Genomic DNA, 57,488 nt, shown 5'->3' on the forward strand with positions numbered 1-57,488 from the left:
GGAGCGAGTAACTCCCATTCGTGGTCGGTAAGTTCATGACGACGTATCACACCCACCATGATCCATCACGAAGTGATCTTTGAAGACGGACCCTAAGAGAGCCGAAGACTGCCCGGCGGCGGGCGTAGTCGATGGGCGAACCATGGTCGTCCAGGTGGTCGGCGAGCAGCGTGAGGACACGGAGGACCCCCGTGCAGTCGGAGCGGCTGGTGAGGGTAGCAAGCAGGTCGGAGACGGCGTGGGCGATCACGGTGCCGCCCAGCGCGCGGATGGCAGCAGTGATCGATGTCGGGCTGCCGACCATCAGACAGGCGACGGAAAGGAGCTCCGCCGCACGAGCCTTGGTCGGCAGCCCGCCTGGGGTGTAAGGGGTAAGCCTGAGCGCCCAGGCCGGCCAGAGTCCGACAGGCATTGCCTTGGCGCGGGTGGTGGTGTCGCAAGGAGGCTTGACGACGCCGGTGGGCGTGCGATGACGAAGCCGGGCGAGGGGCAGCAGGTGGTGCTCGCGGCTGCAGCGCAAGGCAGCGGTCAGGGCGGGTGACAGGCCCCCTCCCCAGTGGGTGTAGCTGGCGGGGTATGGCGCGCGGCCGGATGCAGCGACACGGTCGGTGAGCCATCGTGCGGCGTCGCCCACGGCCCGCACGTCGCCTGCCTGGAGGATCCGCATGGCAGCGGTGACCCCGACAGCGATGGCAGCGGCGTCCGTAGGGGCGTAGGTGCTGTGACGATCGGCTCGCTGGCTGCGGCGTTGTGAGCGCGGGACGGGGGTGGCTCGGTAGTTGTCGAGTCGGTTGGCGACCTCAGGCGGGCACCAGGGACTGATGTCGCGGCGGATGCTGTAGTTGAGAACCATGCTGGCCAGTGCCTTGACGTCGCTGAGCAGCTGGAACACGGATGGCGCCGTCTCGCCGTAGAGCGGCATCGAGGTGTCGGGAGGGCTGGTGTGCAGCAGCGCGTCCATGAACTGCTGGGCTCTCTCCAGCAGACCGTCCGGTTCGATCGGCAGCACGGTGGTAGCGGCGTAGGAGTGGTGGCACCACCGGTCACGGGAAGCGGTCCTCGGTGCTGGTGCAGGGCAGAGCCCGGGACGTGGCACCCTGGCCAACTGGTGGCACCGCGACCGGGGGCTGCGGTCGCATTCTGGGCAACGGTCGGCCAGCAGTACGTGGTGACGAGTGCAGGCAAAGGACCAGGTCAGCCGCCAGGCCGCAGGCCAGCGACTACCTGATTCGACCAAGCATGCCGGACAGTAACGCGAACCTCGGGGCCCTGACCACAGCGTCTGAGGACGGCCGATGCGGCGCACGGGGTCGATGACCAGGGCTTGGCCATCCCAACGTTGCAGGGTCATGGAGATGATCTGCTCGGCGTCGGTGCCGGTGGCGGCGGCGATCTGTTCGGCTTCACCGGGCCCCAGCATCATCGCCCAGCGCGGAAGTCCGTACGCCGAGGCGCTCAGACCGACGGCGGTGAGGACGTTGGCAAAGGGGGTGCTCATGCGGGTGGCCAGGGCTTCCAGCCAGGAGTCGAGAGCCTCTGCGGGTAGCGGTGCGAGCCGGATAGGCAGAGTCCGGACGGTATCGGTCATGCGGCTCCGTGCCGACGTGATCGCGGTCGACTGGTCAGCCGCCGCTTTTCCAGAGCTGCTTCAAGTTCGAGGCGGGCTGCCTCGGACGCCTCGTCGTTCCGGACGCGGTCCAGCAGGTCACGGCTGAGCCGCTCGGCACCGGTGCGCACGGCCCGCTGACAGCCGCGGTTGATCAGCGTCATGAGAGAGCCGATGTGCCCGGTGCTGCGGGCGAAGAGGTAGTCGGACAGTTCGTCGGCCAGCATCCCGGAGTGCTTGTCGGCCAGGACGACACGTTGTTCGAGGGCCAGCAGCATCGCCCGCCATTCCCGCCGCCCCTCCTCCGATTCGATCGTGAAGGGGCGCATCCCCAGGCGAGTGGTGCGGCGCCCGGTCTGTGCCAGTGCCGCATCCCGGCGAGCGTCGCCCTCGCTGAACAGACCCTTGTCCGCCAGGCCGACGCCGATTAGCAACAGCGTGACGGGGAACTCGTTCGCGATCCACTTCAGGTGGTTGCTGACCTCGATGCCGTTCTTCTCGTTCCACTTCAGAAAGTGCAGGTCATCGAGCGCCAGCAGCTTCACCTCGCAGGACAGCACGCAGTCCAGGGCCCACTGGCCGAGCTGTGTGGTGGTGCCCCGGTTCCGGCCGGGGTGCCCGAAGAATTCCAGGATGGATCTGTTGAGGTCCTTCATGCCGGTGTTCCCGGTCAGTCCGACGCGGCAGACCGGCCACCGCTCGTTCCCCTGATCGGTGTACTGGCCCTTCTCTGCGACTTCCCGGCGGTGGAACTCGCGGGCGAACGCAAGCACCGAGGTGGTCTTGCCTAGCCCAGGGAAGGCGTCGACAGCCACCGCCCCCTTGGCCTTGTCCCCGTCTTGTAGGTTGCTGTCGGCGATGTCCCACAAGCCCTCGTGCAGTTCCGCCAGTTGCGGAGTCCTGATCGGTCCGATGTTCGCGTGCCAGCCCCGTCGGAGCATGTCGTATTCGCCTCGCGCTTCAGCGCTCAGCGCTCCCAGCTGCACTCGCGTGAGCCCTTCGGGCTGTGTGCGGCGCGGGGCCTCGGCGTAGGCCCTGAAGTCTTCCTTCCGTGACAGCGCCACATTGCCCAGGTTCAACACAGCGGCTGTGCTCACGCATCCTCCAGCGCCTCGGCGTAGAAGCCGTCTTCGTTCTCCGGGTCGTCCAAGTCGGCGTTGTCGTCATCGCCCGCCTCGGCCACCGGCTCGTTGACGTTGACCTCGAACTCCGTCGAGGCTTCCCGATCGCCCAGGGCCTGTTGGACGGAGAGACGGGACACGGGCGTCTCCGCGTCGGTCTCCGGAAGGTCGATGGCGGCCTGCTCGCGGGAGAGCCTCAGAGCCATGCGACGTTCCGCCAGCGTGGTCCCGAGCCCGAGGTTCCAGCGTTCCAGCAGGTCAGCGACAGCGAGCCGGTCGTCGGGATACCGGTATTTCGCTGCCGCCAGTTTGCGGGCGAAGGCCAGCGCGTCCTCGCTCAGCGGCATCCGCGCGGACGGCGCGTGTTCCCAGGTCAGCGCGCGCCAGATCCGGCTGGCCGGGTCGCGGAAGTAGATCCGGGACACATCGTCCGGATCTACCTGGAAAGGCCACCCGTTCTTCACCCGCCCCTGATAGGGACTGCGCGTGCCGGGTTCAGGCAGACCCGCTCCGCCGTAACGGCGGCCGCCGATCTCGACGCCGTAGTGCTGGATCGTGCGCCACTTGGTGGGCAGAGAAACTCAAACGCCAGGTCCCGGTCCCGGGGGACGTCGATGTATCCGGCCCGCGCCAAGCCGTGCTCGAACATCTTCGCCGGCGACATGCGCAGCCCAGGCAGACCCGGGTCGACCAGGCTGGCGTGCGGTCGGCAGTGGTAGACCGCCGCAGTCCACTGCCGAATGATCGCCTCCAGCTCATTCAGGAAGAAGAACGCGTCATCCTCCGGGCACTCGCCGCGGGAGTGGATGTCAGGACCCTTGTAACCGGGCAGCGTCTCCAGCAGCCCTTCGCGCAGCGTGCGGAAATAGCGCTCCACCGGCCCCTTGTCCCGGCCCGTGCGCAGCCGCGCGGGCTGGATCGAGATCCCCATCCGGCGACAGACACTGGTCAGGTGCTCGGAGACGTAGACCTTGCCATGATCGACCACTAATGTTTCCGGCACCAGCGGTGGCGAGGCCAGCCCCGGACCGGTAGCCCCCTCGACGTCGACCAGGACCGTGCGCGGGATCCCGTGCTCGGGCCAGACCGCATGCCGCGGCCACTCCCTCCCCGCTGACCGCGGCCGAAAGCACTGGTAGAGCACCGCGCTCACATCCACCGCCTTGGTAGACACCGGGGTGACCCGGATCCCGGTGACACAGCGCGTGTACCAGTCCATCGCAATCGTGAGCTCGGCCTGCACCCACCTCAGCGTCAGCGGGTCGAACGCGAACACGTCCAGCCGCGTGGTGTCCATCATGAGGTACTCACCCGGCCGCGTCGGCCGCAGCTTCCCGTAGGGACCGCCTGGCCGCTTGGCGATGTCCCGGTTCCGCTTCGTACTGAGCCGGAACAGCGGATGCCTCCGCTCCAGCTCCGCCAAGATCCGAAACGCAGTCGCCCGGCTCGGCTGTACCACCACATCCGGACCGAACCTGGCGATCACCCGGGCCCGTGTTCGCTCGATCACCAGCGTCCGCGACGGCCGCGACTCCCCGGTGAACTCCGTCATCACCTCCAACGCGGTCTCCGCCCACCGCTGATCGGCTGCCGCCGCCGCGCTTCCGGCGAGCCTTTTCCGGGGGGCCAGCCCCGCCTCTCCATGCTCACGGAACGCGGCAACCCATCGCCTCACCGATCGAGTCGTGACTCCGAGTTCCGCAGCCTTCGCCGCGTACTTGACCTCCAGCGGCTTGTCCAGCGCGTACTCACGGCGCGGCTCCCCCGCACGCCCCAGCTCCGAACAACCAGCGCGATATCCCGTCAGAACCTCGCGGACATGCTCAGCCCGTTCCAGAACCTTCTGCCGCTCGCCTTCGTGCAGTTGCCCCAGGACCACCGAGGCGATCTCATCGACATCGCCGGCCGACGGCCCGGACTGCTCCGGAATCACGTCCGCGCGGTCAGAGAACAGCAGTTCCTTCAGCGACAGCCGCCGGAGACGCCCGCGGCCGTCCTTCAGAACGACCTCACTGCCCGCCATCGTCGTGACCAGCTCGACCACCTCGACGGTCTCTCCGTCATAGCGGAAGCGCGTACCAACCCCTACCCGGGCCCAGGCGCCGCTCACGCCGCCCTCCTCAACACCCCTGCGGGGCTCAACGGCTGGGTAAGGTCGGTACGCAGATCATGAGCCCACAGAAGGTGGTGGATCGCGGCCCGCACAGTGGGCTCAGGCAGATCAGAAAGGCACCGGACCGCCCTCCCCAACGCGCCCCCTTCAAGATCGACGCGGCGCACCTCGTCCAGCAGCTCCGGAGCAAACAGCCACTGCCTCCGATAGCCAGCCAGGAAGCGGATATTCTCCAGTTCCGCTTCGGGCGGCTCACTCCACACCTCATACCGCCACCCCCGCGACTCCACCGCCTGCCGGGTCCACGCGAAGGTAAAGGCCACCACTGGTGCAGACAGACGTCGACGCGGTTTGACATCCACCACCACCGGGCCGTGCTCCGTAATCAGGAAGTAGTCCGGGATGTGCTTGCGGACCTCCCCGCCCACCACGGCCTTCAGCAAGAACGGCTGGGCCACGATGCCCCGTACCGAGGGATCGAAGTCGGCGAACAGCAGCCGAGCCAGCTCCAGGCGCGACTCGTAGATCACATGGTCCCGCATCGTCGCAGACCAGTAGGTCCCCGAGTAATGCCTCTGCCCCCTGTACCAGCGAAACGTCCGCCACGGTGTAGCGGAGCACAACAGATCGATGGAAGCGATCGACCACGCCCGGTCGTCAACGACCTCATCGTCTCGAAGACGATCACTGACCGTTACAGCAGAACCGTCCATGGCGTACCCCCAGCCCGGGCTATTACTGGCGAGCCACGCTGCCAGGAAGCCGACTCGGCTCAGTCCGCCTTAGGCTGGGATCACTGCAACGAGTGAATGGACTGACCAGCCGTTCTCAGAATCGTGTCCGATCTGCCACCGGGCGGCCATCGACTGTGAGATTAGGACACGGATCTTGAGACCCTACAGCTGGACGGCCCCAGGGGACGGAGGAGGTGCCCCATGCCGCGCACTGTCTGGTCCGGAGCCGTGTCGTTCGGTCTCGTCACTTCTCTGAACTGCTGAGGTTTCGACGTCGGCACCCGGGTTGAGTAGTTGACGTACAGGGCGTACTGGCCAAGCCATCCGTGCGGGCCCCCGACCCGTCCCGGCAAGGGGCTCGCACGGAGCCAGCATCAGCTCGGTTGGTCGCCGGTGTAACGGTAGATGTCGCCGGCGCTGTTGACGTGCCACACGGTGCCGTCGACGCCCGCGCCGATATCGGTGGCCACGCCGGGGATCTTGATCCACGGGTTGGTGCCGCTGGTGTCGTTGTTGGTGTAGCGGTAGATGCTTCCGGCAGGGTCGATACCCCACACGTTCGTCCGGGAGCCCACCGCGATGCGCTTGAGGCTGCCGGGGACGCTCTTCCACGTGGTCGAGCTGTCCTGGTCCCCGATGTATCGGTAGATCTGGTTGCCGCTGTTGACGCACCACACGGTGCCGTCGGCGCCCGCGCCGATGTCGGTGGCGACGCCAGAGATCTTGATCCACGGGTTGGCGTCGTAGTTGGTGTACCGGTAGATGGCCCCGGCGGAGTCCACCCCCCACACGTTCGTCCGGGAGCCCGCGTCGATGCGGACCAGGCTCCCGTTGATGCCCACCCAGTTGGTGGTCCCCTGGTCTCCGGTGTATCGGTAGATCTGGTTGCCGCTGTTGACTCCCCACACGGTGCCGTCTGCCGCGGCACCGATGTCGCTCAATCCCCCGGGGATGTTGATCCACGGGTTGGCGTCGTAGTTGGTGTACCGGTAGATGGCGCTCGCCGCGTTCACACCCCACACCGTCGTCCTAGACCCCACCGAGATGGCACTGAGACCGCCCGCGACCTTCACCCAGTCCGCCATGCCGAGCACACCCTTTCTCGAATCCGGTAGTAGCCGTCATCCTTCGCAATGAGATGAGCTGATAAGCCAGGAGAACGCCAGTCCTGATCTCAAATAAGCCAGTAAGTGGGTGTTTCAACTCCTATCTCCTTGTGGGGCGGAGGCAGGAACTCCTCGGGAGGCAGTACTTTGGCGCGAAGCGTTGTCCCACCCTGGGGGGATCGACACGAGCGCCGGTTCATGCCTCCCACCAGGTCGCCCCTGCCGGCCGGGGGTGGACGGGGGCGGCGCGGGAGACCGAGAGACGGCAGGAGCGAGCGTTCAGCGGATACAGCGCTCACACAGGTTCCCGGGCCGGCATGCCGGGCATCACCGGCCCTGTCCGGGAAGCCGTGTCGATCTGGCTGACCTTGCCGCCAGAGCCCGTCGCTTTCGAGCGAGAACAGGTTCTGCGAGCCGATCCGGGGGTCGGCGGGGTTCGGCGGGCGGTTGTTGATCTTGTTCACGCAGGACCCCGTTGGTGAGAGTTGGGTGCGAGGACCGTGAGGCGCAGGCGTATGCCGAGGGTCTCGCCAGTCATCTTCCTCGGAGTATCAGCGCAGCGAGGATCAGCGGGGTTGTACCGCATGGCGCCGGCGGTCAGGTGCCGGTGCGGTGACGGGCGGTGTGTCCGCGCGGGGATCTCGTCAGGCGGTTTTGACGACGGTGCCGCCGTTTTCGAGCGCGGCCACTTCGTCGGTGGATGCCGTGGTGTCGGTGACGAGGGTGTGCAGTTGTGTGGAGGGGCCGACGTGGGCGTAGGCGGTGCGGCCGAGTTTGCTGCCGTCCGCGGCGACGATGACGCGGCACGCGGAGGCGATGCTCGCCTTCTTCACCGCCGCGTCGTCGAGGTCGTAGGCGGTCAGGCCCTCCGCCGCGCTCAGGCCGCAGCAGCCGATGACCGCGGTGTCGAAGCGCAGGGCCGCCAGGGAGGCGAGGGTGAGGGGGCCGGTCAGGGCTCCCTCGGCAGCGCGGGGCTGTCCGCCGGGCACCATCAGCGTGGTCGGACCCGGGGCGTCGCCGAGTAGGTGGATGGCCTGGAGCGAGAGGGGCATCACGGTGACCGGTCGTTGACGCAGCAGGCGGGCGACCTCCAGGCAGGTGGTGCCGCTGTCCAGCAGGACGGTCTCGCCGTCGGCGATGAGCGAGGACACCTCGGCCGCGATCCGGAGCTTGGCGTCGACGGCCTCACGGGCGCGCAGTGCGAAGGGCGGCTCCTCCCCCCGGAGCAGCAGGGTGCGTGCCCCACCGCGGACGCGTTCGAGAACGCCTTGCGCGGCCAGGGTGTCGAGGTCGCGCCGGATGGTCATCTCCGAGGCGCCGGTCAGCTCGGCGAGCGCCTGAACCGTGACACTGCCCGCCTCCCTGACGGTCTGCGCGATCAGCCCGTGACGGTCTGCGTTGCTCATACCGCGATTGAACACCACCCCAAAACGAACAAGCAAACCGTTCGCTTGCACGGGTTTCCAAACACAAAATATGTTCGTTACGGTGGTCGGCATGGACCGCTCGCTTCGATCCACCCGTGTGGCGACCTTCGCCTACTTCGTCTTGTGCGGCACCCTGATGGGCACCTGGGTGGCGCACATCCCCGCCGTCGAGGAGCGCGTGGGCATCAGCCACTCGACGCCGGGGAGCCTGCTGGTGCTGCTGGGTCTCGGGGCCTTCACCGGTATGCAGGTCACCGGCCGTCCGGCCGACCGTCTCGGGGCGGGCGTCGTACTCCCTGTCGCCGACGTGCCGTCCAGCACAGCTGTGGTGCCGCCCGGCCTGCCCCGGAACCCGCGGATACCGGCGGGTGCCCTGCCGGCCTCCGGCTTCTGCAACGGTCCGCTCGACGTGAGCATGAACGCCCACGCCGTGCATGTGGAGAAGGCATACGACCGGCCCGTCATGTCGGCCTTCCACGCCATGTTCTCCGCCGGCGGTGTCATCGCCTCACTCGTCGGAGCGGGCGCCGCGAACGCCGGCCCGAGCCGGCCGCGGGCATGGGCGCCGTGGGACTGGCGGGCGTCGTGACGGCACTGGTGTCGGCACGCGGCCTGCTGCCGACCGCGATGACGCCTGCCACCACCACCGCCGAGGGCGAGGGGGCACAGTCCGGGAAGCGACGCAGCGCCCCCGGACGTATCCGCGTCCTCGCCGCCCTGGCCGCCCTGGCCGCCACGGTCATGCTGAGCGAGGGAGCCGCCAACGGCTGGAGCGCTGTGCACCTGAAGGACATCCTCGGCGGACCCGCCGGCACCGGCGCCGTCGGATACGGCGCCTACGCTGCGGCGACCACCGGACCGCTGCTCGCCGACCGCGTCTCCGACCGGTCCGGGCCCATGGCCGTCCTGCGCTACGGCACGGTCACCGCCGCCGTCGGGATCACGATCGTGGCCGTCTCACCGTGGATATGGGCCGCGTTCGCGGGCTGGGCGCTGTGCGGCCCGGGGCTGTCCGGCCGCGTCCCCCAGCTGTTCAGCACGGCCGGACGCGCCGCCCCCTCCGCCGCCGGCGCCAACATCTCCCGCGTCGCCGGACGCGGCTGCCTCGGAATGTTCTCCGGCCCCGCCGTCATCGGCCGGCCGACGCATCTCGTAGCAATGAACCACGCCTTGCTGCTGCTGACCCTGCTGTGCGCCGGCGCCGCCGCGGCCGCCGGACTCCTGCGTACCGCGTCCGGCCACACCCGCGAGGCGGCACGCGGCAGCCACTGACCGCCTGTGCGGCGCGCCCCTGACGCCCGTGCCGCACAGGCCCCCTCCACACCCCCGCCGGTCGCCGGACCAGCAGGGGAGAACCCACCGCCACCAGAAGGAGCCGTCGATGCCCGAGACAGACGCCACCCCCGCCCGCGGCCGTGTCGGTGTCCTGCTCCCCCGCGACCTGCCCGTCCGGGATGTGCTGCCCTACGCACGGCGAGCCGAAGAGCTGGGCTTCGACCAGGTGTGGGTGGTGGAGGACCTTGGCTGGCGCGGCGGACTGGCCCAGGCCGGCCCCGTCCTCGCCAGCACGGCAAGCATCACCGTCGGAATCGGCATCATGCCCGCCGGCGCCCGCAACGTGTGCTTCGCGGCGATGGAACTGGCCACCCTCGCCCAGCTCTACCCCGGCCGGCTGATCACCGGCATCGGCCACGGCATGCCCGACTGGATGCGCCAGGCCGGAGCCTGGCCCGCCAGCCCCCTGACGCTGATCAAGGAGTACACGACCGCGCTGCGCCTGCTCATGCGCGGCGAGCCCGGCCCGGCAGGCGGCCGCTACGTGCACTGCGAAGGCGTCCTCCTCACCGAGACCCCCGACATCGTTCCCCCGGTCATCCTCGGCGTACGCGGCCCGAAATCACAGGCAGCCGCAGGCGAGGTGGCCGACGGGCTCCTCCTGGCCGAGCCCGCGGCCCCCGCCTACATCGCCGCCTCACGACGACACCTGGGCAGCGCTCGTGACCCCAGCGGCCTCGAAGTCGTCACCTACGACGCCGCCGCCGTCGACGACAACGCGGACGCCGCTCTCGCCCGCGTCCGCGACGGCCTGGCTGCCGTCGGGGAGCCGGACTGGGCCGCCCACATCGACCCCCTGCCGTTCGCCGCGCAACTGCGCGAACACCGCGCCGCCTGCGCCGACGCCCAGCAATTCGCCCAGACCATGCCCGCCGCCTGGGTCCGCCAACTGAGCATCGCCGGCACCCCCGGCCAGGCACGCGAAGCGATCGCAGCCCGCCACGCAGCAGGCGCGACCAGCGTCGTCCTCGCTCCCACCGGCCCCGACGCCCTGACATCCCTCGCCTCGCTCGCCCGCGCCCTGGCCCCCCGCCCCTGAACCGAAACCACTGGGAACCGGAGAAACCCACCACCATGTCGACCCACCGACGCATCGTCCTGTTCGACCTCTTCGGGGTCATCGCCCGCCACCAACGCCCAGGCGCCCTGGCGCAGATGGCCGCCCGCTGCAACACACCCGCAGACGCCTTCGCCGAGGCGTACTGGGCCTGCCGTCCGCCCTACGACGCCGGGCAGTGGTCCGCGCCCGAGTACTGGACGGCCGTACTGCGGTGGCTGTCACGCTCCGCCGACGCCGACTCGATCGAGGAACTACGGCTCGCCGACATCCGCAGTTGGTCACGCGTCGACAAGCGCATGGTCGCCTACGTGCGGTCCCTGCGCGAGGTCACCGAGGTCGCCCTGCTGTCCAACATTCCCGCAGACCACGCGGACGCCTTCCTCGCCACACAACCCTGGCTGGGAAAGCTGGACCACGCCGCCTTCTCCGGAAAGATCCACGCAGCAAAACCGGACCCAGCAGCGTTCCACCACTGCATCGTCGCCATGCAGGCCGCCCCCGCCGACTTCCTCTTCGTCGACGACCGCGAAGAGAACGTACGCGCAGCACAGGCCACCGGTATGAACGGACACATCTTCACCCGACCCGACGAACTGACACCAGTCATCGACACCTGGCTACCGACCCGACGACTAACACCGCCCAGGTAGGGCCTAGGGACAGCCATGCGGGGAGCCCGGGGCAGCAACGCCCCCGGCCCGGCCCCGCACGACTGGAAGGCTGTAGGGGATGGTGCAGGGCCAGGTGAAGAGCCTGACCTTCTACGTGTGGTGTCTCGGGACTCGGGACTTGGTTACGCGAGGTCCTCGAAGGTGAGCTGTTACGGATGTCCGCGAGTGGTTCGGGCGGCTGGTCGAAGACGATTCGGTAGTTGCTCCCGACGGTCCGGCTGATGGGCGGCTGGCCGCCGGGCGCGGCGGGCCGGTGCCGGGACTGGTGCGTTTGGAGGCGCGATGGAGGCGCGGGCGGGCTCGGTGCCGACGCCGTGCATCCGCCAGCTGCCGCCGGTAGGGATGCGCCCTGAGTTTCTTGACGTCGACGTGGACCAGGTCGCCGCCCCGGTCGTGCTCGTAGTAGCGGATGGCCTCGCGCAGCTGCTGGCCGGTCGGGCGGGTCGAGGTCCCGGAGGCGGTTGAGTCCTCGCCTCACCAGGGTGCGGTGGACGGTCGCGGGCGCGCGTGTGACGCCGTGCAGCCGCTGTAGGCCGGCGGCGAGCCGGGCCGGCCCGTGCGTGGTCTGCCGCCGCATCGCCTCCACCGGGTCGGCGACGTCCTCGGGGGGTGCGGGTGGTGCTGGCGGCGGGATCTGGGTGGTGTGTAGTTGCATATGCCGTAGCGGCATGTGGTGTCGTCGAGGGCACCACAGTACGAAAGGCCCTGTCTGCGATGTACCCCTCCGTCACGCCTCCCCGCGAGGTCAAGATCGGTGATGCCGCCGCCTTCGCCGGGACCACCCCGCGCGCCATTCGCCACTACCACCAGATCGGTCTGCTGCCGGAGCCTGAGCGAGGCGGAGACGGACGCCGCCGCTACGGCTACGACGACATGATCCGCCTGCTCTGGATCCGCAAGATGTCCGAGGCCGGCATCAGCCTGGACGACATGCGGGCCGCCTTCGACGAAGCCCGGGACATCGAGGGCGTCCTGGGCCGGCTGGAGGAGACCCTGGCCGCCCAGGAGGCCGACATCAAGCGTCAGCGCGCGGCAGTCCAGCGCCTGCGGGTCGTGGGCAGCCCACTGGGCCTGCTCTCCCCATTGGTCACCGACCGGCTCAGCCACCTGCCTTCTGACGCACTGCGCCCCTCCGACCTGGACGCCCTGCTGGTCACGGAACGGATCCTCGGGCCGCTGGGAGCCGCGATTCAGGCCAGCGTGTTCATCACCCTGGCCACCCACCCCGACCTACGGGCCGAGGCAGACCGCCTCGACGCGGCCGACGCCGCCCTCGATGACACCGTCGACCCCCACGACCCGCAGGTCGAGGAACTCGCCGCGCAGCACTGCGCCCACCACAAGGCCCTGCTCCAGGCCGTTGAAGCGGCCGGACTGGACGCGGACGAGGAGAAGCTCTTCGAGATCTACGACGCCGAGGCGAGCGGCGAGGAGGACGTCCAGATGAGCGCCTTCGAAGCGGTCACCAAGATGCCCTACGGCTTCTCCGCCGCCCGGACACGGTGCATGGAACTCACGGCACAGCTCCTTGACGCGGACCTCTCCGCAGGCAGCTGATCGCTGGTGCGGCCGTGCGTGAGGATCCCGGATCGGCCACTGACACGAAGCCGGCGTCTCGACGTCTCGACACGGCCCCCACACTCCACGAGCGGGAGACCCAAGCCGACGACCCGGGCCACGCCCCTTTGAAACTCCCCACTTCCTTGAACACCAGAGCGAGTGATGCGAGGAGCATCCCTGGCCGTTTTCAGGGCTCTGTCCGCAATTTCGTGAAAGTCATGGCTGGGTGTGGGTGGCCAGTTCCGATTCCCCGCTCGCGGCAGTTGGTGGGGGACTATCTGGCCGCGAATAGGACAGAGGGCGACACCGAGTGGCGGAAGCCGACTATTGGCCTGGGCGAGCGGTCCATTCGTGCCACCTGCCGGCGAGGACGATGTCAGTGAGCCTGTGGTAGCCCGCGCTGCCTGGGTGGGCACCGTCGCCGGCCAGTGCTTCCCTCGTCCAGGCAGGGTCACAGGCAAGGGCCTGGGTCGTGGCGATGAACGGGACGTGCCGCGAACGGCAGAGAGCGGCCATCTCCTCGGCCAGTTGCGAGGTCCGTCGCAGATGGCCTTCACCTGCGTCGACGACGGGCGGGGGACCTACGACCAGCGCACCGATCGCCCGCTGCCTGCACCCGTCGAGGAGCGAGGTCAGGTTGCCCACACAGCGGGAGGGGGCAACGCGGACCTTGCCTTCCTCCTCAACCATGTCGTTGCTACCGAAGGAAACGACCAGCCGATTGTCGGCATCGGGCAGGGTGCGCGGTGCGACCTCCTGCCAACAACGACGCAGCACATCCTCGGAGGTGTTGCGCCGGATCCCGAGATTGAAAGCTGTGACATCACCGCAGGTGGCCTGGAGCACCCGGCCAACCCAGCCCCGGTGCTCCGGGTCACCGATGCCCTGGACAAAGGAGTCGCCGATGAAACACATCCGTAGATCCCTGCTCATCCGGTCAACTCTACGGCTTGGCCCGATGGCGGTGAGCGCCAAGACGGAGGAAATGCGCGCCAGGTGCCCACGCCACGGCCGCGGTCATTGAGCGGCCGTAGCATCGCTGGCAACTGAATGGCCGTCCTCGCCGGGGTGCTGGGGGTTGAGGAACATCGGCATCTCCTGGGTCTGCGTACTTGTTTCCGAATCCCGGAAACGGCGCCGGTCAGGGCTCTACGAAGGCGGTCCGGGGCTTGTTCCTACGGAGGAACAAGGTTTTGATCAAGGACTGGGCGTCTCGTCACAGCTTCTCTGAGCTGCTGCGGTGTCTCACAAGCTGGCGTCGGTGGCGGTCGACCGGCCTGGTTCACGGCTCGGAATCGCGGTTGCCGACCAGATCACTCCGTTAGGGGCAGGCACTCGGCGAGCAGGTCGACGACATCGCGCCAGGCTCGCTGCGCGTGCCGTGGGTGGTAGCCGACGCCGGAGAGCACGGGCTGGTCGACCGGCGGGTGGTGGAAGGCGTGCAAGGCGCCGCCGTAGACCACCAGGCGCCAGTCGACGCCCGCGGCCTGCATCTCGGCCGCGAACGCGTCCCGTTGCGCGGGCGGCATGATCGGGTCTTCCGACCCGACCCCGGCCCACACTGGACAACGGATGCGCGCCGCCTCGCCCGGCCGGCCCGTGGTCAGTGCGTTGACTGTCCCGATCGTGCGCAGGTTGACGCCGTCGCGCCCGAGTTCCAGCCCGACGGCGCCCCCGGTGCCGTAGCCGACGGCGGCGATCCGGTCGGGGTCGGCCCGCGGTTCGGCGCGCAACACGTCGAGCGCCGCGTGGCCGATGCCCCGCATCCGGTCATGGTCGGCGAGCAGCGGCAGGCAACGGGCCAGCATCTCCTCGGGGTCGCTCAGATAGCGCCCGCCGTGGAGGTCGAAGGCCAGCGCTACGTATCCCAGCTCGGCGAGCGCATCGGCCCGGCGGCGCTCGACATCGCTGAGCCCCGGGCCCTCCGGTCCGAGCAGCACCGCGGGCCCGCGGTCGACGCCGGCCGGCAGCGCGAGGTGCCCAATCATCGTCAAGCCGTCGGCCGGGTACTCCACCGTGCGCGTTGTAACCGTCGTCATGAGACTGGACTGTAGTGATCGCCGAGCACGGTCGGGCCGGTGTTCTGCCGCTGGCAGAACAGCGCGGCGAGCTCCCGCGAGTGCAGAGCTGGGGCGAACCCGACTGAGCGACATGACCGAGCGGGAGGAAAAGAACAGCGTGGCGATCGCCTCGAACGAGTCGTTCGGAGGCTGGACCAAGACCTTCACCGATCCTCGTCGCTGCGCGGCGATCGTCGACCGCCTCACCTTCAACGGGGCGATCATCGAGACCGGCACCCAGTTCTACCGCCTCGCTCACACCAAGGCTCAGCAACAGCTCAAGGCAGTCCGCTGACCCTGCTGTCCACGCTGGAACAAGATCACCGCTCTCGCTCGGCCCATTCACGCACGGTGGGCAACCGCTTCATGCGGGCTGCGATGTCCGTCTTCGCCGTCGCGTCCAATGTCTCCGGCAGCCCCTGGAAGGTGGCGGGCGAGACATCGAGCAGGCTCAACACCTCCTCGCCCGTCCGAACCGTGAGCAACAACTCGCACCGCCACTGCGGTGACACTTCCGGCCGATGGCTGAGCCAATGCTCCATCGCCGGGAACAGATAGTGCACCGCCGCCGCCTCGGTATGCTCCCGCAGCCAATCGGCCGGGAGCCGCTGGCTGAAGCCCAACCGCGCGGCCTCCTCCTCCAGCATCAGGAGCCGATCGGTGTCGACAGCCCGGATCGTCCGCGGCGGCACTCCAGTCATGCCGCGATCATGCCACCAGGCGCCGATGGTGGGGTCACCTCTCGCCGACAGCCGGGGCCACTTCAAGCCGTCACACAGGCCCAAATGATCTCCGCGTGGGGCCATTTCAGACCGTCCGAGTGGGGCCGAATCCAACCGTCACGGCCACCGGAGGGACGCCGGGACAGAGCACCGAGGATCCGTTCCCGCGGTTCTACGTCGGCCATGTCCAGCAAGCAGCCGCGACCGAGGGCTGGGAGCTTGCGGGAACCAGCTCCCGGCGCCACCTGGAGGCGGTCGGGCTGACCGCCTCCAGGTGGCGCCGGGTGGCTCGGCAGCCGATTACCGCCCCGCACCGCCGGCGCACGGTGTCACGCCTGGCGTGCGATCAATGTGCCGACTCGCTCTCCTTCACTCGCGCCGGCGCCGGTGAACCCGGCTCCTGGAACGGCCTCCAGCAGTTCCCGGGTGTACTCGTGCCGAGGCGAGCGGAGCACCTCCTCGACCGGGCCCGTCTCGACCACGACGCCGCCCCGCATCACCGTGACGTCGTCGGCGATCAGGCGTACGACACCGAGGTCGTGGGTCACGAACACGTAGCTGAGCCCGAACTCGGCCTGTAGATCGACCAGCAGCTGGAGGATCTGTGCCTGGACCGACACATCGAGCGCGCTCACGGCCTCGTCGAGCACCAGGATCCCGGGGTTGAGCGCGAGCGCCCGCGCGATCGCGACCCGCTGCCGCTGACCGCCCGAGAGCTCGCTGGGGAGCCGGTGCAGATGGCTCTCGTCCAGTGCCACCGCCCTGAGCAACTCGACTACTCGGGCCGCCCGTTCCTGTTTGCCGGTCGCCAGTTTGAAGGCCCGCAGCGGCTCGGCGACGAGCTTGCCGACCGTGAACCGCGGATCGAGCGAGGTGAACGGGTTCTGGAAGACGAACTGTAGGTCCCGGCGGATCTCCCGCAGTTGTCCGCGGCCGAGGCCGGTCAGTTTCCGGTCGCCGATGTGCACCGTGCCGCTGTCGGCGGCGGTGAACTGGACCAGGATGCTCGCCAGCGTCGACTTGCCCGCGCCGGACTCACCGACGATCGCGTGCGTGGTGCCCCTGCGCACGACCAGGTCGGCGCCGTCCAGTGCCCGCAATTGCCGCTGCTGACCCCGGCCGCCGCGCAGGTGATAGCTCTTGGTGAGTGCGCGCGCCCGCAAGACCGGCGGACTGCCGGTGGGGACCGTCCGCGGGCCTGACGCCGGCTCGAGCCGGCCTGCCTGCCGCGCGGGGGCCGCGTCGAGCAGTCGGCGAGTGTAGTCGTGGGTGGTGTTCTCCAGCACCTGGCGCACCGGGCCCTCCTCCACGATCCGGCCGTCCTGCATGACCAGGATCCGGTCGGAGCGGTCCAGTGCGACGCCGAGGTCGTGGGTGATCAGGAGGATGCCGATGCCGAGTTCCTCGCGCAGCCGCACCAGGTGGTCGAGGATCACTTTCTGGACGGTGACGTCGAGCGCGCTGGTCGGTTCGTCGGCCACGATGATCTTCGGCTCGCCCGCCAGCGCGATCGCGATGAGCGCGCGCTGCTTCATGCCGCCGCTGAGCTCGTGGGCGTACTGGTGGAAGACCCGCTCGGCGTCCCCCAGGCCCGCGGTGCGCAGGCTCTCCAGCGCGGCTTCCCTGTGCTGTGCCGCGGTGCGGGCCTCCGGCGCGTTGAACCGGACCGCCTCGATCACCTGCTGCCCGATCTTCTTGACCGGGTTGAGCGAGGTATTGGGGTCCTGGGGGATGAAGCCCACGTAGTTGCCCCGCACCCGTGCCATGCGCTGGTCGCTCCAGTCGGTGACGTCGACACCGGAGTACGCGATCGAGCCGGCCCGGATTCGCGCGACGGGCGGAAGCAGGCCGAGCGCGCCCTGGACCAGGGTGGTCTTGCCCGATCCGGACTCCCCCACGAGCGAGACGAACTCGCCCGGGTCCACCTGGAGATCCGCGCCGCGGACGGCCGGTGTCCACCGGCGGCGCCCCGTCCGGTAGTCGATCGCGAGGTCGGCGATTCGCAGCAGCGGATCCGGCTTCCCCTCGGGCACGTCCGTCATCGGCGGTGTTCCTTCCGGTACGAGGTGCTGATGCGGTGGGTGGCTACAACGACGAGCGCGAGCACCAGGCCGGGCATGATCGAGGGCCATGGGTGGGTCGCGACGTAGTCGCGGCCCTCGGCCACCAGCAGGCCCCACTCGGGCTGCGGCGGCGGTGCGCCGTAGCCGAGGAAGCCGAGCGAGGCGACCGCGAGCACAGCCGTTCCGACCTCGAGCGCGGCCAGCGCGATCACCGAGTTGAGCGAGTTGGGCACGACGTGCCGGAGCAGCACGGCCGGCCGGCCGCCCCCGAGGCCGTATGCCGCCTTGACGTAGTCCTGGTTCACGACGGTGAGCACCTCGGCTCTCATCACCCGCGCGAACGACGCGATGGAGGAGATGCCGACCGCCAGGGCGATGTTCTGCGTGGAGTAGCCCAGGACCGAGACCACCACCATCGCGAGCAGCAGGCTGGGGATCGCCAGGAACACATCGACCAGTCGCATGACGGCGATGTCGACGATCCCTCCGCTGAAGCCGGCGATCAGCCCGACGACCGTGCCGATGGCGAAGGCGATGAGGACGGCCAGCAGGGTCGCGGTCAGGGTGGTGTGCGCGCCGTACACGGTGCGGGCGAACAGGTCCCGGCCCAACCGGTCGGTGCCGAACCAGTGCTCCGCGCTCGGTGGTGCGAAGCTCGCGGCGCTGTCGCCGTTATAGGGGCTGTGGGAGGTGAACAGCCGGGGGGCGACGGCCCAGCCGATCACGACCAGCACAGTGATCCACGAGGCCACCAGGACCGGCTGTTGCGCGAGTTCACCGAGGCGTCTGAGCGAGGCGCGGCCGGAGCCGGGCCGGGCGGATCCGGACAGGGCGGGCGCGGCGAGGGTGTCCGGTTCGACGGTCATCACATTCCTCCCCAGGCCGCCCGGGGTGAGCCGACGGTGAGCGTGGCCCGCAGTCGCGGATCCAGCAGCGGGTAGATCAGGTCGACGATCAGGTTGATCACCGCGAAGCTGGCCGCCACGAGCACGACGACCCCCTGCACCAGCGGGACGTCCAGCGTGTTGATCGCGGCCTGGGTCATCCGGCCGATGCCCTGACGGGCGAAGACGGTCTCGGTGATGACCGACCCGGCGATCAGGTTGCCGAAGGTGATGCCGGCGATGGTGAGCGCCGGCAGGCTGGCGTTGCGGAAGACGTCGCGGACGACGATGACGCCGCGGGTGGCCCCCTTCGCCCAGCTCGTCGTGACGTAGCCGGAGCGGAACTCGGTGGCGAAGCTGCGGACGAGGAGCTGCGCGATCGGCCCCGACACGGGGATGGCCAGTGTGATGACGGGCAGCACGAGGCTGTTCGCGCCGCGGTCGCCGAAGGCCGGGAACCAGCCCAGCTGGAACGAGAAGACCTGGAGCATGAGAATGCCGGAGAGGAAGACCGGCACCGAGACCGCGCCCGACGGCAGCGCCTCGACCAGGTTGCGCACCCAGGCCCGGCGGGTCGAGGTCGCGATGAGCGCGATCGCGAAGGCGATGAGCAGGGCCAGCACGAGAGCGCCGGACGCGAGGACGAAGGTGCTCGGCAGCACGTCGAGGATCGTTGCGGTGACCGAGCGGCCCGACTGTACGGAGTTGCCGAAGTCGCCGGTCAGCGCGTGTCCCAGTCGGAGGATGTACTGCAAGAGCACCGGTTTGTTGAAGCCGTAGCTCTCCGCCGCCTGCTCGCGGACCTCCGGTGTGACGGTGTTGAGCTCGGCGGGGTCGAAGAGCAGATCCACCGGGTTGGCCGGCAGGACGAACAGCAGCACGAAGGTCAGGGTGAACGCGGCCCAGACCACGAACAGGGCCCGTCCGACCTTCAGCGCGAGGTAGCGCAGCACGAAGATCCTTCCATCAGGGAGTGCGAGTGGTCGCCGCACCCCTCGGGTGACGGCGACCACGGGACGTCACTTCCCGTTGCCCTTCCAGGCGTTCACGAAGTGGTTGCGGGACTGGGCGTCGAAGATGATCCCGTGGACGTACTTCGCCTGGGCGATCACCTGCGAGGGGTTGTAGACCGGGCTCACCAGCGCATACTTATCCAGCAGGAGGTCCTGCGCCGCCTTGGCGTACTGCTTGCGCTCGGCCGGGTCCAGGGTGAGCTCCAGCCTGCCCAGGGTCTTCGTGACCTCGTCGACGTCGACGCCAGTCGAATCCTCGCCCAGGTAGGAGCCGTTGCCGAGCAGCGGGCTGTACTGGAGGTTGAGGACCGCCGGGTCGTTGCGCGAGCGATTGGCCGCGGTGATGTTCCAGTCGGTCTTCGCCTTGGCCACGTTGGCCGAGTAGTCCGGGATCGGGACGACGGTGAGTTGCAGGTCGATGCCGAGCTTCTTCAGGTCCTGCTGGATCGACTCGTAGGCCGGCTTGTTCACCACCAGGTTGTTGATGCCCAGCAGCTTGACCACGAGCTTCTTTCCGTCCTTCACCCGGATCCCGTCCGGGCCCCGCTTCCAGCCGGCCTTCTCGAGGAGCTGCTCGGCCTTCTTCGGGTCGTGCGTCAGGACCGAGCCGCTGTAGTCCGCGTATCCGGAGACCGACGGCCCGAGGACCGAGGTCGCCACCGAGTAGGAGTCGGTGAGCACCGTCTTCTTGAGCGCCTCCCGGTTCCAGCCGAGCTGGATCGCCTTGCGCACCGCGATGTCATTGGTCGGAAACAACCGGGAGTTGAAGTTGAAGAAGATGGAGGTGCCGGACACCGCCCGGTGAATGATCTCGAAGCCCTGGTCGGCCAGTGACTTCTCATCCGTGGTGCCCACGTCGAGCGTGGCGTCGATCGCGCCGGACCCCAGCGAACCAGTCCGGACGCTGGCCTCCGGGATCGTGCTGAACACGATCTTGTTCAGGTACGCCTCGCCTTGGTGCTTGAGGGCCGGCGGGGACCAGTTGTAGCCCTTGCGCTTGACCAGGACGGTACTGACCTGCGCCTTCCACGACTGGTACACGAACGGGCCGGTGCCGATCACCTTCTTCGGATCCGTCCGCTGCTCGGCGCTCAGCTTCAGCGTCGAGAGCGACAGGAAGCCGGGCTGGGCGTTCGCGGTGAAGGACGATGCCTGGAGGAAGCTCGCGAGGGGCTTCTTGAAGCGGATGATGGCGGTGTGCTTGTCGGGGGTGCGCGTCTCGATGTAACCGGGCAGCAGGGTGGCGCCGTTGGGCAGGATGCCGAGCTTCCGGTCGCCGTGCACGTACTGATCGAAGTTGGCCTTGACCACCGCGGAGTCGAACGGCGTGCCGTCGCTGAAGGTGACATCCGTGCGCAGGTGGAACGTGAACTCGGTCAGGTTCTTGTTGTACTCCCACGACTTCGCCAGCCATGGCGTCATCTCGCCGGTGTCCGGGTCCTGCCAGGTCAGCTTGTCGGTGATGTTGTTGCCGATGAGCGACTCGGCGTAGTTGGTACCCCATTGCGGGTCCGGGCTGCGCTGGTAGTCGATCAGCGCGAACTGCAATGTGCCGCCGTGGACGGGCTTGCCGTCACCGGTGGCCTGGGCACCGGAGCCGCCACCGCGGGTGAGGGCGAACCCGCTCACGGCGATGAGGAGGACGGCGACGATGCCGGCGCCCCATGGCCACTTCTTGCGTCTGGGCGCGGCGCGTTCGATGGAACTGCGAAGGTCGGACACCATTTTTCCTCGTGACGAATGGACGGGTGACAGCGGGCTCGGCGTGGGGGGGGTGACGTTGGCTCACGAGTCCTGGAGGGGGCGCCGGCCGAGCAGCGGCGCGACCTCCTGGGCGGAGGTGGCGAGCAGGCGGAGGTGCTCGTCGTACTCGGGGACACCGGGGACGAAACTGACGAGCAGATCGGTGACGTGGGCAAGGGACGCGGCGCGTCGACGCGCCCGCGGCCGGGGTCGACCGTGGGTGCGGTGGGATGTGGGATGGCGTGGGTCTTCCGCCGGTTGCGGCGGAACGGATCACGACAGGTGCGTCCGCGTGGGGCCGGTGGTCAGCACACCGTCCGCTGCGACGCTGTCGTTCAGGGGAGAAGTACCGCCGGCCGGTCCGCCAGAACCATGGCCGCGTTGGTACTCAAGACGGGGCGGACGATCGAAGACCGACAGTCCGGGGTGTGGATCACGCCACGCGGGTCGTCAACACCGCGCGCTGGAAACCCTGAGCAGGTCGACACAGCGCTCGCTGGTCAGCAGAGGGTCCAGGAGGCTCATGGGGACTGAGTCTGTAGTGGACCGGTATTCCTTGTCAAGCATTGTCTTGGATTGCGAACACCCGTGCCTGCCTGGGGTGTTGGGCCTGAAGAACGCGTTCGGCGGCCCCATGCGGCTCACCCGTCCGCTCGGTGCTGATGGCGCATGAGCGGCACCAGGGCGACGGCGGCGACAGCGGTGACCGAGCCCAGCAGGATCAGGAACCGCCAGTTCTCCAGCCACGCGGCAACCAGCGGCGTCCCCGCGCGAGCGAATGCCATGGGCACCGCGGTGATGGCCATGATGCTCGCGAACCGCGTGACCCCGAAGGTGCCGGCCACGACCGACGGCCGAGCGACCACGCTGATCCCATAGCCGAGCCCGAAGGCCATGATGCACAGCACCGTGGGCAGGATGGCAGCGTCGGCGAGTGGCAGCAGGAGCAGCCCCAGGGCTTGCGCGGCGAAGGAGAACGTCGTGACGGGCAGCATGCCGAATCGCGCCGACAGGGGTGCCAGCGCCAGGCGCGAGGTGAGCTGTAGGACACCGACGGCAAGCGGCAGTGTCGAGGCCGTATGCGCGCTGAAGCCGACGTTCTGGAAGTAGGTCACCATCATGACCAGGAAGCCGGATGTGGTGCCGGCCTGAGCCACGAATGAGACCAGCAGCAGCCAGAATCGCGCCGTCCTGATCGCGTCGCCCAGCCGGAACCCGGTGCGCTTGGTGATCCGGCTGTGGTGGGTGTCGCGCCCCGGTACGGCCCACAGGTGCGCGGGGATGACGATGAGCATCATGGCGACCGCCAGCACCTGGAGTGTGCTGCGCCACCCGAGCCCGCCCTGGAGCCACCCGATGAGCGGATAGAAGAAGCTCGTCAGGAAACCCGTGATCATGGTGATGGTCACGATGGCGCCGTCGCGGCGGTCCTTCGCTGTGGCGACCACCACGACGGCGAACGCGGCATCGTAGGTCGACATGGCCAGAGCCAGGCCGATGAGCACAAACGCCGCGTACAGTTCGGGCAACCCGGTTGACCACGACCACAGGAAGACGCCCAGCACGCCGCTCGCGGAGCCGGCAGTCATCAGAGCCCGTCCGCCGTACCGGTCCAGGACTCGCCCCACCGGGTAGGCCGCGAAGGCGCCGATGAGCGTGGAGATGGTCGAGGCCACCGTGACCGCGGTGCGCGAGCTGTGCAGGTCGTGGGAGATCGGAATCATGAGCACCGAGAAGCCCTGCGTCAGACACCCGTAGCCCAGGGTCTGAGTGATCGCGAAGATGACCACCAGCCGCCGGCCGTCCGAGGTGTCGGGACGGAGAGCGTGCCGCTGGGCCTCGCGGGCCGTGCGCACGTTCATCCGGGCATCAGCATCTGAGCAGCTCCTCCGGCCATGGCGAACAGGGACGCGACCACGTGGTTTCACCGGTCCTCAAGGTCGGTGACACAGCCGCCCCGGGGAGGGTGGCCGGCCGAAACGGCCGACTGCCCTCCCCCGGCGACGGTCTCCCTGGCGGTGTCAGCCGCGCTGGCCCGTGCCGTGCACGCCGTACTCGTCGATGACGGCGAGCTCCTCGTCGGTGAACTCCGGGCCGTTCAGCGCCCGCAGGTTGTGGTCGAGTTGCTCCTTGGAACTGGCGCCCACCAGCGCCGAGGTCACGGCGGGGTTGCGCAGCACCCACTGGAGGGCGAGCTGGGCCAGCGACTGGCCACGGTCCTCGGCGAGCTTGTTCAGCTGCGCCGTGCGCTGCCGGTAGGTCTCGTCGATCTGGTCGGGCTTGAGGAAGTCGCTGTTCCGGGCGCGGGCACCGTCCGGGATGGTCTCCAGGTACTTGTTGGTGAGCAGGCCCTGAGCCAGCGGCGAGTAGACGATGAGACCGAAACCCTCCTTGACGGCCAGGTCGGCGAGGCCGTTCCGGTCGATGCTGCGGTCGTACAGGGAGTAGCGCGGCTGGTGGATGAGCAGCGGCACGCCCTCGGCCTTGAGCAACTGGGCGATGGCCTCGGCGCGGTCGGGCTTGTAGTTGGAGATGCCGACGTACAGAGCTTTGCCCGACTTGACGGCCGTGGCGAGCGCGCCGGCGGTCTCCTCCAGCGGCGTCGTCTCGTCCGGGGTGTGGTGGTAGAAGATGTCGATGTAGTCGGTGCCGAGGTCGCGCAGGCTCAGCTCCAGCGAGGTCAGCAGCGCCTTGCGGCTGCCGCCGCGGAGGTTCGGGTTGGGCCCGAAGATGCCACCGGCCTTGCTGGACAGGATCAGCTCATGGCGGTAGGGCGCCAGCTCCCGGCGCAGCACACGACCGAAGGTCTGCTCGGCGGCGCGGTGCGGCGGGCCGTAGCGGTTGGCGTTGTCGATGGCGGAGATGCCCAGATCGAACGCGTGCAGGATGATGTCGCGCTGGGTGTCGTAGGCGTAGTCGGCGCCGAACTTCTGCCACAGGCCGAGGGAGAAGGCCGGCAGGTCGAGCCCGGACCGCCCGGTGCGGCGGTAGGGCAAGGAGTCGTAGCGGTTGTCGGCCGCCTTGAAGACGTCCTCGTAGTGCGGGTACTGCTCGCTCATCGGGTGCTCTCCCTTATCGCTTATCGGGCTTATCGTGCTTTTCGGGGCTTGCGTGATGGGATGGGACGGAACTCAGCGGCGCAGCGCGGCCGGCTTCAGCGAGGGGGTGTCGCGACCGGTGTCGCGCTCCAGGAACTGGGTGCCGGGGTCGACGATCTCGTCGATGGCGTCCAGGGTCTCGGAGCTCAACTCGACTGTGGCGGCCTTCAGATAGGTCTCCAGGTGGGCGTGGGTGCGTGGCCCGGTGATCACGCTGCTGACCACCGGGTGGTTGAGTGCGAAGGCGACCGCCAGCTCGGGCAGCGTCAGGCCGTTGTCCTCGGCCAGGCTGGCGAGCGCGTCGGCGGCGGCCAGCTTGCGCTGGTTGCGCTCGAGCGATACGTCGAAGCGGCCCGGGATCAGCTCGGCACGGGCCGACCGAGGCTGCTCGCCGCCGATGCGGTACTTGCCCGACAGCCAGCCGGCGGCCAGCGGGCCGTAGGAGAGGACACCCTCGCCGTACTTCTGGACGGTCGGGAAGACTTCGCGCTCGACCCCGCGGACGAGGAGCGAGTACGGCGCCTGTTCGGTGTGCGGGGCGATGAGGCCGTGCTTCTCGGCCAGCCAGTGCGCTTCGACCTTCTGGTGGGCGGGGAAGACCGAGGTGCCGTAGTAGCGGATCTTGCCTTGCCGGATCAGGTCGTTGAGCGTCTGGATGGTCTCCAGCAGATCGGTGTGCTCGTCGGGCCGGTGCGCCTGGTAGAGGTCGAGGTGGTCGGTGCCGAGGCGGCGCAGACTGTTCTCGACGGCCTTGACGATCCAGCGGCGGCTGTTGCCGGCATGCTGGGGGTTGTCGCCGACCTGGCCGTGGAACTTGGTGGCCAGGAAGAGGTCGTCGCGGCGGTGCCTGATGGCCTTGCCGACGATCTCCTCGCTGCCGCCGTTGCCGTAGACGTCGGCGGTGTCGACGACATTGATCCCCGCGTCGAGCGCGGCCCCGATGATCTCCAGGCTCTCCTTCTCCTGAGTCCAGCGGCCGAAGTTCATGGTGCCGAGAGTGAGTGGTGAGACGCGGACGCCGGTGCGGCCGAGGTAGCGGGTCGGGCCGATGGTCATGCGTGTGGTGATTCCTTTCGAGGGCGGTCAGAAGAGGCCGGTGGTCGGGGGCTCGGCGACGCCGAGCCGGTAGGCGCCGGCGACGGCGAGCTTCCAGTCGCGGGGGTTGTGGTTGGCGATGACGCGGGCGTTTCGCCAGTGGCGGTCGTAGCCCCACTCGCGGTTGGTGATGGTGCCGCCGCCCACGTCGAAGATCAGCGGTGCGGCGGAGAGAGCCGCGTCGATGGCGATGACCGCGGTCTCCGCGACGGCGGCCGCGGCGCGGGCACCGACGCGGTGCGCTTCCTCGCCGTGCAGGCCGCGCACTGAGTCGAGCTCTTCCGCGGCGAGCACGACGGCTGAGCGCGCCGCGCGGGCGTACGCCGATATCTGCCCGATGCGACGCCGGATGTACGGGTCGTCGATGCTCTTGTCGGCCGAACTGTGCTTGATGGGCCGGGCCTTCTCCCGCACCCACCACAGCGCATCGTCGAGGACTCGGGCGGCAATGCCCGCCTCGATCGCCGCGAGGTGCAGCTGGGGATAGCTGCCCTGCCACGGGTTGTCCGCGACGGGCGAGTTCGCGTCGACCAGGATCGCCTCGTCGTCGCCGACAAGGACGTCGGTCAGGCGGGTGGTGCCGCTGGCGGTGAGCCGCTGGCCGACCGCATCGAAGTCGTCGAGGCGCTCGACGCCCTCGCGGTCGACCGGCACCGTGAACCGCAGGACGGCACCCTGAGGGGTATGCGCCGTCCCACCGAACCAGTCGGCGTACAGCCCGCCGGTGGAGTAGTACTTCTCGCCGTTCAGCACCCAGTAGGTGCCGTTGCGCACGGCGGTGGTGTTCACCGACCCACTGGCGCCGCCGCTCCGCTCGTTCGCGGTGCCGGCCAGGATGTGCCCGCGGCGGAGCCGGCTCAGCGTCTCGTCACGGTTCGGGGTATCCGGCCGGGACGTCACGGCCCACGCGGACATGAACGTGGAGCGCAGCGCCTGGGCGACGTTCGAGTCGGCACGCGCGATCTCGATGACGACCTCCACGGCATCGCGCAGGGAGCCTCCCGCACCGCCCTCTGCGCGGGCCACCACGGCCAGGGCGACGCCCGCACGTGCCAGGGCGCGCACGTCGTCGAAGGGGTAGTCGCGCGTTTCCTCGCGTTCCGCGGCGGAAGCGGCCAGCCGCGCGAGGATCGGCGCCGTCACGGTGCGCAGCTGGGCGACGGTCAGCGGCTCGGCGGGAACCGACGGACTCCCCGGCACAGCGTCTGCCACATCCAGAGTCATAAGAGCCTTCCGAGTGGTATCCGATGGACTTGTTGACTTCGGTCCAAGGGGCGGACGCCCGTCTTGGATCGCGGTCGCCTTCAGGCCGGACTCACGGCGAGCCGCCGGCCGGCCGGCTGGAGTCCGGGCACCGGCAGGCGCAGACGGTCGCGTAGCGTGCCCTCCGGGTACTCCCGGTGGAACAGGCCGCGCTCCTTCAGAATCGGCACCACCAGGGTGGCGAAGCGTTCGAGGTCGATGCGTGTGTCGGCGAACATCACCGTGAAGCCGTCGGCGGCTCCTTGGCGCCACCACGACTCCAGGTCGTCGGCGATGCGCTCCGGCGAACCGACGACCAACCGGTGGGTGCCGATGCCCGCGGTGTGGGCCACCAGCTCGCGCAGCGTGCGCGCGCCCTCGGCCAGCACGGCGCGGGTGTTGTTGTACATACCGATCGAGAAGGCATTGAGGTTCGGCTCGGTCGGCAGGTCCTCCAGCCGGATGACGTCGTCGGGGCCGAAGGCGTCGGCCGGCAGGCCGAGCGCCGACAGGACCGCCGACACGATGTGCTCGATCGGGGGCAGCGTGGCGTTGAGTTCGTCGTGGCGGCGCCTGGCTTCCTCCTCGTCGGTGCCGACCAGCACGATGAGGCCGAGCGAGTACTTGATGCTGTCGGCGTCCCGGCCGTGTGCCCGCGCGCGTGCGCGGATGTCATCACGCGAGGCCCTGGCCTTGGCAACGGTGTGGCCGGCGGCGAACACCACGTCGGCGTACCGGGCGGCGAGCTCGAGGCCGGCCGGCGTCTCGCCCGCCTGGGAGATGACGGGGCGGACCTGCGGCGAGGTGGGCACCGGCAGCGGGCCGGCGACGTCGAAGAACTCGCCGTGGTGGTCGATGGCGTGGATGCGGCTCGGGTCGCCGAACTGCCCGGTTGCCTTGTCGGCGATGATCGCGCCGGGCTCCCACGCCTCCCACAGCCGCGTGATGACCTCCAGGAACTCGTGCGCCCGGCGGTAACGGGCGTCGCGGTCGGGGTGGGCGGACACCCCGAAGTTCGCGGCGGCAGCCGGGTTGCCCGTGGTCACCACGTTGAGCGCGGCACGGCCCTTGGTGAGGTGGTCGAGGCTCTGGAAGCGCCGGGCCAGGCTGTAGGGCGTGCTGTAGGTCGTCGATACGGTCGGCAGCAGGCCGATCCGTTCGGTGGCGCCGGCGATCACGGCCAGCAGGGTGAATCCGTCGAGGCCGCCCGAGGTTCCGGCCGCGATCTCGGGCCCGAGCGCGGGGCTGTCGCCCTGGAACACGGCGTCGATGCCGGCCTCTTCGGCAAGTTTGGCCAGGCGCACGTAATGCTCGACATCGAGGTAGGCGTGCGGGTCGGCATCGGCCAGCCGCCAGGCGGCGCGGTAGTGGCCGGGCGACATCAGGGAGAAGTTGAGGTGGAACTGGTCGCTGCTCATGGAAGGCTCCGGATGGTTGGGCGGCGGAACGGGTGAACAGGGCAGCCCGAGACGGTGGTCAGCGAGAGGGCAGGTCGCGCCGCTCGAGGATGCCGCGGAGCCTGTCGCGGCCGGCCAGGCCGGCAGCTCCGGCGAGCCGGGCCAGGACGCGCTCCGTCCACGCGCCGGTGAGCCCGTGGGCACGGTTGTAGGCGGCCAGGCGCTCGTCGTACGCCGGTAGGTCGGCGTCGGCCCGGCCGGCGTCGTAGGTCTCGCGGTGCAGGACGGCGGTCTGAGGGAGGCGGGGCTTGACGTCGGCGTCCTCGGTGGGGTCGGGGTGCCCGACCGCGAGCCCGAAGACGGCCACGCTGTGCGGCGGCAGGCCCAGTTCCTCGGCGAACTCCTCGGGGTGGTCACGGACCGCGCCCACGAAGACCGATCCCAGGCCGAGTGACTCCAGCGCCACGACCGCGTTCTGGGCGGCCAGCGCGGCGTCGATGACACCGAGCAGCGTGGACTCCAGGTAGACCGTGGCACCGAGCGGCTTGCTGTCGCGCTCCGCCAGGCGGTGGCCGCGGTCGAGGTCGGCCACCCAGACCAGGAACAACGGCGCCTCGATGATGAACTTCTGCCGCGCCGCCAGGTCCGACAGCCGCCGCTTGCGCTCCGGGTCGGTCACCGCGATGACGCTCCATGCCTGAAGGTTCGAGGACGTCGACGCCGACGACGCCGCGGCCACGATGGCCCGCAGTTCCTCTTCGGTGACGGGCGTCGGCAGGAACGCGCGCACCGAGCGGTGGCGCAGCTGGTGCTCGATGACCGGCGAGGTCGCTCCGAGGACGAAGTCCGGGTCGCCATAGCGGATACCGGCCCGGTTGATCGTCGTGGAAGTGGAATCGGTGAGGGTCATGTGCACGGGCTCTCTTCAGGAGGGAACGGGATCGGGATCAACTCCGCGCTCACCGGGCGCTCTCCAGTGCGCGGAGCTTGGGCAGCAGTTCGTCGCCGATGCGGATGATCTCCTGCTTGTAAGGCGTGTCCGACAGGACGAAGTGCGAGATGCCGAGCTCGCGGTAGCGCCGCAGTGCCTGCGCGACATCGTCGGCCGAACCGACCAGCCAGGTGGTCGCCGCCCCGCCGCCGCCCACCGTGCCCGGCGTGGTGTAGAGGCAGGTGTCGAGCACCTCGCCGCGTTCGGCGAGTTCCAGCAGACGCCGCTGGCCCACCGCGGTCCTGCGGTTGCCGGTGGCGGCCCGGCCGGGGCCGGCCGCGGCCTTCTCGGCCATGCCGGCGACCTTGGCCTCGGCGTCGCGCCATGCCTCCTCGGTGGTGTCACGGATGAGCGTGGTGATGCGCAGGCCGAACTCCAGCGGCTTGTGCTTGCGCTCGACCTTGGCTTCCAGCTTCCTCAGGCGCTCGATGCGTTCGGCCAGGCCCTCCAGCGGCTCGCCCCAGAACAGCTGCACGTCCGCCTCGGCGGCGGCCACCCGCTCGGCGGGCTCGGAAGCGCCGCCGAAGTAGAGGGTGGGGTGCCGGTCGCAGTAGCCGTCAGGGTGCGGCAGCACGGTGGAGTTCTCGACGGCGAAGTGCTCGCCCTTGTAGGTGACGTTCTCCTCTGTCCACAGGCGCCGGACCAGCTGGACGAACTCGCGGGCGCGCTCGTAGCGGTTGGCCGGGTCGGTGGTGTAGTCGCCGTAGGCCGCGAGGTTGTCGAGGCCGCTGACGATGTTGACCAGCACGCGGCCGCCGCTCAGGTGGTCGAGCGTGGCGGCGGAGCTCGCGAAGTGCGCGGGCTGCCAGTAGCCGGGCCGCACGGCGATCAGCGGCTTGAAGGTCGTGGTCCGGGCGGCCAACGTGGCGCCCAGTGTGAAGGTGTCGGGGCGGCCCCAGCCGGTGCCCAGCAGCGCGCCCTCCCAGCCGTGGTCCTCGGCGGTGCGGGCCAGATCGGTGGAGTAGTCGAGTGTGCCCCAGCCCTCGTCCCCGCTCGTGTCATCGCCGCGGTGGCCCGGCTCGATCTGGTTGGGTATGTACCACAGGTAGCTCATGTCGGTGTCCTGTTCCGTACGAGGCGCTGGTGGAATGGCTCCGGTGACGTCTCAGGCGAGCCGGGGAACGGTGTTGGCGATCGCGTCGAGCTGCGCGGTGCGCTCGGCCCTGGTTTGTCCCTGTACCTGTAGGAACAGGACGGAGCGGGCATGCAGCTGTGCGGTGTTGTCCGCGGGAAGTCCCCGGCCGGCGCGAGCCACCACGAGTGCGCGGCTGAGAGTCGTCAGGGCCTCACCGGCACGGACCTTGAGCGAGAGCCGTTCCGAGAGCGAGGCATCGGGGTCGCCGCCGTCGAGCACCGCATCCGCCAGCTCGTAGGCCCGGGCACGGAGGCCGTGCAGATACGGGAGCCATGCCTCGGCCACGCCGGTACCGTGCGGTTCGCCGGCGATCTCATCGAGGATGCGCCTGCCCAGCCCGAAGAACTGCGAGCCGGCGTTGCCGGCGGTGGAGTTGTCGCTGTGCTGCCACTCGGCCAGGGGCTTCACGGCGAGCGCGTAGGCGTCCGGGACAACCACGTCGAGGATACGGACGCGCTCGGTGCGGCTCCCGGACAGCGCCTGGAGTGCCAGCGGCGTCGCGCGGTAGTGCTCATCGATCGGGACGAGGGCCAGGATCACCTGTTCGGACTCCGGGTCGACCGCGGCAAGGACGGCGGCCTCGTTGAGGCCCCAGCCGCTGAACCACGAGACCGTGCCGTTCACCGTCCATCCGTCGCGGGAGCGCCGCGCGGTCAGGTTGCCGGTCGGGTAGCGGCGCACATCGCTCAGTGCCGCACCAATCAGCAGCTCACCGCGCAGCACGGGCTCGACCAGGGGGTGGGATCCGCCGTCCTCGGAGTTCAGCGTGCCGGCGATGCGCGCGACGGTCGGCGCGTGCTGGGCCCAGATCAGCCAGACATTGAGGTCGGCGTAGGCGAGCAACTCGTGCAGCCGGCGGTCGGCGTAACGGTCGAGGCCGGCACCGCCGAACTCCAGGGGCGCCAGGTGGTTGAGCAGCCCCAGGCCGCGGAGGTCTTCGATGGTGTCCCGTGAAACGCGCTCACGGTCGGTCTGGAGTGCCGCGGGTGCCAGCTTCTCCAGGGCGTACTTCTTCGTGTGGGCCACCAGTGGTCGCTCGTCGGCGGCGTCGACCGCTGCGGCGGCGGTCGTGGCCGCGGCGGTCGTGGCCGCGGCGGTTGTCTCCTCAACGGCTGCTTGGGCCGGCATCAGCCGCACCTCCTGAACTGTGACGTGGGTTCTCATGGGACGCGTCGGGGTCAGCCGCATGGGCTGCGACGCCTCAGGCCGACGGCGTCAGCGAGAAGGCGCTGCGCAGGGTCGCGTCGGTGCTGGGAAGGAGGGTCGGCACGACCTCGGCGATCAGGGCAAGCACGTCGTCCTTCCCGCCCGCGGCCACGAGTTCGACGCCGTCCAGCCCGTGCTCGGCCACGAGGGCCGGCAGGGTGGCTGCCACCGCTTCCGGCTCGGTCACGTCGACGCGAACGACCAGCGCGACGCTCTCGCGCGGTCGGCCCGCCCGTACCAGGGCGGCGGACAGATCGGTATCGGCTGTCGGCACCGCCTTCCGGTCGATGACGACGACGTCGGCGTTACGGGCGATGACGTCCCAGCCGAGGGTGTCCACATCATCGGCGATGAGCAGCGGGCCGCCCTGGGGCGAGGCGGGGCCGTCCAGCGGCCCGGCCACCCGGTAGTAGTCACCCTCGAAGTCGAGCGGCTTGATGCGGGTGTTCTCGGCGAAGACCTCGCCGTTCTGGTCGCCGACGAGCGCGGCGGGCGGGAAGGACGTCCACAGGCCCTTGAGGATCTGGGCGTACTCGTCCCAGCGAGCCGACCGGTCGCTGCCCGGCTTCGGGGCGACCGGGTCGCTGACCTCGTCCCCGTCGCCGGCGCGCAGGGCGAGCGCCGCACGCCCACCGGTGGCCCGGTCGAACGAATTCGAGCGGCGCGCAAGGTTCATCGGCGCGTTGTGGCTCGTCGAAGCCTCCAGGATCCACCCGAGATGCGACTGCAACGCGGCATCCGTACCGGCCAGATACGAGGCGATGACCGAGGCGTCCAGGGTGTGGCCCGGCGCGCCGTCGAGAACGCGAATCGCTGTGACCCCGGCGTCCGCGGCGGCCTTCGTGATGTCGGCGGCGTCGGAGGGTGAGATGGTGGTGCCGGCCGCCAGGTCGACGATGATGATGCTCATCAAGTGTTCTCTCTTGCTCAGCGCGCGGTCTCGAGCGCCTGCTCGGACACGTCGAACGCGATGGGGGCCGGCGGGATCGTGAAGCCGAGGTGACCGCGGAGCGTGTCCGCCTCGTATTCCTTGCGGAACAAGCCGCGGCGCTGGAGTTCGGGGATCACACCGTCGACGAAGTGGTCGAAGCCGGACGGCAGGACGTCGGGCATGACGTTGAAGCCGTCGGCGGCACCGTGACGGAACCAGTGCTCGATGTTGTCGGCGATCTGCTCAGGTGTGCCGGCGACGATGCGGTGGCCGTTGCTGCCCGAGAGCCGACGGAGCAGTCGGCGCAGCGTCGGGTGCTCCTTCTCGATGATCGCGCGCACGATCTTGTAGAAACTCTGCGAGCCGCCGGCCTCGTCCGGGTCGGTCAGCAGCTCCTGCGGAATCGGCTGGTCGAGGTCGAGGTCATCGAGCGAGAAGCCGAGCTGAGCCGCGAGCCGGGTACGGCCGTATGCCAGCGGCAGCAGGTCGTCGAGCAGTTCCCGGCGCTTGCGCGCCTCCTCCTCGGTGCTGCCGACCACCGTGGAGAGGCCCGGCAGAATCACGACGTCCTCCGGGCGGCGCCCGAACTGAACCGTGCCGGCGCGGATCTCGTCGCGGAAGGCCCTGGCGTCGTCGATGTCCTGGGAAGCGGAGAAGATGACCTCGCCGACCCGGGAGGCGAGCCGCCTACCGTCGCTCGACCCGCCGGCCTGGACCACCACGGGACGGCCCTGCGGCGAGGTGAACGCCTCGCCGCCGGCCCACTGGGCCACGACTCGCTCGGTGAAGTCGCCGGCGCGGCGGTAGCGCAGCGCGTGGTCGGGCTCCTGGTCACGGCCGAAGTTGCGGGCGGCAGCGGGGCCGGCCGTGGTCACGACGTTCCAGCCGACACGCCCGCCGCTGATGTGGTCGAGGTCACCGATACGGCGGGCCAGCTCGATGGGGTCGTTGTAACTGGAGGAGAGAGTGCCGATGAGGCCAATGCGCTCGGTCTGGGCGGCGATGCGCGCCAGCACGGTCGAGGGCTCGAAGTTGTTGCCGGGACGGTGACGGATGATCGGCTCGATGACCGGGCCGTCGGCCAGGAAGACGGCGTCGAGTGCGGCCGCCTCGGCCTTCTTGGCGATCGAGGTGTAGTGGTCGATCGAGTAGGCGGCGAGCGGGTCGCTGCCGGGCAGGCGCCAGGCGCCGCCGAAGACACCCGAGTTGAGGATGTTGACGTTGATGTGGAGCTGGTTGGCCATGCGGACCTCTCAGTATGTCGATGAGCGCGACCTGGGCAGCCGAGGTCTCGATGTATGCCTGGGCGAAGGCCCGGGGTGTCGGCGGTCTCGGCGCTCTCCAATGCCTCGGACACCTTGCGCAGCACGGCATCAGCGATGAACCGGTACGCGTACAGGCGCCCGACCATGCCGAGTACATCGGGATCGCGTGGCCTTGTCGGACGGGGCGTGGAGACTGGCGCGGCTGTGTCCCTGCACCCTGGCAGCGGTCCCGACCACGAGGCTGCGGGCGATGCCCGTCAGGTTGGCCAGGTGCACCAGTTGCACGAAGGAGTTGAGCGAACGCAGATCTTCCTTGTCGTGACCCAGCTCGCCGTGGCCCGCGACCGGCACCCGCAGTCGGCCGAAGCCGGCGTCCGTGAGGGCCCGGACACGGTCGATTACCGGCACCCGGGGTCGAGCTGCTGCCCGAGGAACCGCACGCCGACAGGAGCAGGGCGCAGGTGGTGGCAATGGCGCCGAGCGCAAGCGATGAGCGGCGCGGACGGAACGTGGTCATGGCCTGAACGGTCTTCCTTCTCGGGCCGCACGAAGCCGCCCGCGGTGGGCCCGTAAGAACGCACAACGGCGGCGGGCAGCAGGGCAGCAGGAATGGGTGGCGCTTTACGGCTGGTTCGCGCCCGCCCGGTGGGCGCGTCAGAGCACACAACGGCACCGGGTAAGGCAGCAGGAACAGCTAGCGCGTTACAGGAAGTCCGCGACAGGGAAGCATCGTCACTCACACACCGGGACGCAAGGAGCTGGGCGACGGGAGAGGCGAGGCGAACGCGATGGACGGGCTAGCGGAATCCGGCGATCGACCGATGAGAACGGCCAATGGGAAGAACCGTCAGCAGAAGCGACACGCGCTGGTGGCGATCAGCATGTAATCAACCACCCGGCGGCTGGTCAACGGCGTCCACGACATGAGCGAGAGATTGGCATCCGCAGGCAGGAACGGTCAAGGGTCGCCCAAATCGCGAGACACGAACCTGATGTAAGCGGAGGGCGGCTGACGAAGGAGGGGCGCTACCGGGGCCGTACCGCTTCATCATGGCTTCACCGGCCGTGAGCTGGGGTTTTTCCAGGCGGTCGCCTTACGGGTTAACGGCACACGCTCGTAAGCAGCGATCAGTCGTGGAGTCCAGGACTACGCGCAGTGTCGTGCTCACACCGGCCATCGTCGCTTCGTTCACGTGGCCCATGAATGTTCCGGAGCGGATGCGCTTCACGGTGAGCGTGGTGAGATCGACCGTCACGGCCGCGCCGTGCACGGGTTCTGTGATGGGCACGGTGACGACCGTATCCGGTGCCCCGCCGGTCTCGTCGATCATCATCGCGACGACGCTCGAGGGCAGGGCTTCGATCGCGGCGTCGGACTCCACGATCAGTATCGTCCGGTCTTGGTCGCCAGCGGCATCCGCCACACTTGGCCGCGCGCCAGCGACCGTGGCCGTACCACTATGCGACGCCCTCGCCGAAGACGTCGGCGAGTTCTCGGCGTCCGCATCAGCGCCTGCGCGCGCCCTCGACCATGTCGAGCAGTCGCGCTGAGCCAGTGCCCTCGCGGATCCCGGTGAGGTCGATGATCACGGTGACGTACTTGTCGCCGCGGCGCGTGTGTGTCCGGCTCGACGACTCGGCACGCGAGTACGGCACGGTCGGCTTCGAGCCGTTGACCGGTGGCTTCGAGGCCGAGCTCGTCGAGCCGGGTGAACGTGGTCAGGTCGGGATTGGCGAAGCGGTCAGACAAGTCGGATGCGCTTGGTGGCCGCGACCCGCGAGTCACCCGCCGCCGACTGAACCGAGTCCGGGTCGCGCACGAGTGCCCGGACGCGGTGGCCACGCTGAGCGGCCTGTTCGAGGACGTGTACACCGGTGCTGCCGCTGCCACCAAGGACGAGCAGATCAGTCACGAGGGTCACTCCGCGGTCGGTTCGGGGTTCAGGCGGCGATCGTGGCGGCGAGCTCGCGGGCACGGTGGTGGGCGCTGGCCATGGATGCCTCGTGCCTGGGCAGAAGGGCGGACAGGGCCGGGGCGTGGGGCACCATCGTCAGTTCGGGAATGACGGTGGTGACGTCGAGGCCGAGCATCTCCTCGCGGCCGAGCATGGCCTCGAGGGTGGGCACGACGTAGTCCAGGCCGTGCTTGGGCGCGCCGGGACCGTAGCCGCCGCCGCGCGCCGAAATCACCACGGCTGGACGACCGGCAGCCGGCGAGGGAGCCTCGAGGTCCATGGTGCGGCCGAAGACCATGATCTGGTCCAGCCACGCCTTGAACACCGACGGCATCGTCAGGTTGTACATCGGGACCGTGAAGAGATAGGCGCTCGCGCCGAGGAACTCTTCGATCAACGCGTCCTGCATCGCGGCCGCCTCGGCCTCCTCGGGCGTGTACTGAGCGGGGGCGGTGGCGCGGGCGGTGATGCCGGCAGCGGATAGATGAGGCACGGGCGAAGCAGCCAGGTCGCGGTGAGCGACGTCGCCGCTCCAGCCGTCGAGGAAGGACTGTGCGACCTGGCGCGAGACCGAGGCCTCGCCGAGCGAGGAGGAGTCGATGTGAAGCAGGTACGACATGAGTTGGGTCCTTTCGGAGTGATTGTGAGCGCGCTCCGGTGATCCGAGAGCGGGCCCGCACGAGGGGCTGTTGTCGTGGATTGGCGTGCGGTCGCCGCGAGGGCGTTACATACTGGTAGTGCGGTTGCACACCGGATGAGAGGTTGTTGAGATGGCGTCAGCGCGAAAGATCGCAGGTCCGTGCCAGACATGGCCGGAGGACAGCGCCTTCATTCGCGAGGTGCTCGACCGCATCGGCGACAAGTGGACCATGCTGATCATCAGCACCCTGAACGCCGGTCCGTTGCGCTACTCCGACGTGCAGGCGAGCATCCCGGGCATCTCTCAGCGGATGCTGACCCATACGCTCAAGCACCTCGAGCGCGATGGGCTGATCACCCGGACCGCGTACCCCGAGGTCCCTCCAAGGGTGGAGTACGAGCTCACCAAGCTGGGCCGGTCGCTGATGAAAGCGGTCATGGCGATGGCCGGCTGGGCCGCCGCCCACCACCGTGAGATCGCCGCCAACCGGGCGGCCAGCGAGCTGACCGGAGTCGGCCGAGGCAAGGCCGCGGTCAGCGCGTAGACGAACCGCGGTGGTGGTGGTGCTCACCGCGCTCCGCAGCGGTGGGCGTGTCGTGCGCGGCCGTCTCGTCGAGAGCCTCAGCGCGGCCTGTCTCATCGGTGGGGTCGATGTGGCAGACTCCGGTGTCGGCTCGCACCACCCGCCGGCAGGGCCGCGACGTTCTGGAGGCCACCCTCCGGCTCGCTCATGACACACGCTCGCGCGACACGGGCCCGGCCACCTGCTCCAGCAGCTGGCCGTAGACCGGAACCTTCTGGGCCCCCGGGGCAGCGACCCGCCGGTCGAGGACGACGAACGGCACGCCGGTCGCGCCCAGCTCCACACCTTCGGTCCGGTCGGCGCGTACGCGGTCGGCGTACTCACCGCTCGCGAGGATCGCGTGCACTCGCCGGCCGTCCAGCCCGACCGACTCGGCGACCCCGGCCAGGGCGTCAGGAGCGTAAGGGTCGAGGGCGCCGACGAAGAAGCCGTCCTGGACAGCCGAGAAGAACTCGGACCCCAGCCCCTCGTCGTTGGCGTACTGCACCACGCGGTGCAGGTCGAAGGTGTTGGCACTGAGACGGCCCAGCGTGAACTCGAGGCCCTCCTCGCGGGCGATCGCCTGGATCTGGCGCTCTGCCGCCATGAAGTGGGCGGCGGTTCCGCCGTGAGTACGAATGAAGGCTTCCTCGATCGTCTCCGGCCGCTTCGGCGCGGCCGGGTTCAGCTCGAAGGACCGCATCACGAGCTTGAACCGCTCCGCGTCCGGGCGGTGCTCGATCGCGCTCCGGAGCCGGTGCTTGGCGACATAGCACCACGGGCAACCCAGGTCGGTCCACATCTCGATGACGACCTGCGCCCCCTCGGGGTGCGATACCTGCTCAACCATCTTCCTTCCTCACCTCACTAGTAGTGCGTAACACCATCATGAGTGAGTAAGGGAGAGCTTACAAAAGGCACTTTCAAGTGCGTAGGCACCGCCCGACAGGCACTACACCCTCATCCGCGAAGAGCCCCGAACAACTGAGTCTCGGCGATCGCGTCGTGAGCACGCCGCGCCTCTCGCGCGCGGGGTACTACGACGGCTCCGCCCCGTCCCGGCCCGATCGGCCGACGATGAACCCAGCCGTGCCGCGCACGGACGCTTCACACCGCACTTGAGTCGCGATTGAGTCGCCTCGACCGGCTCCGTGCCAGGCTCGCCCCATGCTCCACAGGCGTGCTGACAAATCGCTGTTCGAACAGGCCAGGCACATTCGCAAGGGTCTCATAGGGACCCCATTGATGCCGCTGCCGGACGAGCAGTGCGACATCGTCGCGAAGCTGGAATTCTGCAATCCCACGGGCAGCAGCAAGGACCGGTCGGCGTTGTGGATCCTGGAACAGGCGATCGGTCGCGGGGAGATTGCGCACGACACCACGGTGGTCGAGTCGTCGTCCGGCAACTTCGCGCTGGCCCTCGCTTTCTACTGCCGCGTACTCGGCATCTCGTTCGTCCCGGTCATCGATCCGAACTGCAACGAGGCCACCGAGGCCCAGCTCCGGCTGCTGTGCGAGCGCGTGGAGAAAGTCACCCAGCGCGATACGGCAGGCGGTTATTTGCGGAGCCGGCTGTCCCGCGTCCAGGAACTGCTGGTGGAGAGTGATTCGGCCTATTGGCCCAATCAGTACGCCAATCCCGATGCCCGTGACGCGCATTACCGCTTCACCGGCGGCGAGTTGATCACACAGGCTGGTCCGCTCGACTATCTCTTCGTCGGAGTGGGAACAGGCGGCACCATCGCCGGGCTCTCCCATCGCGTCAAGGAATCCTCTCCGGGCTGTGTGGTCGTCGCGGTCGACGCCGAAGGTTCGGTGATATTCGGCGGGCCGCCGAAAAAGCGGCGTATCCCAGGAATCGGCTCCAGTATCGTGCCGCCCCTGTGCGGGCAGGCGCTGATCGACGAGGTCGAGATCGTCCCCGAGGCGCGCGCCGTCGAGGCCTGCGGTGCCCTGGCCGCCAGGTACGGCTTGTACGCGGGCGGTTCGACGGGCAGCACCTTCGCCGCCATCCAGGACTACTTCGCCCGTCGCCCGCCCGCCGCACGCCGTCCCCGGGTCGCCTTCATCGCCGCCGACCGCGGCCATGCCTACGCCCGGACCGTCTACAACCCCGTGTGGCAGCAGCACCTACGCGCGGAGACCGTACAGCTCTCCGACGTCGAAACCCTGACCGTCAGCTGAAGGAGCATGCCCCCGTGTCCACCCTGGCTCCGCCGCCCCTGACCGTGATCGGTGCGGGCGACATCGCCGCCGAGACGGACCGCCACCGTACGGAGCTCATCGAGGTCGTCCGTGCCGCCTACCTCACGCACGACGCCGGTGACAGCGCGAACCCGCACAGCTCGTTCCTGCGCTTCCCGCACCAGGAACGGTCGCGCATCATCTCGCTGCCGGCCTATCTGGGCGGCGCGTTCGAGGTCGCCGGCAACAAGTGGATCGCCAGCTTTCCGGACAACACACGGCACGGGGTCCCCCGCGCGTCGGCCACGCTGATCCTCAACGACTGCGCCACCGGCTACCCGTTCGCCTGCATGGAGTCCTCGATCGTCTCGGCGACGCGGACCGCGGCCTCCGCGGTGCTCGGCGCGCAGACACTGCTCGGCGCGCGCCGCGCCCGCCGCGTCGGCATCGTCGGTACGGGGCTGATCGCCCAGCACGTATGGCGGTTCCTGCGTGATCTCGACTGGGAGATCGACGCCTTCCGGCTCTTCGACCTCGACCCGGCCGCGGCGGGCCGCTTCGCCGCCGCCCTGGCCAAGGACACCGAGGCCGAGCCCGTGGTCGCCGATAAGGTGGAGGAGGCGTTCACCGACTGCGACCTGGTGGTGCTGACCACCGTGGCCGGTGAACCGCACCTGCACGACCCGCGGCTGCTGGCCCACAACCCGGTGGTCCTGCACCTGTCGCTGCGCGACCTCGCCCCCGAGATGATCCTGGCCGCCCGGAACTTCACCGACGACGTCGACCACGCCGTACGCGAGCGCACCTCGCTGCACCTGACCGAAGAGCGCACGGGGAACCGTGACTTCATCGACGGCACCCTCGCCGACCTGCTGTGCGAGCGGCTGCGCCGGGACCACGGGCGACCGGCGATCTTCTCGCCGTTCGGACTCGGCGTCCTCGACCTGGCCGTCGGCAAGTGGGTGCACGACCGGGTCGTCGTCGCGGGCGGAGGCCACCCCGAGAGCGACTTCTTCACCGGGGTGGGGGTCTGACGCATGAGCACCTCATCATCCGCCCCGGGCCCCGCCGAGGACCGGTATGTCGTCGTGCTGAACGACGAGGAGCAGTACTCCATCTGGTTCGCCGAGCGTGCCCTGCCCTCCGGCTGGACCGCCACCGGCGCGCAGGGCACCCGCCAGGAGTGCCTGGACCACATCGACCGGGTGTGGACCGACCTGACACCGCGTTCCGTACGGGCGCCACGATGACGGCCGCCGACCTCGCCACGGCCTGGCTGCGCGGCCTGGGCAGCCGCGAAGCCACCGCGCGCCAGCGCCTGTTCGTCTTCCCGCACGCCGGGGCGGGCGCCTCCGCCTACCGGCTCGCGGCGCATCTGCCGGACAGCGTCGAGGTCTGCACGGTCCAGATGCCCGGCCGGGAGAGCCGCTTCGCCCAGCCGGCCCTGACGTCCCTGGACGAGGCCGTGGCCACGCTCGCGCCGCTCATCGCGAACCACGCCGCCCTGCCGTACGCCTTCTTCGGGCACAGCATGGGCTCCCTGCTCGCCTTCGAGACGGCCCGGCGGCTGCGGGCCCTCGGCACGGCGCTGCCCGACCATCTGTTCCTTTCGGGCATGCGGGCCCCGGGCCTGCCGGACCGCGATCCGCGACACGAACTGCCGGACGACGAGCTACTCGCCTCCGCCGGATTCGTCGGTGTGGACCCGGAGTTGCAGGTGCTGCTGCTGCCGGTCCTGCGTGCGGACCTGGCGCTGTGCGAGACGTATACGCCGCGTGCCGAGGCTCCCCTGCCGTGTCCGCTGACCGTGCTGGCCGGATCGGACGACGAGAGCGTCACCGAGGCGGAGCTGGCCGGCTGGCGCGAGCACACCTCAGCCGGCTTCGAAGTGCACCTGTTCCCGGGTGCTCCCCACCTGTATGTGCGCGGCGCGGAACCGCAGCTTGCGGAGACGATCACGCGCGCCTTCCCCGTACGGGCTGAGAGAGGAACGTTCATGGCGCCGAGCACCCTGGTCGCGCTCTGGGAGCGGCAGGCGGTCGCGACACCCGACGCACTCGCCGTTGTCGCGGGAGCGGATCGCGCCACCTACGCCGAGGTGGACCGCCGGGCCGCGGCGCTCGCCACCGAGCTGCGCACCCGCGGGGTCGGGGCGGAGAGCCTGGTCGGCGTCTGTCTCGGCCGGTCGGTCGAGATGGTCGTGGCTCTGCTCGGCATCCTGAAGTCGGGCGCCGCGTACCTGCCGCTCGACCCGGGCTACCCCGCGGAACGGCTGCGGTACATGACCGTCGACTCGGGCGCCAAGCTGTGGGTGTGCGACGCGGACCGGCGCGCGCAGGCCCTGGCGTCCGGCGCGGCCGACGTGCTGCTGGTCGAGGACCTGCCTGCGGAACCATCCGCGCCGCCGGCTCACGTGGTGCGCCCGCACCACCTCGCGTACGTCATCTACACCTCCGGTTCGACCGGGCTGCCCAAGGGAGTGGCCGTCGGCCACGCGGCGCTCGCCTCGTTCCTGCGCAGCGTGGCCGAACGCCCCGGCCTCACCGCGGACGACCGGGTACTCGCGCTGACCCCCTTGTCGTTCGACATCTCGATCCTGGAGCTGTTCCTGCCGCTGACCCGGGGAGCGACGGTCGTGATGGCGCCGCCTGCCGCCAACACCGACCCCGAGCTGCTGGCCGCCACGCTCGCCGAGGCGGAGGTCAGCGTCGTCCAGGCGACCCCCACCACCTGGCGGCTTCTGCTGGCGTCCGGCTGGACGGACGGGCTGGGCCGCGTCCTGCTGTCGGGCGGCGAGCCGCTCGATCCGCAGCTGGCCCGCGACCTGCTCGCCACCGGCGGCACCCTGTGGAACCTGTACGGCCCGACGGAGACGACGGTGTGGGCCGCCGCGGCCCGCGTCGATGCCGTGGCCGACCGGGTCGGCGTCGGCACGGCCCTGTCCAACACTCGCCTGCACGTCGTCGACGAGAGCGGGCGGGAGGCCGGCCCAGGGGTCGTCGGCGAGCTGTGGATCGGCGGCGACGGCGTGGCCCGCGGCTATCTCGACCGGCCCGCGCTGACCGCCGACCGGTTCGTGCCCGACCCGTTCGGGGGCGCTCCCGGGCGCCTGTACCGCACCGGCGACCTCGCCCGGTGGTCCACCGACGGCACGCTGGAGGTGCTGGGGCGCACCGACCACCAGGTCAAGGTGCGCGGCGTCCGCATCGAGCTCGGCGAGATCGAGGCCTGCGTACGCAGCCACCCCCTCGTCGCGGACGCGGTGGTGGTCGTTGACCGCGAGGCCGCCGTCGGCGACCAGTTGGTGGCCTGCCTCGTCCCCGCGCCCGGCGCGCGGAGCGACGCCGCGGACCTGCCCCGCAAGGTCCGCGACCACCTCGCGCAACGACTGCCCGCCCCGATGGTGGCCCAGGGCTACGCGGTTCTCGACGCCCTGCCCCGCACCCCCGCGGGCAAGGCCGACCGCGACGCCGTGCGGCACATTCCGTACGGCCCGGTCCGGGCGGGCGGGCTGGTCCCCGACGACGCTCCGCTGTCCCCGCGCACCGCGGTGGTGCGCCGCGTGTGGGCCGAGGCGCTCGGGCTGGACGACGTGTCCCCGCACGACGACTTCTTCGGCCTGGGCGGGCAGTCGCTCACCGCGGTACGGGTCGTGGCCCGGCTTTGTGCGGAGCTGGGCGTGCCGGTCGACGCCCAGTCGCTCTTCGCGCATCCGACGCCCGCCGCGCTGGCCGCTGCCCTGGACTGCGTGGCGCCCGCGGACGACCAGCCGATCCCCGCGGCCACGACCGCCGCACCCTCCTTCGGCCAGGAGCGGATCTGGTTCTTCGAGCAGCTGAACCCCGCGGTGCCCGCCTATCACCTGCCCGTCGCCTTGGACCTGCCCGGCGGGCGCGTCGATCTGACGCTGCTCCAGGACTGCCTGTCCGCGCTGGTGTGCCGGCACCCGGCGCTGCGCACGGCCCTCGTCGCCGTCGCCGGCCGGGCCCGCCCCGAACCGCACGAGCCGGGACCGGTCCCTCTGGTGCGCAGCGAGGTCGCCGAGGAGGACCTGGACGTGCTCATGACCGAGCGGATCCGGGCCCCCTTCGCCCTCGACCGCCCCCCGCTGCTGCGCGCGGACGTCCTGAGCACCCCGAGTCGCGACATCACTCTCCTGACGGCCCATCACATCGCATGCGACGGCATTTCGATCGACCTCATGGTGCGCGAACTGGGCGCGTTCTACGTGGAGTTGGTCACAGGACGCCGCCTCACCCCGGCGCCGCTGCCCGTGACGTACGCCGACTACGCGGCCTGGCAGCGCGAGCGGCTCACCGGCGCCGAGCTGGAACGGCTGCTCGACCACTGGCGCACCCGGCTGTCCGGCGTGCCCGTCCTGGAGCTGCCGACCAGCCGGCCCCGGCCGGCCGTCGCCAGCCACCGCGGCCGCCGCGAAATGCTGCGCGTCCCCGCCGACCTGGCGCACCGGTTGCGCACGCTGTGCCGCGCCGAGGGCGTCACCCTGTTCATGGGCCTGCTGGCCCCTTTGCAGGTACTGCTCGGCCGTTACGCCGAGGAGAGCGATGTCGCCGTCGGCACCCTGACGGGCGGGCGGCCGCGCCCCGAACTGGACGACGTGGTCGGCTACTTCGTGAACACCGTCGTCCTGCGCACGGGCCTGGCGGGCGACCCGACCTGGCGCGAACTGCTGAGCCGGGTCCGCGAGGTCGCACGGCAGGCGTACGCGCACCAGGAGCTCCCCTTCGAGAAGCTGGTCGCGGAGCTGAGCCCGGAGCGCGACCTGAGCCGCAACCCCCTCTTCCAAGTGCTGTTCGCCCTGCACGAGGAGCAGAAGGCCGGACACCTCACCGAGCTGTACGACCGCAAGGAGCTGGAGGGACGGCTGGGAACGGCTCGCTTCGACCTCGCCCTGGACGTGACGGACCACGCTGCGGGCGCCGGTGACCTCAGCGTCTCCGTCGAGTACGCCACCGACCTGTTCGACGCGGACTTTGTCCGGGGCTTCGGACGGCACTACCTGCGGGTCATCGAGCAGATGGTGTCCGGCGTCACGGACCGGCTCTCCGAGCTGGAGATCGTCTCGGCCGAGGAGCTGCGCGCCCTCTCCACCGGTGGTCGGTCCGAGCCGCTGCCCGAACCGACCACCCTGGTCCGCCTGTGGGACCGCCAGGTGCGGGCCGCCCCCGACGCCACCTGCATCGTTGGCGACGACGAGTCGCTTACGTTCGCCGAGACCGACGCGCGGGCCTCGGCCCTCGCCGGGGAGCTGCGCGCCCGAGGCGTACGCCCCGAGAGCCTGGTCGGCGTCTGTCTGGAACGCTCGGTTTCCCTGGTGGTCGCCCTGCTGGGCGTGCTGAAGGCGGGCGGCGCCTACGTCCCGCTCGACCCGAACTACCCCGCCGACCGCCTCCGGTACCTGCTGGCCGACTCGGGCGTACGCCTGGTCGTCGCGGACCCGCGCCACCCCACCTCGGCCCTGCTCGGCGACGGCGTACGGCTCGTGGCGGTGGACCAGGAACCCGGGGCCGATCCGGCGCCGGCAGAGGAGGCGCGGCCGCACCACCTCGCCTACGTCATCTACACGTCCGGCTCGACCGGCAACCCCAAAGGCGTCGCGATCACCCACGCCAACATCACCGGGTTCCTGGAGTGGAACCAGCGGCTATGCCGGCTGGACCGGCACGACCGGACCCTGCTCAACCACTCGGTGGCCTTCGACAACTCGGTCTGGGAGATCTTTCAGTGCCTGCTGTCCGGAGCCGAACTGCACCTGGCGAGCCCCACCGCCGCCTACGACCCCGAGGAGTTCCTGCGCGAGGTCGCCGAGCGCGGCATCACCACGCTCAACGCGACCCCGTCACAGATGCGGATCCTGCTGGAGTCCGGCACGGACGCCGCTCCCCGACTCGCCTCCCTACGCCTGGTGTTCACCGGCGCCGAGGCAGTGCCGCACGAGGTGTCCCGCCGCGTCCTGGCCGCCACCGCGCCGGGCTGCCAGGTGTTCAACGAGTACGGGCCCACCGAGGCGACCGTCACCTCCGCGTTCTGCCCCATCACCGAAGACCTGCTCGACCGGCACGGCCATCTCCCGAGCGTCCCCTTCGGCCGGGCGACCGACAACGCGCACCTGTACGTGCTGGACGCGCGGCTGCGCCCGGTCGCCCCCGGCTGCCGCGGCGAGCTGTACGTCGGCGGCAGCGCGGTCGGCCGCGGCTATCTCGGCCGACCGGCCCGCACGGCCGCGGCGTACCTGCCCGACCCGTACGCCGCCGAGCCCGGCGCCCGTATGTACGCCACCGGCGACGTCGTACGGCTGCTGCCCGACAGCAACCTGGTCTTCCTCGGCCGCAACGACCACCAGGTCAAGGTACGCGGCTTCCGCATCGAGCTCGGCGAGATCGAGTCCGCGCTCCGGAGCCACCCGGCCGTGGCCGACTGCGTGGTGGCCGTACGCCGTGCCCGCGCCGGCGAGGACCAGCTGGCGGCCTACCTGATCCCCGAGCACCCCGACCGGCCGGCGCCGGGCCCGGCGGAGCTCCGCGCCCATCTGGCGGACCGCCTGCCGCCGTACACGCTGCCGCAGAGCTACACCGTGATCGACGAGATCCCCCTGACGCCGAACGGCAAGGTCGACCGGCCCGCGCTGCCCGACCCGCGCCCGGCCTCCGACCCGGCGCCCGCCGCGCGCCAGTGCCTCACCGCACGACAGCTCCTCGTGGCCGAGGTGTGGCGGGAGTGCCTGGGCGTCGAGGACGACTTCGGGCCGCAGGACGACTTCTTCGACGTCGGCGGCACCTCGTTGACCCTCACCACGATCGCGGGCCGCCTCGGCGAACGGCTCGGACGCCGGGTGTCGCCGGTCGTGGTCTTCCGCAACCCTACGGTGGCGGGACTGGCAAAGGCATTGGAACTCGACGGCACTGGCGGGCGTGAACTCCTGGACGACGTCGGCAAGAAGCCCCCGAATGCTCTGGGCAACACGTCGACGTCGGCCGATTCCTCATCCGGGAGCTGCTGACTGGCGCCGGCGCCCAGCGATCCGGCTCAGCGCTCACCCCCTCCCCCTCCCCCTCCCCCGCTCAACAGGAGATGTCCATGTCTGTCTCTGTCTATGGCTCCTTCGCGGAGCTGCCGACCGCTGAATGGGACTCGCTCACCATAGGCTCCAATATCTACTCCACCAGCAAATTCGCGGGAGTGCGCGAAGAGACGCTGCCACCCGAAGCGCGCGCCCGCTACCTACTGGCACGCAACAGCGACGGTGTCCCGACCGCGGGTCTGGAGGTGTACAGCTTCACCAAGGCACCGCACGACCTCTATGACCCGGCAGACTTGCTGCGCGAGGTGATCAGTGACGAGCGAGCGGCCCGCCTGAACACGAGGCCCATATCCATCGCGGCGGGCTGGTCGGAGTTTCGCGGTCAGGTGCCCGGTCAGGCAAATGTCTCAGCCGAGCAGCGGGAGCGGGCCCTCGGCCAGGTCACCGCCGGAGCGCTGCGACTGGCCGAGCAGGCGCGATCGAGCGTGTTGGCCTACTGCTACCTACCGCTGGAAACGGCACACGAGCTGGCGAAGGCTCACGCTTCGGACGGAGCGGTACTGCTGTGGCACAACGTGGAGACCAGTCTGCCGATCGGCCTGTGGTCGGACTTCGAGGAGTATGTCGCCTGGCTGCCCTCTGGCCGACGGCAGCGTGTGCGCCGCGAGCTGCGTAGGTTCCGGGAGAGCGGGCGGGTCGTGTCCGAACACCCGCTGCCAGAGGTGGTGAAGGAGATTGCGCCGCTGAACAGCTCTCTCATGCAGAAGTACGGGCATACCGCGCACGATGAGGAACGCGCGGTGACCCTCTTCGATCGGCAGAGTCGTTTCCTGGGCGATGAGAGCTCAGTCCTGGTCTCCAAGGACAAAGACAAGGTCATCGGCTTCTTGTTGCGCTACCGACAACACGACATGCTGTACGCCCGATCCGCCGGTTTCGACTACTCGGTACCCAACGCCGACGACTACTACAACTTGATGTTCTACCACCAGATTGCTGACGGCGTGGGTCGCAGCATCGAGAGCATCCACCTGGGCATCAACACTTTCGAGGCCAAGATGCGCCGAGGAGCCATGCCGACTCCGCTCTACAGCGTGTTCGTCGGCGTGGACCGGCCATTGGAGACCCGGGACAGTGTGGTGCGCGAGTACAACCGGACCCGATCGGCTGGCTTTGTGGCTGAACACGACAAATACGTGGTGGGTGGTATCAACACCGACGACTGGCTGCTGAACTGACGTTGCGCGGGGCACACCCACACTGGCCGTCAGGCGGAGCACATGGCCGGTGTGCTGCTCAGCCGCGCCGCCAACTGACGGATTCCCGGCTCCCATGCGTAGGAGAACCGGCCGTGCACGCACGGGTGCTGCGCGCGCAGTAGGTATCTCTCCGCCAGTTCCTCCAGCAGGTCCTCGGCCTGCTGGTCGCTGATCCCCAGGACCGCAGCGCCGAGCGCCGGTGTGAGCCGGTCGGGGACGCCGGGCGACAGCAGCGCGTAGGCCAGGGGTCGTAGCTCGGAGGGCAGCGTAGCCAGCGTCCGGTCGAGACCGGCCCGTACACCCAGCGGATCCCTGTCGGTGTCGTCCGACGCGAGGGCCCAGTCGGTGGCCTGGCGGGCCGTCCAGTGCGGACGGCGGCGCAACTGCGCGGCGAGCGCGAAGAGTGCGCCGGGCAGGCCCCGGCAGAGCCGGGTCAGCCGACGCAAACCCGCCGGGTCCATGGTGACGCGGTGTCCCGGCACGGAGGACTCCAGCAGGTGTAGCGAGTCGTCGAAGGAAAGTCCGGTCAGCTCGACATGGGCCGCCGACGAGGACACGAACAGCCGCTGGCGGCTGCCGATCAGCACTCCGCAGCCCGCACCGGACGGCAGGAGCGGCGTCAGGTCCCGTACGACACACACGTCGTCGAGCACCACCAGGACACGGAGGTCGGCGGTCCAGGTACGGAACAACAGACTCAGGTCGGTCGTACTCAGCCGCAACTGCTCCTCGGTCGCGCCGAGTCCGAGCAGGAACGAGCGGAGGATCTCGGCAGGTTGCACCCGCCGCCCGGCGCCGTCCCGAAGACGCGCGTAGAGCCGTCCGTCCGGATAGTGACCGCTCGCCTTGTGCGCGGCGTGCAGACACAGCTCGCTTTTGCCCGTGCCGGGGGCGCCGCCCACGATCACGAGCGGCCGGTCCTGGCGCCCCTGCCCGGCCAGGACCGCGGTGACGCGCGCCAGTTGGTCGGCGCGTCCGGTCAGCGGCTCGCGCGGGGCGGGCAGATGGCAGGGCGCCCGCGTGGCGGCGGTCACGGCCGTGAGCCGGCCGGCGGGACGCAGCAGCGCCTCGTCCGACGCGAGCATGGCCGTGTGCAGCGCCTGGAGCTGGGGCGAGGGGTCGAGCCCCAGCTCGGCGGCGATCCGCTCGCGGGCCCGCCGGTAGACCTGGAGGGCCTCCACCCGTCGGTCCATGCGGTAGAGGGCCGTCATCAGATTGCCCTGGGCCCGCTCGTCCGTCGGCTCCCGGCCGGCCATCGCCGCGAGTGCGCCGAACACCTCGTGGTGCCGGCCGAGGTGCAGGTCGGCTTCGATCCGCAGGTGGTGGGCGCTGGTACGCGACTCCTTCAGGCGGTCCGCCTCGGCTTGCAGCATGGGCCCCTTGCGCACGTCCACCAGGGCGTCGTCGCGCCACATGCGCAGCGCCGCGGCCGCCGTTTCGCGAGCCCGGGCGAAGTCTTCGTCACCGAACTCGGCGCGGGCACGGGCGAGCAGCGGCTCGCACCGGAAGGCGTCCACGTGGTCAGCGGGCAGCGACAACTGGTAGCCGCCGTCGACGGTGCCCAGCAGCGGCCCGGCCGCCCGCACCACGCCGCCGCGCCGCGGATTGCCCAGCGAGAACCTCTTCCTGAGCTGATACACGTACGTCTGCAACGCTGTATGTGCGCTGGCGGGCGGGTCGCCCTCCCACAGCTCATCCATGAGGTGCTCGAAGGGCACCACGCGGCCCGCGTTCAGCACGAGCATCGCCAGTGTCTGACGTACTTTCTGGGCGGCCGGTGCCATGTTGACACGGTCATCGTCCACGTATGCCTGGAGTGGCCCCAGAAGGTTGATTCTCATGAGATTCGCCCTGCTTCATATTGGTTCGTTCCCTGCCACACCGGCCGGCCGCGCCGTCGGGCCCCGACCGCTCGGGCCGGCCGGTCACAGGGTCGGCCCGAGGGGTGTCAGGACCTCGTGGAGCCGGTGGTGGCGGCCAGCGTCGGGTGGTGCCGGGCGACGATGTCGGGGAACGAACGGATCAGCCCCTTCATCACGTTGTCGCCGTAGAGGGCGAACAACGGATTGTCGGCGACGTCGATGACGCCGTCGGCGCCCTCAACGTACGGGCTGGGCAGCGGCCGCATCGTGGCGTCGAGCCGGGGGTTGAAGAAGAAGGGGATGGAGTACCGGTTGACGCCGGGGGCGGGCCGGACCACCCGGTGCGGGGTGGCGCGTATGTAGCCCCTCGTCGCCACCTCCAGCAGCTCTCCGAGGTTGACCACGAACGCCCCGGGGATCACCGGCACGTCGATGAACCGGCCCTCCTCGACCGCGACCTGGAGACCGCCGTTGTCGTCCTGGACAAGGAGGGTCAGGAGCCCGAGGTCGTTGTGGATGCCGGTGCCCTGGCCGGTGCCGGTGTCGTCACTCCTCCCCGTGGGGCCGGGGTAGTGCAGGAGCTTCAGGTGGATCTGGGGGTCCGGGTCGACCACGTCGTCCAGGAACCCGGCGGGAGCGTCAAGCGATTCGAGCATCAGCCGCAGCAACCGGTGGGACAGCGCGGTCAGCCGGGTGATCCAGGACTCGATGGCCGGCCGCAGCTCCGGCATCGCCTCCGGCCACTCGTTCGGGCCGATCAGGCACCGGTAGGCGGGGTCGCCGGGCGCGGGGGTGCGCGCGGGCTGTTCCGGCCCGATGTCCAGCTGCTGACGCTGGTCGGGAACGCCCTTGGTGTGTTCGCGGCCGAGTTCGGAGTAGCCGCGGAACAGAGGCGAGTCGAGGATGTTCAGCGCGAGCCGGTCGGGCTCGGGCAGGGCGAAAAACCGGCGGGCCGATTCGAGCATGTCCTCGGCGTCCCCGACCCCGTGGCCGACGAGCTGGAAGAAGCCGACCTCGTGGATGGCCCGGCGCAACCGGTCCAGGAACTCCGCGCGGGTCCGCGCCGAACCGGCGGCGTCACGGAGGTCGAGCACGGGCAAGCTGTCGGTCATGTCAACTCCTGCTCATCGCTGGTCCGATAGGTCGTCGGATCGCTCACGCCGGCGTCCCGGAACGCTTCCTGCCGCTCCCGGCAAGCGGCGCACCGCCCGCACTGCCGGGCACCGCCCCGGAAGCAGCTCCAGGTCTCGGTCCAGGGGACGCCGAGCTTCTCGCCGAGCGACACCACGTCGCTCTTGCGGAGCGTGACCAGGGGCGCGGTCAGAGTCAGGTCCGGGTGTGCGTAGCCGCGAGTGGCGATCCGCTCCATGGCGAGGAAGGAGTCGATGAACGTGGCGTTGCTGTCGGGCGCCGCCTGGAGGTCGTCGACAACGCCGACGGCGACCGCCTCCGCCTTCTGAGCGACGGCGACCGCGAAGGCGACGGACAACAGCAGGGCATTGCGGTTGGGCACGACGTTCGGGCTCCCGCCGGACGCGCCAGTTCGGTGGTCGGGCACGTCGACGCTCGGGTCGGTGAGCGAGGACCCGCTCAGAAGCCTGCCGACGAGGCTGAGGTCGACGACATCGTGCGGGACCCCGAGCCGTCGCGCCGCCTTCGCGGCGAACTCGTGCTCGATCAGATGACGCTGGCCGTAGTTCACGGACAGCAGGTGGAGGGTGTGTCCTTGCTCGTGGAGGTGGTGGGCCATGGTGACCGAGTCCAGGCCACCGGACACGATCGCGACAGTTTTCGGCATACGTCGCCTTCCGGAAAACGAAGGGGGATGAGGGATCAGGGCAGCGGTGCGCGGAGCACCGGAAATGCGGCGGCCGTGGGGGCTGCCGTCACGCCGCCGGCGTGGCCGGGACGGTCAGCTGGTCCGTTCGGTGGCCCTTGCGGTAGGTCAGCTCGACCTCGGGCCGCGCGCCGTCCAGCTTCGTGGTGATGGTGCGCTCGTCGCTCCAGCCGACCAGGCGGTACTCATGGGGGCCGATGGCCTCCAGCGGGAAGAGGTGGTCCTGAGGAGAGCGGACGGCAAGGCCCCTGCTGGTGTCCTCGATGCTGAACGAGGTCTGCGGCTGCGGGCCGGTGAGCGACCCGAACACCTCGATCTCCAGCAGGTGCTCCGGGGCCTCGAATGAACACCGCGCGGCTTTGCGCTCCGCTTCGGTCGTAGCCACGGCCGGACGGTTGTAGAGCACGTCCGAACCGTTGAAGTAGTCGGCCCACCCCGCCGGGAACAGCTTCGCGAGTTCCGGGGTGGCCAGCACGTCCACGACGAGATGGACCCGGTGGTCGGTACCGACGTTCTGGATCTGGTGCTTGCGGCTGAAGTCGCCGAACCAGAACTCACCGGGCTGCCAGCGGTGGATGGCTCCGTCGAGGTCCAGGAACGCCTCTTTCTGGGTGATGACCGGCATGTGCAGCCGGGCCATCCCCCAGTCCGGGGCGAACTTGGGGTCGGAGTGTGGGTAGCCGATCACGTTGGGGCCGAGGTCCATGAACCGGGCCGCGTAGAGGGGGCCGGGGATCGAGCGCAGGGTTTCGCGCACGTAGGGCATGTGGTCCAGCCACTCGGTGTCGGCGAACTCCACACTGCCCGGACCGCCCGGGTCGGTACGTGTCTTGTCGCCGCCAGGGCTGCGCACCGCGAGGCAGCGCCAGTCCTGCTCCGCCCACCTGGACACGCGCCCGTTCGTGTACGAGCTCTGCTCGTCCCACAGGTGGTCGCGGGCCGTCATGAGGTCGGCCAGCAGCCGGTCGGCGTCCAGCGTGGGGAGCAGCCGCACCGCTTCCGCGGGCGTCGAGGAGTCATTTGTGTTCATCGTTTTCCTTCCACGTCGGCTGATGCAGGTGTGTCGTGAAGAGCACCGCTTGTACGCAGCTCTCCCGTCCGGATGCAGAAAATGGCGGTGATGAGCGCCGGTACGGCGACCACGGCGAATGCGGGTGGGCCCAGTACGGAGGCGAGCGACGCTCCGGTGGATGTGCCGAGGGCGAAGCCGGCGGGGACGATGCTCGTGCCCCAGCTCTGGACCTCGTTGGCGCGACGGGCCGGTGCGGAGCCGGCGACCGCGCCGAACAAGGCGGAGAAGGTTGCCCCGGTCGCGATGCCGGCCAGCGGGCAGACGGCGAGGGCGGCAAGAGGGGACCACGCCATGGCGATCGCCACCGCGACGGTTCCGGCAAGGAACGACGCGAGCAGCCACGGCGTCGTGACCCGCCTGCGGAACGCCGAGGGCAGAACTCCGAAGCCCATGGCCCCGGCGATGCTGGCGATCGACAGTGCGGTCAGATAGAGCCCGCTCCATGCCTTCCTGCCGTTCGCCTGCGCCTGGATGGGCAGCGCGATCTCCAATGAACCCAGAGCGCAGCAGAAGAAGAGCAACGCCGCGCGGATCCAGTACAACCGGGCCGGGATGCGCTGCCGTCGGGTGTCCGCGCCCGGCCCATCGGTCGATCTGGTGATCGCGCGACCACGCGATCCGAGCAACGCAACAACGACGGCCATTTCGACGCCGCTGAGGACAAACACCCAGACCGGCGAGAACGCGGTGGAGAGCAGCGTCGCCACCAGCGGCCCCGTGACGAGTGCGAGGTCGATCAGCGCCGATTCGAGGGCGTTGGCGGATGCTCTGCTCGCGGCGGTCGGTGCGGCAGCGTTCCAATAGGCCAGGAACATGGCACCGACCGGCGGAAAGCACAGGCCGGCGACTGCGGCGGCACCGAGGAAAACGGCGAACGGCAGGTGCGCCAGCACGGCCAGAACCAGACCCGTCATGCCGACGAGATAACCCGCCAGGCAGCACCCCAGCACGGCACCTCGCCTGCCGCGATCGACCAGCCGGCCCCGCAACGGTCCGGAGATCGCGCTCGTGAACAGCATCGTGCCCGTGCCGAGTGCCGCGCGGGACGCTGAGTACTCGGGCGACGCGAACAGCAGGACAGCGATCGAGAACATCGCCGCGGGAAACTTCGACAGCAGCGAGAGCACGGCGATCCCGCGGGTGCCCGGCACGGCGATGAGTTCGCGGTAGCCCTCAAGGGCTCCCGAGTCCTGCGGATCTGTCTCGGCCCATGGATCGCTCACTGTCTTCGTTGCCGGAGTCAGCGGCTTCGTCACGTCCGGAGCAGGTCGAACAGCTCGCTCCGGAGCCCGGAGCTCGTGCCGAACTCCCCGCGCAGAGCGGTCGACGTCATCTGCGCGGCAGCTTTGATGCCCCGCATCGACATACAGAGGTGCTCACCCTTCGCGATGACCGCGACGTCCGGGGTACCGCTGAGGTTGCTGATCTCCAGCGCGATCTGGTCCACCAGGCGCTCCTGCACCTGCAACCTGTGGGCGTAGTGATGGGCGACCCTCGCGAACTTCGACAGGCCGAGCAGTTGCCCCGCCGGCCGGTAGGCGATGGTCACGGAGCAGTTGAACGGCAGTAGATGGTGCTCGCACAGCGACCAGACCTGGATGTCCGAGACGATGACGAGCTGACTCGTGCCGATGGACTCGAAGAGCGTGCCGAGGGAACCCGGCTCGTAGTTGATGAACTCGCGCCACCAGCGGGCGAACCGCGCAGGTGTGTCGCGCAGCCCGTCGCGGTCGGGGTCCTCGCCGATCTCTTCCAGCAGTTGGCGGGCGAGCCCGATCAGCGGGTCCTCGGTCGTCGTCGGCGCCGACGGGGCAGCAACACGGTCCAGTTTTGTCACCGTCATGCGGTCACCTCTTCTGGCTTCGGAATGATGGATGTCACGGGCGGTACTCGGCCCATGTCTTGGGGGTCTCCGAGACACGCACGCCGGTCAGTTCGGGAAACTCCATCGACCAGGTCCTGTAGATCCAGGCGGCCATGTGCTCGGCCGTCGGATTGTCTTCCATCACCTCGTTCAGATGTTGATGGTCCAGGTGGTTGTCGAGCCACACCTTGAATGCCGACAGGTCTCCGTAGTCGCGAACGAAGCCGACGGGCAACAGATCTGCGTCCTCGGCTCCGAGTTCCAGCTCGATCACATAGTTGTGTCCGTGCAGGCGGGCACACTGGTGATCGGGAGCGAGGCCGGCGAGCTGATGGCTGGCCGAGAATTCGAATTTCTTCGTGATGCGAAAGGTCATCGATCCGAGTTCCGTTCTTGTTTGCGCGCGCTGTTGTTCATACGCCGCGTGTGTCGTCCCACAACAAGGTGTGCAGTCGGGTCGTCAGATTCCAGCCGCGCTCCACCACCGTGTCGGCCAGCTCGCCCATGTGTTTGGTGACGTCGTCGGCGGTCCGCCCGATCGGCATGATCCACACCGAGGCCAGGTCGAATGCCTCGACCAGCTCGGCCACCTCGTCGAGATCGTGATCGTTCCGGCAGACGAATTTAAAGGTGCTGCTCGGCAGTGCCGAGAGGCTGGTGAGTGCGGCGGGGACGATCCTGCGTTTCGGGGTGTCGCCCGAGTGCGACAGCTTCGGCGAGACGTTGAACCGGACGCCGGCGGCGACGAGTTCGGGGTGCGCGGCATGCGTCCCGTTCGTCTCGATTTCGATCTCTTTACCGTGTGCGGTCAGTGCCGCCACCAGTGGAACAAGTCGCTCCTGCTGCCCCAGGGGCTCGCCGCCGGAGATCACGATGAGGTCGGTATCGAATTCCAGCAGTTCCGCGAGGACGTCGTCGACCGGGCGACGGTGCAACTCCTTGCGCGGATCGTGGGCGACTCCGGTGTCACTGGCTCCGGTCCAGTCCCATGTGTAGGGCGTATCGCACCACGAGCACGACAGATTGCACCCACCGAGCCGCAGGAACGCGCATCTGCGTCCCATGGACCGGCCTTCGCCCTGGACGGTCGGACCGAAGATTTCGTTGACTACGAGATCCTGCTCCATGGCGCACCGCTTCCTAGGAGTCGGACGGAATGACGGCCGCCGGCTTCTGCGCCTGCACGATGAACCAGTGCCGACGCAGCCGGACGCACTGATCCACAGTCGCCGCGGCGACGTATCGCTCGAAGGCTTCCTTGTCGGCCGCCGGGTCGTAGTCCTCGAGGATCGGCACTTGCTGCAAAAACGTGCCCAGATCGCCGGGCGAGTGGTAGAACTCCTCGAACCTGAACGCCTGACTTCTCGCTACGACGAAGCCCGCGTCGAACAGATCCCGCGCAACCCGCTCCGCCAGGGGTTGACCGTTCCAGCTGCCGAAGTCCTGACCGCGGCCGAACGTCTCCTTCAGCTCCCGCGCGTCCTGCTCCCCGATACCCATGTACACCACGGCTCCACCAGGGCGGAGCACCCGCTCGAACTCGTCTGCGATCAGCGGGCCGCGGCGGGAGGTGACCACGTCGGTGGACCCGTCGGGCAGGCCGGTATGGGCCGCGTCGCACAGCTTGAAGATGACGTGCGACAGACCTGCCTCTTCCCGGTACCGTTCGGCGACCGCCAGCATCGACGGCGACAGATCGATGCCGGTCACGGCACCGTACGCGGGAGAGTTCCGCAGCAGTCGGCGCCCGTCGGCACAGCCGACATCCAGCAGCCGGGCCTGCGGGGCCCCCAGTGCGGCCACCAGTTCGTCGAAGACGGCATCCGGGCGGCCGTCGGGAAATACATCGGTGCTCTGCGCGTCGCTGAAGTATCCGCCGAACCGCTGGGCCACCCACGAATAGAACTCCGCGTCCATCGTCATCGGCCGTGCGCCTTCCCGTGAGCCACGGCCGAAAAGAACTCCGGCAGTGCACAAGCCGGTTTCTTCCTGTTCCGCGCGAATTCACTGATATGATCTGCGGCTGTCATTCGAACCACTCCTTGAGGGCTGCCCCCGAAGGGACGCCGAGGTTTGGCAGAACCCAATCTCCGATGTCGCCCTATCGCAAAGGAATCACGGCACATCTCCGGCGGGGTTGAGGCCGGGATAGGGAGGTGATAGCGCGAGCATGCGGCCGCGATGGGCTCCCGGCGGATACGTGCTGTCGACAACGACGGACGCACCGCGAGACGGGCCGGGCCCTGTTGATCGGTGGCGGTCGGACGACGTCGTTGTCCAAGGTGTTTACGGAGTCCGCCGCAGGGAGGTCAGGTCGGGGACGCTGCCGGCGATCGCTTCGGCGAGCGCGGCGGGCTGGGACAAGAAGGGTGAGTGGGAGGAGTCGAGTTCGGTAACGGCGGTCGGGGAGGCCGACACGGCGTCGATCTCCTTGATGAAGCGGTGTTGCAGCGCCAGGGGGATGGCGTTGTCCCGGGTACAGGTCACGTACGAGTGAGGGATGTTGCCGTAGCGCTGCGCGGTGACGGTCAGTTCCTCACCGGGAATCCCTACCGGACCATCCGGACTGAGCAGGGCGATCGCGGCATCCGCGGTGCGGCCGTCGACGTCGTTGTAGAAGGCGTCCTTGATCTGGTCGTGCCTGTCGGGGTCGTCGAAGTCGATGCGCGCCGCGCCGACCACCGCGGGGTCGGCCGCCAGCAGTCGGAGCAACTTCTCGCCGGCGTTTTCGGGGCATGTGCTGTAGAAGGCCGCCGGCACCCCGCTCACCGGTGCGAGCGCGGATACATAGACGAGCCCGCCAACGAGTTCCGGAGCGAGTTCCGCCAGCGCGGTGGCAACGACACCCCCCATGCTGTGCGCGACCACCAGACATGGCCGACCGGCGCCGATCGTTCGTATCCGGTCGGCGAGGGAAGCCGCCGCGGACGATGCGGTGACGGTCCTGACCGGTGATGGTTCGGTGGCGAATGCCTCCGCGTCGAACGGCCGGGCCCAGCGGGTGCGCGGTGCGGGGCCGCGCAGTCCGTGTCCGTCGAGGTCGACCGCGACCGACGGGATCCCACAGCCGGCCAACTGCTCGGCCACCGGGTTCCAACACCAGCTGCCGTGCCAGAAGCCGTGCACCAGGACGACAGGCAGGGAGTTGTTCATTCTTCCTCACGTATTCGTAGGGCGCGGCCCCGGGCAGGTGACGCATACGGGTCCGCTGTGCGTGGGAGTCAGCGGGCCGCTGTGATGCTGAGCCCGGCGAGGCGGCGGGGTTCGCGGGTGGCGGCGACCGCGTAGCCGGCGCCCCCGGCGATGGCGAGTACGGCGTAGACACCGGCGGTGTTGAGGAAGAGGGAGGCGGCCGAGATGAGGGCGAGCCAGGAGCCCAGGTTGTAGTGCAGGGTGTTACGGCGTACGGCGCCTTCGGCGATGTTGATCAGGCCGACGATCAGGCCAGAGCCCGCGGGCCAGAGCACGTTTTGGAGTTCGGGTTGGCCGGTCGCGGTGGACAGTCCGGTGACGGCCAGGAACAGGGCGGTGAATCCGGTGGCCCAAGCGGTTCCGAGGAGCTTCTCCGCGCGTCGCCGGGATTCGCTCGCGCCCTGTTGGGCGCGTTTTACCGCACGCAGGTTCAGCACCAGA

Annotated in this window: 49 protein-coding genes and 2 pseudogenes (1 of these 51 running past the window's edge); 11 read left to right on the forward strand and 40 right to left on the reverse strand. The window is 69.4% G+C overall.

The genetic code is table 11. From position 1 onward, the window contains the following. Positions 1-46 precede the first annotated feature (46 nt). The 7 genes from AB0E24_RS40870 to AB0E24_RS40900 all read right to left on the reverse strand — a co-directional run bounded on the left by AB0E24_RS40870 (position 47) and on the right by AB0E24_RS40900 (position 8,086). On the reverse strand, positions 47-1,588 hold the full coding sequence (locus AB0E24_RS40870) for a TniQ family protein (RefSeq protein ID WP_359384733.1): 1,542 nt from the start codon (positions 1,586-1,588) through the stop codon (positions 47-49). Continuing rightward, on the reverse strand, positions 1,585-2,703 hold the full coding sequence (locus AB0E24_RS40875) for an AAA family ATPase (protein ID WP_359384735.1): 1,119 nt from the start codon (positions 2,701-2,703) through the stop codon (positions 1,585-1,587). The genes AB0E24_RS40870 and AB0E24_RS40875 overlap by 4 nt, the downstream gene beginning before the upstream one ends. Then, positions 2,700-3,191, reverse strand: a complete 492-nt coding sequence (locus tag AB0E24_RS40880) for a hypothetical protein (protein WP_359384737.1) — start codon at positions 3,189-3,191, stop codon at positions 2,700-2,702. Before AB0E24_RS40880 ends, AB0E24_RS40875 begins: the two co-directional genes overlap by 4 nt. After that, positions 3,188-4,837 carry a TnsB C-terminal domain-containing protein gene (locus AB0E24_RS40885; protein WP_359384739.1) on the reverse strand — a complete coding sequence of 550 codons (1,650 nt, stop codon included), beginning with the start codon at positions 4,835-4,837 and terminating at the stop codon, positions 3,188-3,190. Before AB0E24_RS40885 ends, AB0E24_RS40880 begins: the two co-directional genes overlap by 4 nt. Beyond that, positions 4,834-5,463, reverse strand: coding sequence for a TnsA-like heteromeric transposase endonuclease subunit (locus tag AB0E24_RS40890; protein WP_359384844.1), 630 nt, complete (start codon positions 5,461-5,463; stop codon positions 4,834-4,836). The genes AB0E24_RS40885 and AB0E24_RS40890 overlap by 4 nt, the downstream gene beginning before the upstream one ends. A gap of 485 nt (positions 5,464-5,948) precedes the next feature. Further along, the gene (locus tag AB0E24_RS40895; RefSeq protein ID WP_359384741.1) at positions 5,949-6,659 is read right to left on the reverse strand and encodes a tectonin domain-containing protein; all 711 of its coding nucleotides are present in this window, start codon (positions 6,657-6,659) and stop codon (positions 5,949-5,951) included. Between the two features lie 665 nt (positions 6,660-7,324). Next, positions 7,325-8,086 carry a DeoR/GlpR family DNA-binding transcription regulator gene (locus AB0E24_RS40900; protein ID WP_359384743.1) on the reverse strand — a complete coding sequence of 254 codons (762 nt, stop codon included), beginning with the start codon at positions 8,084-8,086 and terminating at the stop codon, positions 7,325-7,327. Positions 8,087-8,156: 70 nt separating this feature from the next. On the opposite strand from AB0E24_RS40900, the pseudogene AB0E24_RS40905 reads away from it, so the two are divergent. From AB0E24_RS40905 to AB0E24_RS40920, 4 genes and pseudogenes are all read left to right on the forward strand, one after another. Beyond that, positions 8,157-9,379 (forward strand): annotated as a pseudogene (locus tag AB0E24_RS40905) (MFS transporter). A 109-nt stretch (positions 9,380-9,488) separates the two neighbouring features. Beyond that, positions 9,489-10,481, forward strand: a complete 993-nt coding sequence (locus AB0E24_RS40910) for an LLM class flavin-dependent oxidoreductase (protein WP_359384745.1) — start codon at positions 9,489-9,491, stop codon at positions 10,479-10,481. Between the two features lie 35 nt (positions 10,482-10,516). Beyond that, positions 10,517-11,152, forward strand: coding sequence for an HAD family hydrolase (locus tag AB0E24_RS40915; RefSeq protein WP_359384747.1), 636 nt, complete (start codon positions 10,517-10,519; stop codon positions 11,150-11,152). A gap of 735 nt (positions 11,153-11,887) precedes the next feature. Further along, positions 11,888-12,730, forward strand: a complete 843-nt coding sequence (locus AB0E24_RS40920) for a MerR family transcriptional regulator (protein WP_359384749.1) — start codon at positions 11,888-11,890, stop codon at positions 12,728-12,730. 327 nt (positions 12,731-13,057) lie between these two features. Here the strand turns inward: AB0E24_RS40920 and AB0E24_RS40925 are convergent, their stop codons facing one another. Both AB0E24_RS40925 and AB0E24_RS40930 read right to left on the reverse strand, forming a co-directional pair. Next, positions 13,058-13,666: a GDSL-type esterase/lipase family protein gene (locus AB0E24_RS40925; RefSeq protein ID WP_100804609.1), complete on the reverse strand. Its 609-nt coding sequence runs from the start codon at positions 13,664-13,666 to the stop codon at positions 13,058-13,060. 380 nt (positions 13,667-14,046) lie between these two features. Next, a complete protein-coding gene (locus tag AB0E24_RS40930) occupies positions 14,047-14,772 on the reverse strand; it encodes a dienelactone hydrolase family protein (RefSeq protein ID WP_359384751.1) in 726 nt (241 codons plus the stop codon). A gap of 112 nt (positions 14,773-14,884) precedes the next feature. Between AB0E24_RS40930 and AB0E24_RS40935 the strand changes: the two are divergent. After that, positions 14,885-15,088 (forward strand): annotated as a pseudogene (locus AB0E24_RS40935) (ATP-binding protein); the annotation flags it as partial. 25 nt (positions 15,089-15,113) lie between these two features. Here the strand turns inward: AB0E24_RS40935 and AB0E24_RS40940 are convergent. From AB0E24_RS40940 to AB0E24_RS41030, 19 genes are all read right to left on the reverse strand, one after another. Then, positions 15,114-15,494, reverse strand: coding sequence for a hypothetical protein (locus AB0E24_RS40940; RefSeq protein ID WP_359384753.1), 381 nt, complete (start codon positions 15,492-15,494; stop codon positions 15,114-15,116). 350 nt (positions 15,495-15,844) lie between these two features. Beyond that, complete coding sequence (locus tag AB0E24_RS40945) at positions 15,845-17,557, reverse strand: dipeptide ABC transporter ATP-binding protein (protein WP_359384755.1); 1,713 nt, start codon at positions 17,555-17,557, stop codon at positions 15,845-15,847. Continuing rightward, positions 17,554-18,444 (reverse strand): ABC transporter permease, encoded by an 891-nt coding sequence (locus AB0E24_RS40950; protein WP_069872048.1) that lies wholly within the window; start codon positions 18,442-18,444, stop codon positions 17,554-17,556. The genes AB0E24_RS40945 and AB0E24_RS40950 overlap by 4 nt, the downstream gene beginning before the upstream one ends. After that, complete coding sequence (locus AB0E24_RS40955) at positions 18,444-19,415, reverse strand: ABC transporter permease (protein ID WP_347236892.1); 972 nt, start codon at positions 19,413-19,415, stop codon at positions 18,444-18,446. Before AB0E24_RS40955 ends, AB0E24_RS40950 begins: the two co-directional genes overlap by 1 nt. 66 nt (positions 19,416-19,481) lie before the next feature. Next, positions 19,482-21,200: an ABC transporter substrate-binding protein gene (locus tag AB0E24_RS40960; RefSeq protein WP_359384760.1), complete on the reverse strand. Its 1,719-nt coding sequence runs from the start codon at positions 21,198-21,200 to the stop codon at positions 19,482-19,484. A gap of 659 nt (positions 21,201-21,859) precedes the next feature. Then, positions 21,860-23,080 (reverse strand): MFS transporter, encoded by a 1,221-nt coding sequence (locus AB0E24_RS40965; RefSeq protein ID WP_359384762.1) that lies wholly within the window; start codon positions 23,078-23,080, stop codon positions 21,860-21,862. A 159-nt stretch (positions 23,081-23,239) separates the two neighbouring features. Next, a complete protein-coding gene (locus tag AB0E24_RS40970) occupies positions 23,240-24,277 on the reverse strand; it encodes an aldo/keto reductase (protein ID WP_102935783.1) in 1,038 nt (345 codons plus the stop codon). A gap of 72 nt (positions 24,278-24,349) precedes the next feature. Beyond that, the gene (locus AB0E24_RS40975) at positions 24,350-25,372 is read right to left on the reverse strand and encodes an aldo/keto reductase (RefSeq protein WP_174884312.1); all 1,023 of its coding nucleotides are present in this window, start codon (positions 25,370-25,372) and stop codon (positions 24,350-24,352) included. A 27-nt stretch (positions 25,373-25,399) separates the two neighbouring features. Next, positions 25,400-26,623, reverse strand: a complete 1,224-nt coding sequence (locus tag AB0E24_RS40980) for an acyl-CoA dehydrogenase family protein (RefSeq protein ID WP_359384765.1) — start codon at positions 26,621-26,623, stop codon at positions 25,400-25,402. 92 nt (positions 26,624-26,715) lie between these two features. Beyond that, a complete protein-coding gene (locus tag AB0E24_RS40985) occupies positions 26,716-28,071 on the reverse strand; it encodes an NtaA/DmoA family FMN-dependent monooxygenase (RefSeq protein WP_359384767.1) in 1,356 nt (451 codons plus the stop codon). A gap of 58 nt (positions 28,072-28,129) precedes the next feature. Further along, complete coding sequence (locus tag AB0E24_RS40990; RefSeq protein ID WP_359384769.1) at positions 28,130-28,960, reverse strand: NADPH-dependent oxidoreductase; 831 nt, start codon at positions 28,958-28,960, stop codon at positions 28,130-28,132. Positions 28,961-29,009: 49 nt separating this feature from the next. Beyond that, positions 29,010-30,095 (reverse strand): LLM class flavin-dependent oxidoreductase, encoded by a 1,086-nt coding sequence (locus tag AB0E24_RS40995; RefSeq protein ID WP_359384771.1) that lies wholly within the window; start codon positions 30,093-30,095, stop codon positions 29,010-29,012. A 51-nt stretch (positions 30,096-30,146) separates the two neighbouring features. Further along, positions 30,147-31,304, reverse strand: coding sequence for an acyl-CoA dehydrogenase family protein (locus tag AB0E24_RS41000; RefSeq protein WP_359384772.1), 1,158 nt, complete (start codon positions 31,302-31,304; stop codon positions 30,147-30,149). Between the two features lie 73 nt (positions 31,305-31,377). After that, on the reverse strand, positions 31,378-32,292 hold the full coding sequence (locus tag AB0E24_RS41005; RefSeq protein ID WP_359384774.1) for an LLM class flavin-dependent oxidoreductase: 915 nt from the start codon (positions 32,290-32,292) through the stop codon (positions 31,378-31,380). A 17-nt stretch (positions 32,293-32,309) separates the two neighbouring features. Further along, positions 32,310-33,557: an LLM class flavin-dependent oxidoreductase gene (locus tag AB0E24_RS41010; RefSeq protein ID WP_359384776.1), complete on the reverse strand. Its 1,248-nt coding sequence runs from the start codon at positions 33,555-33,557 to the stop codon at positions 32,310-32,312. A gap of 1,115 nt (positions 33,558-34,672) precedes the next feature. Further along, positions 34,673-34,960: a hypothetical protein gene (locus AB0E24_RS41015; protein ID WP_359384778.1), complete on the reverse strand. Its 288-nt coding sequence runs from the start codon at positions 34,958-34,960 to the stop codon at positions 34,673-34,675. Positions 34,961-35,084: 124 nt separating this feature from the next. Beyond that, complete coding sequence (locus tag AB0E24_RS41020) at positions 35,085-35,234, reverse strand: hypothetical protein (RefSeq protein ID WP_174884236.1); 150 nt, start codon at positions 35,232-35,234, stop codon at positions 35,085-35,087. Between the two features lie 86 nt (positions 35,235-35,320). Beyond that, positions 35,321-35,491, reverse strand: a complete 171-nt coding sequence (locus AB0E24_RS41025; protein ID WP_197710355.1) for an NAD(P)H-binding protein — start codon at positions 35,489-35,491, stop codon at positions 35,321-35,323. A 28-nt stretch (positions 35,492-35,519) separates the two neighbouring features. Further along, positions 35,520-36,152 (reverse strand): FMN-dependent NADH-azoreductase, encoded by a 633-nt coding sequence (locus AB0E24_RS41030; RefSeq protein ID WP_251772452.1) that lies wholly within the window; start codon positions 36,150-36,152, stop codon positions 35,520-35,522. Positions 36,153-36,303: 151 nt separating this feature from the next. On the opposite strand from AB0E24_RS41030, the gene AB0E24_RS41035 reads away from it, so the two are divergent. Next, entirely contained in the window at positions 36,304-36,717 is a 414-nt protein-coding gene (locus AB0E24_RS41035; RefSeq protein WP_069872016.1) for a winged helix-turn-helix transcriptional regulator, read from the forward strand. Between the two features lie 184 nt (positions 36,718-36,901). On the opposite strand, the gene AB0E24_RS41040 is transcribed toward AB0E24_RS41035, so the two are convergent. Further along, positions 36,902-37,585: a DsbA family oxidoreductase gene (locus AB0E24_RS41040; RefSeq protein WP_359384782.1), complete on the reverse strand. Its 684-nt coding sequence runs from the start codon at positions 37,583-37,585 to the stop codon at positions 36,902-36,904. Between the two features lie 317 nt (positions 37,586-37,902). On the opposite strand from AB0E24_RS41040, the gene sbnA reads away from it, so the two are divergent. From sbnA to AB0E24_RS41065, 5 genes are all read left to right on the forward strand, one after another. Continuing rightward, positions 37,903-38,919 carry a 2,3-diaminopropionate biosynthesis protein SbnA gene (sbnA, locus tag AB0E24_RS41045; protein WP_359384784.1) on the forward strand — a complete coding sequence of 339 codons (1,017 nt, stop codon included), beginning with the start codon at positions 37,903-37,905 and terminating at the stop codon, positions 38,917-38,919. A 14-nt stretch (positions 38,920-38,933) separates the two neighbouring features. After that, on the forward strand, positions 38,934-39,953 hold the full coding sequence (gene sbnB / locus AB0E24_RS41050; protein ID WP_359384786.1) for a 2,3-diaminopropionate biosynthesis protein SbnB: 1,020 nt from the start codon (positions 38,934-38,936) through the stop codon (positions 39,951-39,953). Positions 39,954-39,956: 3 nt separating this feature from the next. After that, entirely contained in the window at positions 39,957-40,169 is a 213-nt protein-coding gene (locus tag AB0E24_RS41055; RefSeq protein WP_359384788.1) for an MbtH family protein, read from the forward strand. Next, positions 40,127-45,940: a non-ribosomal peptide synthetase gene (locus AB0E24_RS41060; RefSeq protein WP_359384790.1), complete on the forward strand. Its 5,814-nt coding sequence runs from the start codon at positions 40,127-40,129 to the stop codon at positions 45,938-45,940. The genes AB0E24_RS41055 and AB0E24_RS41060 overlap by 43 nt, the downstream gene beginning before the upstream one ends. Positions 45,941-46,017: 77 nt before the next feature. Beyond that, positions 46,018-47,199, forward strand: a complete 1,182-nt coding sequence (locus AB0E24_RS41065; RefSeq protein ID WP_359384792.1) for a GNAT family N-acetyltransferase — start codon at positions 46,018-46,020, stop codon at positions 47,197-47,199. A gap of 29 nt (positions 47,200-47,228) precedes the next feature. Here AB0E24_RS41065 and AB0E24_RS41070 read toward each other — a convergent pair whose 3' ends face one another. The 11 genes from AB0E24_RS41070 to AB0E24_RS41120 form a co-directional block, all read right to left on the reverse strand. Continuing rightward, a complete protein-coding gene (locus AB0E24_RS41070; RefSeq protein ID WP_359384794.1) occupies positions 47,229-49,061 on the reverse strand; it encodes an AfsR/SARP family transcriptional regulator in 1,833 nt (610 codons plus the stop codon). Between the two features lie 107 nt (positions 49,062-49,168). After that, complete coding sequence (locus AB0E24_RS41075) at positions 49,169-50,194, reverse strand: isopenicillin N synthase family dioxygenase (protein ID WP_359384796.1); 1,026 nt, start codon at positions 50,192-50,194, stop codon at positions 49,169-49,171. Continuing rightward, on the reverse strand, positions 50,191-50,880 hold the full coding sequence (gene queC, locus AB0E24_RS41080; RefSeq protein ID WP_359384798.1) for a 7-cyano-7-deazaguanine synthase QueC: 690 nt from the start codon (positions 50,878-50,880) through the stop codon (positions 50,191-50,193). The genes AB0E24_RS41075 and queC overlap by 4 nt, the downstream gene beginning before the upstream one ends. 88 nt (positions 50,881-50,968) lie before the next feature. Further along, positions 50,969-51,949 (reverse strand): aspartyl/asparaginyl beta-hydroxylase domain-containing protein, encoded by a 981-nt coding sequence (locus AB0E24_RS41085; protein WP_359384800.1) that lies wholly within the window; start codon positions 51,947-51,949, stop codon positions 50,969-50,971. Further along, the gene (locus AB0E24_RS41090) at positions 51,946-53,247 is read right to left on the reverse strand and encodes an MFS transporter (protein ID WP_359384802.1); all 1,302 of its coding nucleotides are present in this window, start codon (positions 53,245-53,247) and stop codon (positions 51,946-51,948) included. Before AB0E24_RS41090 ends, AB0E24_RS41085 begins: the two co-directional genes overlap by 4 nt. Beyond that, a complete protein-coding gene (gene folE / locus AB0E24_RS41095) occupies positions 53,244-53,834 on the reverse strand; it encodes a GTP cyclohydrolase I (RefSeq protein WP_359384804.1) in 591 nt (196 codons plus the stop codon). The genes AB0E24_RS41090 and folE overlap by 4 nt, the downstream gene beginning before the upstream one ends. A gap of 34 nt (positions 53,835-53,868) precedes the next feature. Beyond that, entirely contained in the window at positions 53,869-54,231 is a 363-nt protein-coding gene (locus AB0E24_RS41100; RefSeq protein WP_359384805.1) for a 6-pyruvoyl trahydropterin synthase family protein, read from the reverse strand. Between the two features lie 37 nt (positions 54,232-54,268). Then, positions 54,269-54,982, reverse strand: coding sequence for a 7-carboxy-7-deazaguanine synthase QueE (locus tag AB0E24_RS41105; RefSeq protein ID WP_359384807.1), 714 nt, complete (start codon positions 54,980-54,982; stop codon positions 54,269-54,271). Between the two features lie 13 nt (positions 54,983-54,995). Beyond that, the gene (locus tag AB0E24_RS41110) at positions 54,996-55,778 is read right to left on the reverse strand and encodes a class I SAM-dependent methyltransferase (protein ID WP_359384809.1); all 783 of its coding nucleotides are present in this window, start codon (positions 55,776-55,778) and stop codon (positions 54,996-54,998) included. 363 nt (positions 55,779-56,141) lie between these two features. Then, entirely contained in the window at positions 56,142-57,008 is an 867-nt protein-coding gene (locus tag AB0E24_RS41115; RefSeq protein ID WP_359384811.1) for an alpha/beta fold hydrolase, read from the reverse strand. A 68-nt stretch (positions 57,009-57,076) separates the two neighbouring features. After that, positions 57,077-57,488: the 3' portion of an ABC transporter permease gene (locus AB0E24_RS41120; RefSeq protein ID WP_359384813.1), read on the reverse strand. The gene runs 203 nt beyond the window's last position; the window shows 412 of its 615 coding nt (coding positions 204-615); its start codon lies beyond the right edge, outside the window; the stop codon is at positions 57,077-57,079.

Source organism: Streptomyces malaysiensis subsp. malaysiensis (assembly GCF_040653035.1).
GTDB classification, from domain to species: Bacteria; Actinomycetota; Actinomycetes; order Streptomycetales; family Streptomycetaceae; genus Streptomyces; species Streptomyces malaysiensis.

Excerpts from the sequence above, each read along its gene's own strand:
- AB0E24_RS40870 (WP_359384733.1), bottom strand. The coding sequence starts at position 1,588 with ATGACCGATACCGTCCGGACTCTGCCTATCCGGCTCGCACCGCTACCC.
- AB0E24_RS40895 (WP_359384741.1), bottom strand. The coding sequence starts at position 6,659 with ATGGCGGACTGGGTGAAGGTCGCGGGCGGTCTCAGTGCCATCTCGGTG.
- AB0E24_RS40900 (WP_359384743.1), bottom strand. The coding sequence starts at position 8,086 with ATGAGCAACGCAGACCGTCACGGGCTGATCGCGCAGACCGTCAGGGAG.
- AB0E24_RS40910 (WP_359384745.1), top strand. The coding sequence starts at position 9,489 with ATGCCCGAGACAGACGCCACCCCCGCCCGCGGCCGTGTCGGTGTCCTG.
- AB0E24_RS40915 (WP_359384747.1), top strand. The coding sequence starts at position 10,517 with ATGTCGACCCACCGACGCATCGTCCTGTTCGACCTCTTCGGGGTCATC.
- AB0E24_RS40920 (WP_359384749.1), top strand. The coding sequence starts at position 11,888 with ATGTACCCCTCCGTCACGCCTCCCCGCGAGGTCAAGATCGGTGATGCC.
- AB0E24_RS40925 (WP_100804609.1), bottom strand. The coding sequence starts at position 13,666 with ATGAGCAGGGATCTACGGATGTGTTTCATCGGCGACTCCTTTGTCCAG.
- AB0E24_RS40930 (WP_359384751.1), bottom strand. The coding sequence starts at position 14,772 with ATGACGACGGTTACAACGCGCACGGTGGAGTACCCGGCCGACGGCTTG.
- AB0E24_RS40940 (WP_359384753.1), bottom strand. The coding sequence starts at position 15,494 with ATGACTGGAGTGCCGCCGCGGACGATCCGGGCTGTCGACACCGATCGG.
- AB0E24_RS40945 (WP_359384755.1), bottom strand. The coding sequence starts at position 17,557 with ATGACGGACGTGCCCGAGGGGAAGCCGGATCCGCTGCTGCGAATCGCC.
- AB0E24_RS40950 (WP_069872048.1), bottom strand. The coding sequence starts at position 18,444 with ATGACCGTCGAACCGGACACCCTCGCCGCGCCCGCCCTGTCCGGATCC.
- AB0E24_RS40960 (WP_359384760.1), bottom strand. The coding sequence starts at position 21,200 with ATGGTGTCCGACCTTCGCAGTTCCATCGAACGCGCCGCGCCCAGACGC.
- AB0E24_RS40965 (WP_359384762.1), bottom strand. The coding sequence starts at position 23,080 with ATGAACGTGCGCACGGCCCGCGAGGCCCAGCGGCACGCTCTCCGTCCC.
- AB0E24_RS40970 (WP_102935783.1), bottom strand. The coding sequence starts at position 24,277 with ATGAGCGAGCAGTACCCGCACTACGAGGACGTCTTCAAGGCGGCCGAC.
- AB0E24_RS40975 (WP_174884312.1), bottom strand. The coding sequence starts at position 25,372 with ATGACCATCGGCCCGACCCGCTACCTCGGCCGCACCGGCGTCCGCGTC.
- AB0E24_RS40985 (WP_359384767.1), bottom strand. The coding sequence starts at position 28,071 with ATGAGCAGCGACCAGTTCCACCTCAACTTCTCCCTGATGTCGCCCGGC.
- AB0E24_RS40990 (WP_359384769.1), bottom strand. The coding sequence starts at position 28,960 with ATGACCCTCACCGATTCCACTTCCACGACGATCAACCGGGCCGGTATC.
- AB0E24_RS40995 (WP_359384771.1), bottom strand. The coding sequence starts at position 30,095 with ATGAGCTACCTGTGGTACATACCCAACCAGATCGAGCCGGGCCACCGC.
- AB0E24_RS41000 (WP_359384772.1), bottom strand. The coding sequence starts at position 31,304 with ATGCCGGCCCAAGCAGCCGTTGAGGAGACAACCGCCGCGGCCACGACC.
- AB0E24_RS41005 (WP_359384774.1), bottom strand. The coding sequence starts at position 32,292 with ATGAGCATCATCATCGTCGACCTGGCGGCCGGCACCACCATCTCACCC.
- AB0E24_RS41010 (WP_359384776.1), bottom strand. The coding sequence starts at position 33,557 with ATGGCCAACCAGCTCCACATCAACGTCAACATCCTCAACTCGGGTGTC.
- AB0E24_RS41030 (WP_251772452.1), bottom strand. The coding sequence starts at position 36,152 with ATGTCGTACCTGCTTCACATCGACTCCTCCTCGCTCGGCGAGGCCTCG.
- AB0E24_RS41035 (WP_069872016.1), top strand. The coding sequence starts at position 36,304 with ATGGCGTCAGCGCGAAAGATCGCAGGTCCGTGCCAGACATGGCCGGAG.
- AB0E24_RS41040 (WP_359384782.1), bottom strand. The coding sequence starts at position 37,585 with ATGGTTGAGCAGGTATCGCACCCCGAGGGGGCGCAGGTCGTCATCGAG.
- sbnA (WP_359384784.1), top strand. The coding sequence starts at position 37,903 with ATGCTCCACAGGCGTGCTGACAAATCGCTGTTCGAACAGGCCAGGCAC.
- AB0E24_RS41055 (WP_359384788.1), top strand. The coding sequence starts at position 39,957 with ATGAGCACCTCATCATCCGCCCCGGGCCCCGCCGAGGACCGGTATGTC.
- AB0E24_RS41065 (WP_359384792.1), top strand. The coding sequence starts at position 46,018 with ATGTCTGTCTCTGTCTATGGCTCCTTCGCGGAGCTGCCGACCGCTGAA.
- AB0E24_RS41070 (WP_359384794.1), bottom strand. The coding sequence starts at position 49,061 with ATGAGAATCAACCTTCTGGGGCCACTCCAGGCATACGTGGACGATGAC.
- AB0E24_RS41075 (WP_359384796.1), bottom strand. The coding sequence starts at position 50,194 with ATGACCGACAGCTTGCCCGTGCTCGACCTCCGTGACGCCGCCGGTTCG.
- queC (WP_359384798.1), bottom strand. The coding sequence starts at position 50,880 with ATGCCGAAAACTGTCGCGATCGTGTCCGGTGGCCTGGACTCGGTCACC.
- AB0E24_RS41085 (WP_359384800.1), bottom strand. The coding sequence starts at position 51,949 with ATGAACACAAATGACTCCTCGACGCCCGCGGAAGCGGTGCGGCTGCTC.
- folE (WP_359384804.1), bottom strand. The coding sequence starts at position 53,834 with ATGACGGTGACAAAACTGGACCGTGTTGCTGCCCCGTCGGCGCCGACG.
- AB0E24_RS41100 (WP_359384805.1), bottom strand. The coding sequence starts at position 54,231 with ATGACCTTTCGCATCACGAAGAAATTCGAATTCTCGGCCAGCCATCAG.
- AB0E24_RS41105 (WP_359384807.1), bottom strand. The coding sequence starts at position 54,982 with ATGGAGCAGGATCTCGTAGTCAACGAAATCTTCGGTCCGACCGTCCAG.
- AB0E24_RS41110 (WP_359384809.1), bottom strand. The coding sequence starts at position 55,778 with ATGACGATGGACGCGGAGTTCTATTCGTGGGTGGCCCAGCGGTTCGGC.
- AB0E24_RS41115 (WP_359384811.1), bottom strand. The coding sequence starts at position 57,008 with ATGAACAACTCCCTGCCTGTCGTCCTGGTGCACGGCTTCTGGCACGGC.